This window comes from Bacillus cereus group sp. N12 (assembly GCF_016483575.1).
Lineage (GTDB): Bacteria > Bacillota > Bacilli > Bacillales > Bacillaceae_G > Bacillus_A > Bacillus_A toyonensis.
Genome location: NZ_JAEHBO010000048.1, coordinates 1 through 42657 on the forward strand (window position 1 = coordinate 1; position 42657 = coordinate 42657).

Sequence of the window (42657 nt, forward strand, 5' to 3'; positions counted from 1 at the left end):
TAATATGTCACCTATAGCTTATAGGAAACATGTTATCTAGGTGTTTTTTCTTTGTCTCACCAAATGGGGCCAGACCACTGTATTTTTCTACAAAAAGAATAGCGTTTTTTGGTTATATAGATACAAATTTAATTTACCTTGGTAGCAATACGAAAAGTTTCGAAGAACCCAATTTGAGAATTAATGCAATCTTCCATTCCAAGCTATCCACATAAAAATCTATAATACTTTGAAACTTTTTGTTTCAGATTAATATGTAGTTTTATCCTATAAAGTTAGCTTTTTACTATACCAACCACACTATCCCACATACCGCTAAAGAAAGATCCGATTTGGCGCATAAAACGTGTAAACCAATTTGCTTGTTCAACATCAGATTTTGTTACAAGGTCTATTTGTAATGAATTACCTGATAAGAACCCAGGATCTGTATTATCTTTAGGCGAGATAATCATTTTACTAATTGTTACACCTTTTTTAATAGGCGCTTCTTGTTCCGTATTCGGTACTTTAAATTCTTTTTTATAAATGTCTTTGTTGCCTTTTGGCATTGGAAGTGAAACAGCTTGCTTCGTTTGAACAACTACATCTTTGTCTTTTGCATTTGCTACTCGCACTGTTTCATGCCCTTTTACTACTGCATCTTTCCCATAGACTTTCTTCACTTCAAAATTCGCAAATCCATAATCGTATAATTTCTTTGTTTCATCAAAACGTGCCGTATGAGAGTTTGCTTTTATCACTACAGAGATTAGGCGCATACCGTTTCTTTCTACTGTACCAGTGAAACAATCTCCCGCTTCTGGAGTAGTTCCCGTTTTCAAACCATCTACACCTTCGTATTGCTTAATTAAGCCTTTTAACATCCAGTTAAAATTCGCCATATCAATTGGATATTTACCACCCTCTTGGAATGTTTTTTTAGGAATTTTTGCAGTATCTAATATTTTAGGAAAATCTTGAATAAGACGTTGCGCTAAGATTGCACAATCCCTTGCAGACATTTTATTTTTCTCGTCTAGAGTTGTCCCTTCTGGGTGATATCCTTTTAAATCTTGGTTTGTTAAGCCTGTAGCGTTTACAAATTTATAATGTTTCATTCCAAACTCTTTCGACTTATCGTTCATCATTTTTACAAAATTGACTTCTTTACCAGCAATCTCTTCAACTAAAGCAATTGTTGCACCGTTTGCAGAGTAAATTGCCATTGCCTCATATAACTCTTTAACCGTATAAGAGCCACCATTTTCTAATGGAACGTTTGATAATGAGCGATCTTGCGAAATCTTATGTGCATATTCAGAGATTTTAACTTTTTGATCCCATTTAAGTTTTCCTTTATCCATCGCTTCATGAACTAAGTATTCACTCATCATTTTTGTCATACTAGCAATTGCCAATGATTCATCTGCATTTTTTTCATATAAAATTTTCCCGGAATTTTCTTCTATTAAAATTGCTGATCCCGCTTCAACGTCTATAGCAGAAACTGTTTCCGCTGCTGCTCTTCCAAATGTAACAACAATGCTACAAAATAGTGTAATCACTGTTACTATTGCAATAAATCTCTTGCAAAACATACCTTTCACTTCTGTTACCTCCAATATCTTTGTACTCAAAAAACGTTCTTCTAACATAATCCTCAAAAAATAGACAGTGTTATCAAATTCTATATACATATAAGACGTTAGGATAACTTTCATATAGACCATCTCATCAAACCCTTTTAGGACAATGACACTTCGTATTCCCACACACATCCCTCTTTTTAATACCTTCGTATTTTTCAAAATGATCCGTACTTTCATATTTTTTAGGATTACACTTAATAGACAGTGTAAGTAATACATTTGTTCCATGTTTACAAAAAAACAGTGTGTTCCGATTAAATATCGAGACACACTGGTAGCTTAGCATTCGTTTATTAGCTGTCAAGGTTTTTACTTATTCAATGCAGCTATTTGCTAGACTCATACTAAATAAGAAAAAAACTACATCCTATATTGAATGTAGTTTTTCTAGCTGATTTATTTATTTTTCACTTCATTTTTATAAAAAGCAAACAATGGTTCAATGGCTGGACTAGATAAAAGAGGAATTGCCTTCTCAATCAATTCTCTATCCCAATCAAACCAACGCATTTCCATTAGCATATTAATTTCTGTATCAGTGAACCGTTTCTTTATTTCCTTAGCAGGATTTCCACCTACTATTGTATAAGGTGGAACATCTTTACATACGACAGATCCAACTGCAATAATTGCACCTTCACCAATAGTAACGCCAGGCATTATAATAGCATTCATACCAATCCAGGCATCGCTTTTAATGACTGTATCACCCTTCGGTTCATATGATTGTTCTATTTGCTCAATGAATGGATAAACTGTAATCCATTCAGGGTGATGATTATGATTCCCACCCATTAAAATGACAACTCCACTTGCAATACAAACATAATTTCCAATAATGAGTTTATCAAGTTGCCAACCCATCTGTTCAATTGGATTGAAAAGTACTCGAGACTTAGCATCGCCCCATAAATATCTAACGCAACCATCTTCAAAATTTTGATCGCCATAATATCCTGAATAATAGGAGTACTCTCCTACTTCAATAAGTGGATTTGTTACTATATCTTTTAAATACTTCGTTTCAGACCAATGATTATATAATGGATGCTTCATAATTACATTCCTCGCTTCTAAGTATGGTAGATTTAATAATTTACTTAGAAGCTTAATACGACAGCTACATTTTTAAACTTTTTCAAACGACGAATCATTATCTTCAAGCCTTTCTTTTATACTAAAAAAAGCATAACGCAATAAATTACACTAGTCAAATTGTTTAATTTTGAACACATCTTAAACAGCGTAATACTGCAAGAAGAACATTAAAACACTCTGACTTTGATACAAATAATATATTGATTACATTTAGTTCATATTTTGTAAAAAAATTTTAATTGCCATGACAAAGCAAACAATAACCACTATTGGTCGTATTAATGACGTCCCTTTTGTAAGCACCATCTTTGCCCCAATATATGACCCTATAATTTGACCAAGCATCATAATCAGCCCAATTGTCCAATCAATTTGGCCAAAAATAATAAAATATAACAAAGCAGCGAAATTACTAGTAAAATTCAAAATCTTAGCATTTGCAGTTGCTCTTGTAGCACTATATCCACATAAAAGAATGAAAGCTAAAGCAATTAAGCTACCTGTTCCTGGGCCGAAGAAACCATCATAAAATCCAAGGAATGGAGCCACTGTTAACGCAAATAACAACATACTTATTTTTCTCGGTCGATCTTCGTTTGCTATATTTGGAGATAATAGAAAATAAAGACCAATAATAATAAGTAAGAAAGGTAATATCATGATTAAATATTCTGCTCGTATCTGTAAAATAAGCCATCCACCCAAAATAGATCCAAAAAAGGTCATTAAGATGGACAAACGCATTTCTTTGAGATTAATTTCTTTCTTCTTAATAAAAATCACAGTTGCCATGAGGGTTCCGCTACTCCCTTGTAGTTTATTAGTTGCTATCGCTACAGAAGGAGACATACCTACTAATAACATTACTGGGATAGTTATCATACCACCGCCCCCAGCAATTGTATCTATCCATCCTGCTAAAATAGCTACTAAAAATAGTAATATGAGTAATTCAATAGTAAAATCCATATAAAGGAAATGGGAAGGTTTGAGCTATTACAGCCCAAACCTTCCCATTCTCCCTCCTCTCTTTAAACTAGTTTATGATATCTGTAAAGTAACTCTCTTTCTGGTCGCGTAATCGGCTGGAAACGTATTGCCTGCAAACAATTCTACGTCCATACTTATTATCACCAATCGGAATTTTATATTCTTCCTCCGATAACCTTTCTCTACCATGGGTTACATTTGTTTGCTTACCATAGTATGAATTTGGCATAATCAATAAATCTTCAGATGTAAGCGGGACTTTATAAGTAGGCATTGTCCGTAACAGTTCCAAAAACATGTCGAATTTTAACTTTTCTTCTTCACTTCCTCCCACATAAATCAATCTATTTTCTGCTCCATTCAAACAAGTTGCAATAATATCACCATTATCATCCAAAAATATAATTTGGTTTATTTCCCCTACGAATCCCGATATTTCACCATCCGCCATTCCTGCGATATGAGCAATAGGCATTTTACTTATCGCCAATATATCATCTTTACTGAAGTGATTTTCTTCAAGATGCTTTTGAAGTAATTTTGGTGTTCCAATATGAGTATTGGTTTTTAAATTTAACACTCCTTTTAATAAAAGAGCATCAACCCTCGTAAATTTGCCGCAAGTAATTTCCGAAACTATTAGTTCGACGGATTTATTAAGTCTATTCGATACAATGTCTAAATTCGTATTGAACGATTTCAATCTTTCTTCAATATGTAATTGATCTTTCATATCTGTATACACTGTCGCATCGTTATGTTGATAAAAGTTTCCGCCACCAGTGCTTGCACCGACATTTCGCAAAACTTCATCATTGTTTAAAGGGGAAATGAGATGAAATCTATTTTCCCCTGCATGTTCGGACGGATGAATCAAAGCATCATAATTAAAAAGTGTGGCAAAAAGCCATGTGACCCATTCAGCATAAAAATATTTTTTCATTCTATCGTGTTCGTTTTCACCATAATTAAAGCCTTTGCGATTTTCTCCAGGTAATAGGGTTTCCATAGGATCACACGGAATATTTTTAATAAGGATAGGCGGTACGTTTCCACCACAATTCGCTTCTTTTATCATATGAAGTAGTTTTTTTACATCTGAATTCGGAGTTTTCTTTGAATAGTCAATCAAACAAATGAGCCACTCTTTTGAAAAGCTTGCAGCTATTTCTTGATCACAAGTATAAGGATTATGAGTTTTTAATTCATTGTCTATCAGATTCTTGATTTTATCCTTTAATACATTAGGAATAGTAATTTCTTCAATTTCCGTAATCTGCAGTATTCCTTTATTCATTATAAAACCTCCGTTATTTTATTTTTCTACACCATATCTCCTGTTAAATGAACTACCCACTTCTTTTTTGCTCCTTTGCTTTTCGTCAGAACTATTAGAACCACCAATTTACAGATACTAAACGTGAATGATACGAGATTTCCTCTTAGTTACATTTCTCCAACGAATTCCCCTTGAATTAGCATATTTAATTTAAAAATCTAATTCATTTTCTAAAACTTTCCGAAAATCGAAATCAGAATTTTCTTCATACTAACAGTAAAAATATAACACGAAACCAAAAAATATAAATAGTTAGGATTTTTTATAAAAAATAGTCAGACTACTTTTAGGATAATTCGCATTTCATTGGACCAGCTATTCCCCTCTATTTTATTTATAACAATTAAACAGCCTGTCTTTGCAATAAAAAAAGTCCCCTGAATGATAGAGGACCTTCTTTACAAGTATATTTTATTTTAAAGTTCTTACTTATCTTTTATTTTAAAAGATATTGCTGTAACTTCTTTATTAACAGTTCTGTTCCCTCTGGACTTATAATAATCTTCCCATTCGCTAACGAAATATTCTTATCTGAAATATCACCTGTAATTGCACAAGCTTGTGAAGATTGATATTTCCGCAAAATAATCTGATCATCTTCCACAAACATTTCTAGCGCATCTTTTTCTACAATTCCTAAACTCCGTCTTATTTCCATTGGAATAACAATACGCCCCATACTATCTGCTTTACGAGTACTCCCTCTTGATTTCATAAAATGTCACCCTTTATTTTTATCTACTATTACAGGACTTATTTTAGCAATAAACAGCAATAAGGAATAGTTCGTATTACAGCACTTATTTTAACAGGAAATTCCAATAAGGAATAGCTCATATTAAAGCTTTCTCTTGTTTATTTCTGGTTTTTAAAATATTTATCCTTGATTATCTTTATATATTGTTTTCTTTCTGTTAGTTCAAAAATAAATAATGCCTTATTAATATAGTTAAAACCATCTTCACTAGATTGCTGAAGTTCTAATAAATTTGAACCTTTTTCGAAATTTAGTTCCCCTAATAAGTATAAACTATTTATATTAATGGCTAATTTAATACCTATATCACTGTACTTTATTGCTTCTACATGTTCATATGTAAGATGTAAACATTTTGTTAAGTTATAAATAATTCTTAATTTAATTTCTTTATTTCTAGGAAATTCTATCTTATTAAAATTACTTAAACATTTCTTTAATATGCCTATACTTTTTTCATATTCTCCATTTTCCGCATAGATTACTGCCATTGTATGCATAATATCTATTTCTCTTTCTGATAAAAAATCAGCATTGGTTACAGTTAGTTTTAATGCATGATTTAAAAGATTTAAAGCAGTTTTTGTTGATTTGTTCACCATAAATATAGCAATTGCTTCATGCCATAGTAGAAATTGTTTATTTTCTTTTGACTCGAAATTATTTTCGTTTTTCTCTTTTTTCACTATTTCATAAAGTTCTTCATATTGTTTTTGTTTTATGCAATCTCTTATTACATATTTTACGTTTTCTACATATTTTAATTTTTTATTTTGAGTTAGCGCAAATATATAATTCGGATCAACACCAAGTCTTTCAGATAATTGATACAACAATATGCTAGATGGATAAATAATACCTTTTTCTATCTTACTAATCTGACTTTGTGAACATATTCCCCGACATAGTTCAGATTGTGATATATTTTTTTTCTTTCTAAGTTCTTTAATAATAATACCGAGATTATAGAATTCCATTTCTCCCCCTCAAATGTAACAATTTATGAGTATAAGAATATTTTCCAACTTTTAATGTGATGTAAAATTAATATAGTTACAATTACTAATTATATTGATTTATAGTTTCTTTTACAAACTTGTATTAAAATGAGAGAAATTATTACAATTAAAGGGAATAAAGAGTATTGGATATGATTTTTCAGCTTTATTTCAAATAATAGTTTCTTTTGATTTTTATATGAATAATTTCGAAGGAGCTTATTTTATGAAAAGAATGTTAACCGAAAGAGAGTTAGAAGTGGCTATTTATGTAGCAAAAGGATTAACAGATGCAGAAATTTCCAAAAAGATATATATTAGCCCTAGAAGAATTTCAACGATAATTAATCATATTAAAGAAAAATGGCGTATTCATTCTAGAGTGGAATTAGGTATTTTAGTTTATCATTTTGGGTTTATAGATGCACCCTTATTTTCAAATAAAGAAAGTCATTTATTTGAAAAGATTGCACAATAATTGGCCAAGTATAATTCGTTTAAGTTACAAATATAAACAGAAAAACCGCTGAACTTTTATTATTTATGGTAATTCTGCATTCTGAAGTTGATGGGCATGTATGGATTGTTAAAAAAACATATAAATCTTATTCTTATAGATATTTTAGTAAGAATGATTTTACTAGAAACTTTTAAAAGGTGAAAACATACCTTTAAACAATGTTTCTTCCGCAACAGCAAGTATAGCTTTTCATTTAAAAAACCTATCCATTTTGATTAAGATTTTTTCAAAAAGGGTAGGTTTCTTCAGTTTATAGGAAAGTTATACTAAACTCATAAAAAAATACAATAAAATAGGTAAAAATGCTATCGCGTCTTTACCTATCCTATGGATAAACAGATTCTCATAAGAAATAGACAACTTCCCAAAGAATTATAAATATATTATTTTAAATTAATTGGTTGTTGTTGAGTAATACAATGAATCATACCACCATTTTTATACAGCTCTCTTACATCTATCCCCAACACTTTACGATCAGGATAAAGTTTTTGAATCATCTCATTTGCTATTTTATCATTAGGATCATTATAGTTTGGAACTAAGATGACTTCATTCGCTATATAATAATTAATATAGGAACCTTTATAATCAAGCTTCTTCCCATTTTTTAATGTAACATTATTCTTACTTAGCGGTAGATATACATACTTGTACTTATTACCTGTAGCATCTTTTGCCTGCAGCAACTTGTTAATATCTTTGCCAGACGCTCCCCATTCAGCCAAATCTTTTTCTTTTAACGTTATAATAGTAGATTTATCGTGGAATTTGGCAAATCCATCAATATGAAAATCAGTAATATCTAAGTTAGGTGCTCCATCTAACCAAATAAAATTTGTTACCCCAAGTTCACTAAAATATTTTTCAATATCCTTTTCTGACAATTTAGCGTTCCTATTTTTATTCGTCACAGCACTTCTAGTTAATAAAACAGTTCCATTACCATCCAATTCAAATGCGCCACCTTCAAGAACAAATTTATTCCAATTTATTCTTTCAATGCCTAACTGATTGCTAAGATTCTCACGAAGACGAGCATCTTTCTTATATGGCGTTTTCTTTCCCCATCCGTTAAAGCCTGGATCTAATATCTTTACATTTTTGTCATTATCGTAAACAAAAATTGGACCAGTATCTCTAGCCCATACATCGTCAGTAGGTGCGATAAAGAAATCAATTTTCTCCATATTTACCCCTTGATCCGTTAGAACTTCAATAATTCTTTCTTTCTCTTCTTGATCATATGCAACAATATGAACTTTTTCGCCTTTGCTTAAAGATTCTGTCATTTGAATCCAAATCGGTTCTACTTCTTGCTGATATTTTGACCCGTATGTAAGTTCATGAGGCCATTGTAGCCATGTTCCTTCATGTTTGCTTTTTTCATCTGGCATTGTATACTTTCCTACTATTTTTTGCGCCTCTACTTTCTTCCTATCTTCTCTCTGCGGTTTTTCAATTTCCTTCGCCTGGACTTTCTCAATTCCCTTAATTTGAGCATAACCACTAATAATAGATGTGGTTAGTACAGCACTCATACACAATTTCGTTATTTTTTGCATTTCTTAACCTCCTTTTCTGTTCAACTGTAAACCTTTACATAGTGTTAAGGTCAAGCTTTTTTAATTAAATTATTACGTATGAAGCACGATTTAAATCGAACAATATCTTTCTGTACAAAATGCAAAACATCCACTCCGGGGGTGGTATGAAATGTTAACTTGATGAGCATGTGTAACTCCACCATTTATAAAAACTTTGGAATGCATATAAAAAGGTTGGAGAATTAGCTTCTCTAACCTTTTTATATGCACTATTATGTTTATACCTCTAACATCAATCCTTTTGCCTTTTGCCTGTTCCATGTTCAACCTCATATAAATAACAAATAAGAATCAACAATTCCTACTATAATCACCATTGACCCCTATAACATCTCGCGCTTTTTTCACTTATTATCTTTTCTATTCTTTCTACTGTATTTTTTATGAATGTATTCATTTCTAAAACTAATACAGTACATGAAATTTTATATTACATACGTATTTATTTATTCAGTTTATAATTAACTATTCAAAAGCAGTTACGATTCTCTCTTTCATTTTCTGTATTACTTCACTGCTTACTATTTTTTGACCAGCGGGAAGTTTTAATATAGCAGCAGCCCCCTTACTAAGGTATATTTCTTGGTCATTATTTTGATTTACTATCAATATTCCTTGCCCTTCAAATTCAAAATAACTAAGATTTTTTGTTTCATTTGTATTATTTGTTATTGCTTTATATAACTCATATAAATCTTTACTTCTATTTTCTCCACCCATTCGAATCGGTTCAGCATCATTCGCAACTATTAGTCCTTCTGGCTGCTCACCCTTCATAATAAACCACAGCTTTTCATTTGTTGGTAATAGTATATGCTTAAATTCAGAGCTATTTAAAATTTGCTGTGCTGGAATTGTTTCATAGATTGGTAACGAAAATGAAGAGGTTGTTATTTTTTCAAAACTTACATTTTCAGAAGAACTACTCTTACTATATTGATAATCTTTTAATGCGATCGATTGTACTGGTTCACTTTTATTTTTTGATGCATAACTAATTTTACTAGCGAAAATAATAACAGTCATTAAACAAATGCATGGTATCACAAGCTTAAGTAGTTTTCCCATTCATGAACCCCCACACTTTTAATATTATTAGTTTGCACGGATATTATAAACAGTTTCATTCCACCAAAAATTATTATTGTTATGGAACGTACTGAAATTATGATTATAATGATCACCATACCAAGGGTCCATGTAAGTTATATAGTCTGTTCCATTTGTACCTTTATAGAATCCATCAAGTACTAGAAAGTGTCCGATGTTAGCTCCATTTTGCCACATAATAAGTGCAATCATCGGTTGATTACTATTAATTTGATTTTTGAACCAATCATACGATTTTGCTCCAGAACTTATAGCTGAGCTAACACCATATCCCGATAATCCATATTGTATTTCACGTGAAGTTGCAGGATTATTATATGATCCACCTTTGACATATCTAACATACTGGTCTTGTGAAGGAGTTTTCCCAAAATAATTTAAAACTGAAACCGAAGTGCCCGCCCAACACCAATTTGATCTTTCTTGTAATATGTTAGGAACAGATAATTTACGATCTGTTGATGTATTTGGAGGATTTCCATTAATATAAGCTGACGTTACATATACTTTTTTCCCATCTTTAAAATAATAAAACCAACGATTATCTAAATTTCCTGTCCAATAATCTTTAACCGCTTCACCATACTCCCATCCTCTAAAAGATACTTTTGTATTTCCGGGAATCACATCTATAATATTTGCATTCAAACTTTTTTCTTCTCTAACATTTACATTCAATGGAGCAGTTGTTCCTGAAAATTCAACTTCTTCTGCTATTACTTTGTGAACACCAGTGAAACTAATTGTGAAGAACAATAAAAATATACAAACAATACATTGCTTTCTTCCCTTCATTTCTTCACCCCTTCATAAGTACTAAAAAACATCAACAATTCATCCTTATTAATTGTTCAAGCTTAATATTACATATTAACGAAAAAAGACTTCTCATAAAGTGAAACTTTAATCAGTGGGGGTTTTGTTCATCCCCCACTGATTATTAGTTAAACCAATCGGGCTTTTACAGGTAGCCCGACCCCCACCTAACTTCTTTGCTCTCGCTGAATGTTGAGGTGGGGGTCTTACTGCCCGGCAAATATCGGGATAAATTCCAATACAAAAAAGTAGCCTATAAATTTTTATAGGCTACTTTTCATTTTATCGTTATTACTTAGCTAATTCTTTCGTTCCCTGCATTACATCAACGAAGAATCCCCAGTTGTTCACAACAGAAGAAATACTAATATGCTCATCTGGAGTGTGAACGTTGAATATATCTGGCCCGAATGAAATTGCATCTAATTCAGGCATCTTTTGAACGAATACACTGCATTCAATCCCTGCATGTACAGCAAAGATTTCAACATTTTTATTGTATTTTTCTTGATGTACTTTTTCAAACAAATTACGAATTTGTGAGTTTGGATTGTATGGCCACTCCGGATATTCTGACTCTAATTCAAATGTTGCTCCAACTAATTCAGCAATATATTTAATTTCATCGGCAATATGTCGTTTTAAACTACTTACAGAACTTCTTACTTCGTTTCGCAATTTAATTTCATCTTGCAGCGTTTCAATAACTCCTAAATTTGTTGAACTTTCTACAAGTCCTTTAATATCCATGCTCATACTTTGAATGCCATTTGGAATTAAGAATAATGATGAAATAAGCTGTTTTTGTGTTTCTTTAGCAAATACTTTTTCTACTTTCTCATCTAATTTTGTAAGTGTAACATGAACATCTGGATCAACAGCACGCATTTCTTCTTGTAATACTCGTGTCCATGATTTTAACTTTTCTTCAACTTTCTCTACATCTTCTTGACGTAATAAAATTGTAGCTATACTTTCACGTGGAATTGCATTCGTTTTTAATCCGCCATGAGCCTCACTTATATCAAATTGAATATTTATTGATAAATCACGTAAAACTCGTCCTAGTACTTTGTTCGCATTCCCACGTTGTTTATCAATTTCCATACCAGAATGTCCGCCCTTAAGTCCACCAACATATAGACGGTATGTATCCATATCAACTGGTGCCTCATCCCAAATTACTGGAATTGTTTCAACTGCTTTCGCACCACCTGCGCTACTTACAAGTAATTTATGATCTTCTTCAGAATCAATATTTATAAAAATCTTTCCGTCAAAGTGGTCTGCATCAACAGCAAAAGCTCCGCCCATTGTCGTTTCTTCTTCAGTAGTGATTACTACTTCAAGTGCTGGATGCGGAATATCTTTTGAATCTAATAAAGCTAATGCATATGCAACAGCAATACCGTTATCAGCACCTAAAGTTGTTTGATTCGCATATAGCATGTCTCCAATAATTCGTAACTCAATTGGATCTTTTTCAAAATCATGTACTGTTGCTTGATTTTTTTCACAAACCATATCCATGTGACCTTGAATGATAATAGCTGGTACACTCTCATAGCCAGCAGTTGCGTCTTTTTTAATAATGACATTTAATGCTTCATCTTGAATCACTTCTAAGTTACGCTCTTTTGCAAAGCCCACTAAATAATCACTAATTTCCTTTTCATTACCTGATCCTCTAGGAATCTTTGAAATTTCTGCAAAATGATAAAATACAGGGTGCTTTGTTAATTTTTCTAAAGTAGAATACATTTTTCAAGCTCCTCTCAAAATGAAAAAATAGTATGTAAGTCTTTTATCATTATACCATGATTCATTATTTTACCTTTCTTTAAACATATTAAAAATTTATTATGAACAGTTCAATTTAATCCTTCTGCGCTCTATACCTTATACTCTTACATCATTATTAGAATGTTGTAATCTATATCGATTTTTCTAATTTAACAATAATTGTATACTTTTTAAAGAAACAAATTGAAGGAGATAAATAATATGAAAAAGCTTTTTGCTGTTATGACACTATGTTTATTATTTTCAAGCATTACTATTGGATGTGAGAGAGCATCACTAAATAGAATTGGTAAGGGTGTATATTACGTACAGATAAAAGGTGAAGGCGCTATCGAAAAAGTAGATTTACCTGGAAAAGTAAAAGAAAAATTAAATGTTAACTAACTTGAAACTAATCCGTAAATAACGGAACAAAAAACAAAAGAAAATGCTCTATGCATTTTCTTTTGTTTTTTGTACTCGTATATATTTTGAACTGCTATTATTCATAAGTTTTTCTAACCGATTTATATTTTCCGTTAATGCACCTTTCACAAGAGAGAAATCTGTATTTGATTCTTCTTTTTTTTCTTTAAAAAACGAATACTTTTGTACATTTATTTCAGCCATCTCTTCTCCCCCTTTTCAAAAAGATACAATCTTCTATTTATATTATATAGCAAATAAAGACAGAGTGTACACGAATCATTTTCTTTTTAATTCTTCTTCTAACTTTTCTACTTGCTGCAACGTATCTCCTTTGATTAAAGAGAAATCTGTTGTATCTTCATTTTCTTCTTTGAAAAAATCATTGTCATAATCTTTTATCACTACAATCACCTCTACGTGCTAGTGTAGGAATGATTGTCCCATTTTATTCAACTTTGTCGAATTTTGTTTTGAATTTATGTATAGAAGAAAAGGACAGAAAAACAATTCTGTCCTACTTACTAAAATAACTATGATGTATTGTTAAATTATATACATTTTCAAAATCTCGATCCTGCAGGCTATTCTTCTTCCCATCAATCACGATAAAAACATCATTCATTATTTTTGCTGGTATAATTCCCACGTTTTCTACTTGCACTGCTTTTTGTTCATTCAATTGCTCTATATGCTCTATAGGTATTGTAATACTAAATTGAGAACGAATACCACGAAAGCCCGTATTTAATTCATTCGCTGCTTCAAATACAACAATTTTCGCTCCAATTTTTTCCCCGTATGAATCTAAAAATGCGTTTAAGCTTTTTGTATATTCCTCTTCCGTATGCCATTCCATCGTCCCAAATGCTGCTGGATTAATATTTTGGATAATGTTCGTATATATTTCTCCTCTTGCTTTTGAAGCGATTAATGACCGCTTTATGGATTGAACAGTTTTACCGATATCGCTAAATTTCGCTCCCCATATTTCGGAAATATTAGGTGTTAAAATAAATGAAATATCAACAAAAATGACCATCGCAGTGAACATTAATAAGTTTTTCCAGAGGGTTAAATCGATTCCTTTAATCATGAAATAAACTGTGACTGATGTTATGAATAATCCATACCAAGTTTTTCGAATTCGCTGCTTTTTCTCTTCATATAACTCTTCATTTCTCCAATAAAAGAAAACAAGAACTACAAAAACGATTGCTAAAATAAATAAGCCAATTCGAATGTTAGAGATCGTCAATTACATCACCCTCCATTCAAAAACTACTCACGATATCATTACATGCGCAAGTAGTTCTCTTTATGACAAAAGACGTGGACAAGCTTCTAAATTTAGCTACATCGCATATACATTAGAAGGAGGCCACGTCTTTTATCATGAGTCTACATTGTATATGCAGACAAGCATGCATTTCAAATTTTCATGTTAAAAAGAAATATGTTTCGGAATTTCCCCTTCAGGTACTTCTCCATCCATACTTAAGTAATAATGGCGAATCGGACGTAAATTTTCGTCTAATTCATAAACGAGCGGAATGCTAGTTGGAATATTTAATGAAACCACACCATCATTTGAAAGGTTGTCTAAGTATTTCACTAGCGATCGAATTGTATTACCATGTGATGAAATTATTACTTTCTCACCACTTTTTAATGATGATGCAATTTCTGAATGCCAATACTCCAGCACTCTCTTCTCCGTATCCTCTAAACATTCCGTCAATGGAAATTCACCTTTTTTGAGCGTTTTGTATCTCGGATCGTTCGCTTCATATCTAGGATCTTCTTCAGTAAGAGCCGGTGGTCTTACATTGACACTTCTTCTCCAAATATGAACTTGTTCTTCACCGTATTTTTTTGCAGTTTCTTCTTTATTCAATCCTTGTAGCGCTCCATAATGCCTTTCATTTAGTTTCCATGATTTATGTATAGGCACCCAAGTAAGATCCATTTCATGCAGAACAATCCATACAGTCCGGATTGCTCGTTTTAATACCGATGTGTAAGCAACATCGAAAGTATAACCGTTTTCCTTTAATATTGCTCCTGCTTCTCTTGCTTCACTTAATCCATTCTCTGATAGATCTACATCCGTCCATCCAGTAAAGCGATTTTCAAGGTTCCATAAACTTTGTCCGTGACGAATAAGTACAAGTTTTATCATTATTATTCCCCTCTCGGAAATGTGAATTTTATTGTTCCATCGCGTACACGTATAAAGTATCTAGTAATGCATTTTTTTATCCATTCACTCTATGATTTACCCATAGTTGCCAAATGCATGGATAAAATTCTTTCTTTTTCAAACTATAAAGAAAGGCCTATTTCTCATTATTTTTGATCAACTGGAATTTCTCTTTTCGATATCCATGCATCATGACCTGAACGGCTATTTGCCATTTCGTTCATAACTTGATGCCAATTCTCTTCACATGATTCACCAAATTTTGAAAAAATAGCACCCATTTGCTTTCTTTGAACATCACTTAGTTTTTTCTCTAAATCTGTACCTTCTTCTGTTAAGGATAATTGTTTTACTCGACGATCATGAGTAGCTTCATTACTTTCAATTAGTCCTTTTTCAACAAGTTGACGCAGTGGTCCGTGAAGAGCTTGTTTACTTATTTCTAATAGCGATAGTAACTCATTTACACTTATCCCTGGAAAACGTGCGACAAAAAATAAAATTCGGTGATGTACTCGTTGTATACCATACTCTTTTATAATTTCATCTGGCTTTTCAGTAAATGTTTTATATGCAAAATAAAATAATGCCAATGCCTCATTCATCTGTTCTTCTTTATGTCGTGTCATCTACTTTCCCCCTGTATGTAAATTATACCACAATCCAGTAATGAATATTTTAATCAACGCACTTGAACTTCTGTAGTCCATTGAAGCATTCACTACACGAACTAAAATAATTAGGAGATGATTCTCTTGAAAACGCAATACACTGTAAGTACATATTTATTAGATCGATTACATGAATTAGGAATTGAGCATATATTTGGTGTTCCTGGTGATTATAATCTTGCCTTTTTAGATGATGTGATTGCACACGAAAATGTAGAATGGATTGGTAACTGTAATGAATTAAATGCGTCATATGCAGCAGATGGATATGCTCGCATAAAAGGCGTCGCTGCTCTTATTACCACTTTTGGTGTCGGGGAATTGAGCGCCATAAACGGCATTGCCGGCTCATATGCCGAAAACGTACCAGTTATAAAAATCACCGGTACACCAACAACAACTGTAATGGAAAATGGAGAACTCGTTCATCATACATTAGGTGATGGAAAGTTCGATCACTTTTCCAATATGTATCGAGAAATTACGGTAGCACAAACAAATTTAACCCCTGAGCATGCCGCTGATGAAATTGATCGTGTATTACGTACATATTGGAATGAAAAACGTCCAGTTCATATTAATTTACCGATCGATGTATATAATAAACCAATTAATAAACCTACGGAGCCAATCTTAAATCATCCCATAGTAAGTAATAAAGACGCATTAGATAAAATGCTTCTACATGCCATTTCAAAAATAAATAGCGCCAAAAAACCGGTTATATTAGCTGATTTTGAAGTGAATCGTTTTTATGCTGAAGAAGATTTACATCAATTCGTAGAAAAAACTGGCTTCCCTATCGCATCACTAAGTATGGGAAAGGGCATATTCCGAGAAAAACATCCTCAATTTATAGGAATTTACACTGGCGATGTTAGTCCTCCATACTTGCGAAAAAGAGTTGATGAATCTGACTGTATCATTAGTATCGGTGTGAAATTAACTGATACTATTACCGGTGGCTTTACACAAGGTTTTACGAAAGAACAAGTTATAGAAATCCATCCCTACACTGTGAAAATTATAGATAAAAAATACGGTCCAGTTGTAATGCAGGATGTTTTACAACATTTAAGTGATTCAATTGAGCATCGTAATAAAGATACTCTTGACGTTAAGCCATTTATTTTAGAATCATCACCTTTTACTGAAGAGTTCAATCCAAAAGCACAAATGGTCACACAAAAACGTTTTTGGCAGCAAATGTACCATTTCTTACAAGAAAACGACGTCTTAATTGTAGAGCAAGGAACACCTTTCTTTGGTAGTGCTGCTATCCCTCTACCTAATAACACTGCATATGTAGGACAACCGTTATGGGGATCTATCGGATATACACTTCCCGCTCTATTAGGAACACAACTCGCTAATGTAACACGGCGTAACATTTTAATTATTGGTGATGGTTCTTTCCAGTTAACTGTTCAAGAATTATCCACTATGTTACGTCATAATTTAAAACCAATCATATTTTTAATTAATAACAACGGATATACTGTTGAACGAGCGATTCATGGACGAGACCAACCATATAATGACATACAAATGTGGGATTATAATAAACTGCCAAATGTATTCGGATCAGAAGAAAAAAGTCTCACATTTAAAGTAAAAGATGAAATAGAGTTAGCAGAAGTCTTAAATAAAATAAGTTTTAATATGAATCGACTTATCTTTATTGAAGTTGTAATGAGCCAAGGGGATCAGCCTGAATTATTAGCTAAACTTGGAAAAAGATTCGGCAGCCAAAATTCTTAAAAAGAAAAAGCATCGCTATAAATCATAACGGGTTCAGCTAAAAGTTGTAAAACTTGTTTTGCCACTCAAAATATATGTCAAAAAGGATGGTAAGTGCCATCCTTTTTGACATATATTGAACTTTTACTATTTATAAACCCCTTCTTCGACTAACACCCTGTGTAACAAGCTAAAATTTTTAATCAACCTTTAACTTTATAGCTTTAGTGGCAATAAAGGTTTTAATATGCTTATCTAATATCCTTGTTCCACCAAAACCATCCTCGTAAAAACCTGTTATAACAAAACCAGCTTCAATTTGGCCTTGGATTTGGTCTTCTAAAGTATGCGCATATTCTATTGTTTGATTTGAATCGATGTAATCTTGAACTTCATCCTCTGGTAAATAATCCAATGTTGATGAAGGAATTGAATGTTTAACATCAAGAATACCTTTTTGTTCTTGGTTATCATCAAAAATCCATAGTAACGGATTTGTAAATCCAGCAATAAGAATACCTTTATTCTTTAAAACCCTAGAAACTTCATTCCATACAAGATGAACATTTTTTATAAACAAATTAGAAACAGGATTTATAACAATATCAAAATATTCATCCTCAAAATCACCAAGGTCTGACATATCTCCTTGTACTGTTTTCAAATTCAAACCATCCCGTTTTGCTACCTTTTCATCTTGTTCCAATTGCTTCTTAGATATATCAGTAACTGTTACATCTGCTCCAGCAGCAGCTAGAACTGGTGCTTGTTGTCCGCCACCTGATGCTAAGCAAAGTATCTTTAATCCATCTAATGACTTTGGAAACCACTCTCTAGGAACTGATTTTTCCGTAGTGACTGTAATCTCCCATTCACCTGATTTGCTTTTCTCAATAGCCTCGCTACTTACAGGCTGCGTGTATCTAGAACCTTCTTCCACCTTCTTATCCCATGCATTACTGTTTTGTTGTGTAGTATCCATTGCGATTTTTCCTCCTAACTACCTAGTTGCAATTTAATTGTAAGATTATTAACTATTTATACATTCCTTTTTTTATTAACCTACCAGATAGTAAATACTTAGTTGTATATATTTATCTTAACAAATAATCGACCGTAAATATAAAAAAATTCTAAATAAACATGAAATTAGACAACTATTCAATTCATTTAAAATAAACGATATTAATTAACAATTCCCCAAAAATGATATACCAACAAAAAAGGCGTTCCAAACCTGTTGACAGTTGGAACGCTTTTTAAAGTTATTTAATTTTTCAAACTCTTAACTAAACACATTATACAAATAAGCGATGCTTCTTTTTTATTCAGCAAGCGTTAACTGCCAAGACACACCATACTTATCATTTAACCAACCAAACTTTTTACTAAATGGATAGGCACCTAAAGGCATAAGAATTGCTCCATCCTGCGCTAGTTTATGAAAGACCGTTTCAATTTCTTCTTCTGTCTCACAAGTTACATAAAGAGACATAGCTGGAGTGAATGTAAAATTATGATTTACATAACTATCAATACACATAAACTCTTGGCCATTTAGCGTAAAAGTTGCATGAATTACAGTTCCCTCTTTACCAGGTCCATTTTCATCGTAGCGAGAAATACTTACAATTTCTGATTGATCAAATAGGGATGTGTAAAAATTCATCGCTTCTTCAGCTTTTCCTTCAAACATTAAAAATGTAGTAATTTTTTGATTTGTGTTACTCATATAGAGACAGCCCCTTGTTATGTATTTATGCAAAACATACATCGGTCAACGAAACCGAACGTATATTCTTATAAATGTATTGTCTATAAAAACGATGAATTTGTCAATTATCTAATTTTCATTTCTTCTTAAACAATGCTGTCCAAAGAAATGATTCCCCAAACATATCATTCGGTTGTTTCATTTGTTTCATCCTTCTAATCTCAATTACCTCAAATTCTTTAAATATCTCTCTTAACTTTTCTTCCGAGTATGCAAGACCACCTTGTAGACTCCATCCTCTATATACGTCCCAATCTGTTATTTCTGATCCATTTCGTTCATCCAAATCACCTGCTGCAAAACATGTTAATCCGAAATAACCACCTGATTTTAAATATCTATCAATTAACTCTATATAATTCATTCTTCTATGTGGTGGAATATGATGAAGGCAACCAGAATCATATATAAAATCAAATTCATTTTGAACCTCTAAATTGAAAATTGAATCACAAATGAAGTGAATTTGTACCCCTTTTGCCAACGCCCTCTCTTTTGCCCACTGAATGCCTTCTGCAGATAAATCCACTGCTGTAACATCAAATCCTTCATTCGCTAAATAAATGGCATTTCTACCTGGACCACATCCAAGTTCTAATACTTTCCCTTTTGAAACTCTCTCTTTTTGTATATACGAAACTAGATTCTCATCTGGACTATTTTCAAAAAACGGAACATCCTTTTCTCTATTGGCATAAAATTCATTCCAAAATGGTTCTGCAGGTCTTAATAATGAATCAAGCATTTTTAAAATGTCTTCTTGTGTGTGTAACGTTTCATTTTTCATTTGCACTCCTCCATATTTTAATAGTCAGAAAATTATTATATAACCTCCTGAACATTCAGACAAATAAAACTCCACATTTTATTCTTTCTTTATTTTTCAATTCACTTTAAATACGGTAAATGAAATTATCAACTTTACTCTCATTGAGCAAATGCATACCAACCTAATCTTAAAATACAAAAAGAGCCACAAAAATTTGTGACTCCTTCTGCATTCATAATTGTATCAGGATTTTTTATTATATATCGATTTCTCTATTAACAAACAATATATCTCTTCATCCCAATTACCACTTCATATTTTAACGCCCACGTCTTTTCTGACCTTGATTTGTACTACTTTTCTTATTGCTTGGCTTATTAAATGATCGATTATTTTCATTTCTCGAATCACGTCTGGAACCTTCACGGCTATCTCTTTGACGATTTTGACCTGATTTCTTTGGAGCCGGCTTTGGTACCGGTTTTCCATTTTCATCTACACGTTTTATCTTCGGTTGTTCGATTATTTCTCTTTGTATTGGTGCACCAAGCATTTTTTCAATTTCTTCTAAATGTTTTTCATCTTTCGCTGCAACGAACGTAATTGCAAGACCTGATCCACCTGCACGTCCTGTTCGGCCAATGCGGTGAATATAACTTTCTACATCTTCAGGGATATCATAGTTAAATACGTGCGTTACACCATCTACATCAAGTCCACGAGCTGCTACATCCGTTGCGATTAAGTACTGAATTTTAGCTTCGCGGAAACTCTTCATAACCCTTTCACGTTTCGCTTGAGGTATATCACCATGAAGTTCAGCACAATTATAACCTAGTCCTTTTAAATTATCATAAAGCTTACTTGCTCTAACCTTTGTACGACAGAAAATAACTGCTAAAAATGGCTGATCACGATCCATAACAAAACGAAGTGCATCTGGCTTTGCACGATCTGTCGTCTCAATGACACGCTGTTCAATTGTATCTACCGTTACTTCTTCACTTTGTACTTGAATCATTTGCGGCTCATCCATATAACGTTTCGCCAATTTTTTAATATCTTTTGGCATCGTTGCTGAGAATAACATCGTTTGTTTGCTACCAGGTGTCTCATCTAAAATATCTTCAATATCATATAAGAAACCGAAATAAAGCATTTGATCCGCTTCATCTAGTACAATCGTTGAAAGATTACTTAGATCAATTGTTTCACGTCGTATATGATCTAATAATCGTCCTGGTGTTGCTACAACAATATGTGTATTACCTTTTAACTTTCTCAATTGTTGTGCTACATCTTGCCCGCCATAAATCGCTAGTACATTAATATCTTCTCTTTGAACAAGCATTTTTTTAATTTCAGTTGTAATTTGCAATGCTAGTTCCCTTGTTGGTGCAACAATTAATGCCTGAACATCACTAGACTCTGGATCGATTTTTTCTAAAATCGGTAAAACAAATGCTAATGTTTTACCCGTTCCTGTTTTCGCTTGCCCAATAATATCTTTTCCTGACATAATAACAGGAATTGCTTTTTCCTGAATTGGTGTTGCTTCCGTAATTCCATTTTCACGTAATGTATGATTAAAAGTTTCACTAATTCCTAATTCTAAAAAGTTTTTCAAATAGACCACTTCTTTTCCTTATTTTTCACATTAGCTTTCATTGTACCATTTGTTTCGCCAAATATGAAAAATAAAAAAATTCTTACCTTCTTTTTTTATATTCATCATGTACTAGGTGGACAAATTCTTTTTGTTTTGTCTCGGAATTTATTAATACTTCCATGTTAGTAGTAGACAAAATGAACTTTTTAATTTTTCTATTACTCCAAATTAGTCTTGTATACTTTGTATCTTCGTGTAGCTTTCGAAACCACTCGAATTCACTTAACTTTGCAATGTGATGTTTTAATTTCATATCATTTCGAGGATAAAATGTAATTATAGCCATTATTACATCAAGCAATAAACTCATCTTTTCCCCTCCTATACATATATATTTCAATGTTAAGGAAACATAGGTACAAGGTGATAAAATTGACCAATACATTCATAAAGATATTTTGTATATTGTTCTTACTATATTTTCAATCGACCTCAATTATTATGGCGAAATCTCAAACAAATGTGATAAGTGAATTTAAACAAGCTTTACTCCAAAATGATAAAAAATTAATGCGGTCATATGTAACAGAAGGGATTGAACTACCTACATTCCAAAAGGAAAAACCTATTCATGAAATTAAAATAATACCATCTCCAAAAGAAGATACTACAATTCTTATTTCCTATTTCAAAGACACTGATGATGAATTTACTATCGGTTACATTTTAGAAATAATAACAAAAAACAATAAAATATCTCAAATTAATCAAATTTACGATGGAACTAATCCTCTAATGAAAGAAGCTACTATTGTAAAAAAATATGAAATGAAGTGTAAGAAACATATACTTACTCCTACAAAATTCCCGTTCGAAATTCATGAATTTCAAGGGTACATCTATAACGATTACTTAGAACTACGATACTACAATAAAGATAGTAATGGGATTTTTAAAATCACTGTTTCACCAGTTCAACATAAATTAGATCAATATTTACATAAGGGCACTAAATTTTACATTTTAAAACATAATATAAAGGCAGTATATAATCCTCATTTTGATTTAGCATACGAACTTATCTTTCAGAAGGACGGTTTTCAATATAAAATCGCCCTTGGTAACAAACTATACATAAAAAGAAAATACAATGTTACTGATTTAATAAGAATTGCGGAATCTATGAATTAAAAAAACGATCTTTTCAATATAAGAAAGATCGGTTTTTTTATATATTTTATATAATGAGTTTTCCTCCATGATAGCAATAATACTTTACGGCTTTAAGGCTTTTAATCCTTTTTAATGACTCTTCTGCTTTTTCTATATCTAAGCAAAAATTTGGATTAGCTATTACTAATTCATTATTATCTTGAACGGCCGCATCCCCTGTAATTACACAGTCTAAGTCCGGAAAATATAATGAAATATGCCCCGAAGTATGTCCTGGCGTCGCTACTATTTGACATTTATCATTCAAAATCATTTGACCATCATATACTTTTTCATCGACGGAAATATGTCTTATATTTTTTAACTGTTGTATAAACCATTCACTAAATTCTTTCTCTTCAATTGGCATATGTTCTAACATTTCTTCAGCTTGAACTAGTCTCTCTGATTTTATTTCACCATTAATGTAGTTGGATTCTATTTCACTAGCAATAACATGAAGTTGAGGATATTTCACTTTGAAATCGTATAAAGACCCTATATGATCATCATCATAATGAGTAATAATTATATTTTTTAAGTTTTTCATCTCATATCCATGTTTTAAAATTTCATTTTCAATTAAAGGTAAAAAATTTTTATAACCTGTATCTACTAAAGTTAATTCATTGTTTAATACAATTAAGCTCGGATAAATCCATTGTTTTCGCCCGTTACATTCAAATTCAATTGGTAATTCTATTATCTTCATTTCCCTTCCCCCATACCGTTTATTAAATGTTTAATAATAACTGCATCATCCACATACATTTTACTATACATATCACGAATTGAAGTATGGGCTTCTTTAGTTTCTGTACAAAATTCAAACTTGGTCTCACTTCCCATTAACAGATTTCCGACAAGCTTCTCGATTAAATCCGTCTGGGTATCTTATTGCTAATTTAGATATATTCATTTGAGCGATGTCATCTAACGTATATTCCACCTCATGAGCCGTGATAGAGATTATAGTACATAATGTCACCCAATTCTAAAGCTAACCTATAAGTATTGCCGTTCTCTTCTCCTAAACAATGAACCGGATCAAATCCATGCCCATGGAAAATAGCCTTTCTTACAATATCAGCAACCTCACCATTTTTGACTACATAAATTTTATTATCCATACTATGTAATGAAACACTGTAGGTCGTTGCATCATAAACATTATATTATTTGGAACAGGTAATTTCCTATTCTTATGGAATTATAAATTAAGAAACAAAAATAAAATGGATTATTCCCTCACTTCTTTGTCCATCCTTTTAAAAAATATATGTTTTTGTAAAAGGAGTGTTTATATGGAGAAACAGACGCTTTGGAAAAAATTCAAAAAAAGCTCCGCAAACCTTGGAAAATCCAGCGTATATGAAAGTATTATTTTATTTTACACAATGAAAAAGAAAACGTTACCTACTAAAGCAAAACTCATAATATTAGCTGCTTTATCCTATTACGTATTAACAATCGATTTCATTCCAGATATAGCTGCTATTATCGGTATTGGCTTATTAGATGATGTTTTAGCAATTGCTGTAGCGCATAAATACGTTATGAGGCATGCAGACGCTAAAATTCGTGAAAAGAGTAAAATTAAAATGGAGTCCTTGTTTACTTCAGCACACATTTAACGAAGAAAGATAGGCTCTCACTTGTCTTTGTTCACTACTTATCCATCTTCTATAGCTTTTAATCCAATGATTTGAACAGTGTTAAAACAGAAAAAAGAACTAAAATAATCTTTAGTTCTTTTTTTATCAAATCAATTTATTTTTGAACAATCTTTAAAAAGAGCCTATTTTAGTGTACCAACTAATACAGGCTCTTTTCTAATTCAAATTTGCAAAATCCGCATCATTTTACGCTATACTTTGTTACTTCAACAACATTTCTCTTTCATCGCTTTCATCATAGACATAGTTGTCTTCATCATTTCATCACATTCGTTCATTTTTACCATCATTGCCTTATCCATTTCTACATCCATTTGCATCATGTTATTCATCATCATTTTCATACACTTCATTTCACACATCATTTTTTCCATAGACATCATCATGTTTGTTGTTTCTACCATCATAGTTTTTTCCATATTAACATCCCCCTAGAATTTTTATGTTACAAGTATAAAAATTCCTTTTTGTTTTTCTAAAACCTTCTTAGTTTACCTCATACAAATATTTATCAATATTTTTCCCTCTCTATTGATTATTGATTCGCTTTTTTTATTGTCACGCTGAAAACGTACATATAATAAAAAGCATCTTATTTTAGATGCTTTTTATTATATGATTGACACTATGAGCCCATTTATTTCGTGAACATAGGTTAAATCTATTATTTTTCATAAAATTCATGAATCTGACTATAACGTATTATAGTTTTATTCATATACTGTAGTAGATTACTAGAAAGGAGGCGTATATATGGAAAGTTGTATTGTGTTCGTAAACGGCCAACCTTTTTTAGTACTCACAGTTGCTGGCATCGAAATTGCTAGATTGGAAATTACTCTTCAAGTAGCACTAGCTTTGAGAGTTCTCGGTATTCCAATCTGTGAGTAGTCCATTTAAGTAAGTTTAAAAGAGGGCTTTCGCTCTCTTTTAGACTGTTGTCAATACATGTACTTCTATTCGCTTAGCAAGTGTAAATTATAACTTTATAAAATTTATATATAATTATTTACGCTAAAAGGACTTTCTGTAACATACACCTGCAAACAATTCAACATCCTCTTCCTATCACGTTCTTTATAATGATTTAAACATGCAATTTGGATCCAATTATTTTTTTGCAAATAAGATGACTCATAATGAACAATGTATCCTTGCAATGCTAATGCATCGCCTACTGCTTTAGAAGAATACCCTTCATTTAACTGAATGGTGAGTATAATTTGCGCGGTGTGCTCTTTAGGTGAAACAAGCTTTAAACCCATATTAGTAATAGCTTCTTCCATATAAGCATATGTCTCTTTTATTTTTACAAACGCCGTTTCATCCTCAAATTTCTTCAATGCTTCTTGCAGTGCGTAAATTAAATTCCATGAATGAGAATATGGAATACTGTCATTCATTTCATACATACCAATGTCCATATACGCAGGTATTGCTTCGTTTTTCTCTATATTGTGATTATGAAAAACGAAAGATAGTCCTGTAAATGATTTAATCGCTTTCCCGCTAACGCCACTTGCAAAATATACATCCTTCAAATCTATCGGTATTGCTCCAATTGAACTAATACAATCTACACATAGTTTCATATGATATTTTTTACAAAAAACATTTAGCTCGTCCAAATTATTTAACATTCCAGTTGATGTTTCATGATGAACAAACCAAAGCCATTCATAATTTCCACTTACAATTATTTTTTCTAATTCGATTTGTTTAAACGGCTCTCCCATTTGTTTTTTATACGTATCAAAATTTAAATGTGCTCGTTTTGCCTGCTCAATTAATCTATTACCAAACTCTCCATTCGCTAAAACTAACCCTTTACCTTTTAAAGAACGTATCTGTAAAGCAATCGCATCATTCGCTAACGTCCCTGTTCCTAACATAATTTGTACATGTTTTGCTTTTGTCATTTGAAGTAATCGTTTCTTTACATTGTCCATTGTCACTTGAAATGACTTAGAACGATGCGAAATAGGCTTAGTAGAAAACGCCTTTTGAACATTCTCTTCCATGTCTACTGGACCAGGTAAAAACGTAAATTCTTTCGTCATAATACCTCCAACACTCGATTCTTCGAACATAGCAGGTGTAACATACATTGGCTGAAAAGCTGCTTCTTCTGTTCCAACTAACGTATGGAAAGATTTGAACCCCATTTGCTCATATAAAGGCAGCTCACGTGTTGTAGCTGAAATGAGTGCCAATTCATATCCATTTAGAAGCAAATAACGATGTAAAAAGCGAATTAATCCTAACAACGCTCTACCATTTCTATATTCACGTTCTACTGAAAGCAAACGAATTTCATATACGTTTTCACCATGTTTGTTTAAATATACATCTAAATTTGAGATTTTATTATGTAATGAGAATGGGCGTTTTCCTCTTACCGCGACCATACCTACTAACTTCTCACCGTCTAAACAAATTAAATATGTATTTTCTTCATGAAATCGATCTATACGAAAACGTTCCTCCGTTTCTTCATGTTGCGGAATTTCTTCTACAAATGTTTTATAGTTCAATTTATGTATACTTTCAAATTCCCAAGCTTGATCAGCAATTTTATAAATTATCCCCATGTCCTATCCCCTTTCTCTCTACTTATTGCTCGTTGTTTAATTCATAAAAATTATAAGTGGAGATACCCCCACTTATAAAGTGAAACTTTAATCAGTGAGGGTTTTGTTCATCCTCCACTGATTATTAGCCTTCACCAATCGGGCTTTTACGGGCAGCCCGCCCCCCACCTAACTTCTTTGCTTCCGCTGAATTTTGAGGTGGGGGTCTTACTGCCCGGCAAATAGCGGGATAAAAGGTTCACTTTATTCTCGATTTACATATAAAATAAGCACAATAATAAGTACACTTAATATAGTCGTACCAATAGAGTAAGAATAAAAAACCATACAAATTGGTAAACAAGCAATTGTAATTAACCCTGGCTTTGTAAATCCTTTAAATATTAAATAAAAAACAATAAAAATACCTATGAGGGTAAGCGCTATCAAATAATCAAATGCGATGAGTCCTCCGATAAATGTCGAAATTCCCTTTCCGCCCTTACCTTTAAACAACATTGGGTAAATATGTCCAATAATAACGGTCAATAATGTTAACATTACGAATGTAGCATCTTCAAAAAGATATTTTGCTATACAAACTACAATTGCACCTTTAATCGCATCACCTAAAAATGTAGCGACGAAATACCATTTTCCATATACACGCCCCATATTTCTTGCGCCAGGATTTCCGCTTCCTTCATCCCTAATATCAACGTTATGTCTCAACTTTGTTACTATATAAGCGGTCAAGATGTTACCAAATAAATAAGAAGCCACCAAATACAAAAACTGCATACTATTAATCATGTAATCATTCACTTTCTACATGGGAATACATATACACTATTCAATTACTACGTATATTGTACATTTTTCAATCTACATCCCTTTGTACATTTTAACATCATATTTTTACAAATCATACAAAAATTCTCATTTATCTATTTACACTTTAAAATATACATCCTTCATTAAATAATATGTTCCTTTCACTGCCATTTCTGATTGTGATACAAATGTAAGTTCTTCAATCCTTTCCTCACAGCACTTCTTAAATACATCATATATTTCAGGAACTAAACGTAATATGCTACCACTTACTGCAATTGGAGTTGAAAACTTACATTGCATCTTATTATAAACATCTACTGTAATTCTCGCTAATTCCTTACCAGCTTGCATCATAATTTCATGTGCACCCTCATTCCCATTTCTCGCTTCCTGAATAACTAATGGTGCGATTGCTGCAACTTTATCTTTTGAAGAAGTATATACTAGGCTTTTTATATGAGACGGTGTCAAAAGTTGAAACTGCCTTTGAATATTCAAGCTTAATGGACAAAGGCTAACTCCTTGATCGAATTGTAATGCCATTTTCTTTAAAGCTTGTAATGCAATCCAATATCCGCTTCCTTCATCCCCTAAAATATGTCCCCATCCACCGCTATACTCGTATACTGTCCCTTTCTTTCCTAGGCAAATCGCACCTGTACCGCCAATTGTTAAAATTCCTTCCTTCCCTTTTAAAGCAGCTGCATGTGCAATCATTGCGTCATTAAAAACTTCAATTTGTGTTCCGTACTTCTTTTTTAGACGTATTGTTAATTCATTTGTATTTGCTCCACTTATACCTGCTAATCCTAAACAAATACAAACGCAATGCTCATTTATTAAACGTTCCCAACATTGATTAATCGCATCTATAATATGTGTGAGTGCATTCTCATAATTTATTACTATATTTCCAAATCCACTCGTACCTCTCGCAAGCTCATTTCCGTCTTGATCAAATGCAATTGCTTCTGTCTTCGTCCCCCCACCATCTACTCCAATCATATACTTCATTTACTTGCCCTACTTTCATCTTCTAGTCGTATGGAAAGTTATATTCCCTAAAACAACCGGTTCCTTAGCACCTGTAGCACTCGGCACATTACTCGGATTACGATGGTACGTTTCGTTTGCTAAAACTGCAAATGCGATTGCTTCTTTCGCCGCTGAAGAATACCCAATATCTTCTTGAATACATATTCTGCATCTTTCTTCTCTTAATTTATTCTGTATCATTTCGACAAGTGTGTCATTATAGCTTCCGCCTCCACCTAGAACTACCTCATCAATTTCATACAATGGAAAAATAAACTCCTTATAATGATGAACAATTGAACTTGCTGTAAACATCGTGACAGTCGTCAATATACTTTCTTTACTATACTTTTCAAATCGCTTTAATAATTCACTCACAAACTCTTTTCCAAATTGTTCTCTACCTGTTGATTTTGGTGGTTTCATTTTTAAGAATGGATGGTTCATACAGTATGTTAATATTTCATCTACAACTACCCCCTGTTTTGCAATTTCACCCTTTCGATCATATGGTAAATGAAATAATCTTTGACACAATTCATCAATTACCATATTTCCTGGACCAGTATCAAAAGCAATAACACTTTTATTACTTCGTTTACTTGGTATGACTGTAACATTACCAATCCCACCAATATTTTGCAGTATCCTATTTTTAGTTCGATGCTGGTATAAAATAATCTCTGAATATGGTACAAGTGGTGCGCCTTGTCCTCCTGCTGCCATATCCATCGTTCGAAAATTAGAGATTACTGTTGTTTCCGTTTCATATGCTATAACTGCTGGTTCTCCAATTTGTAATGTCGAAGAAATAAAATTGCCTTCTTGCTTGGGCTGATGATAAATCGTTTGTCCGTGAGAACCTATTAAATCTAATCGCTCCAATGACCAATTAGCCTTTTTACAAATTTCCTTTACAGCATTAGCAAAACATAAACCAAGCTTAAAGTTCAAACTGCATATCAATTGAACATTAGATGTATCATTTGATAAAGCCTGCTGTATCTCATTTTTTATATCCTTACAAAACGGAACAGTAATAAAATGAATGAGTTCAACTTTAGAATCTACACCGTTTCCTTCAATATGAACGAGCGCTACATCTATTCCGTCTAACGATGTACCAGACATTATCCCTGCAATATACATACTATGCATGCCCCCCATTCACTAAAAAACAATTATGTAAGTAAACAACGTACAACCTACAGAAAACAATATAAATCTAATAAACAACTGGCCTTTCGATACAAAGGTGCCATCAATGAAAGAAACAACGATCGTAAGCAAAACACTTGCCGCAATACTTGTAACGAGCCATATACTATGCATTTGTGATAGATTTAGCATTCTTAATACAGGTACTAAGAGTAAATTTGCACATATTACTCCAAACAATAATATAAATACACCTTTATAACTAAATTTTATATTCATTCCTTTACACCTTCTCTCAGTTTAATACGAAAGAAGTGATAGACAAAAAGTCTATCACTCAAAATAACCGTATAAAGTTTAAGGACTAACAGATTCCCCGTCACCATTCTTTTCAATTTCAAGCATATTTTTGTCATACATTTTAAAGAATGGTAGGTAAATAAGAAATGATATTGCTATATTTATAAAAACTAATACTACTGCGCGCCAATCCCCACCTGTGGCTAAATACGCGCCAATTGGAGCTGGTAATGTCCACGGCGGCATAATATGTGTTGGCGTTACAAATCCCATCGCAGTTGCTGAGTATGCAACAGTTGCTGTTACGAGTGGTGTAATGATAAACGGGATAATTAAAATTGGATTTAGTACAATCGGTAATCCGAAAATAACAGGTTCATTAATATTAAAAATACCAGGAACAATACAAGTTCTTGATAATGCTTTCGAATATTTTGATCGACCAAATACAATCATAGCTAATACAAGCCCTAACGTCGCACCAGAACCGCCAATCCATATAAACCATTGATATAACGGCTCTGGTGATATGAATGGCAACTGATCTGCTCCACTGGCAACTGCTTCACCATTTTTCCCTAAGTAAACTTCCCATAATGGCCGAGCAACAGTTCCAACAACCGACACACCATGGATTCCGAATGACCAAAAAAATGTAATTAAAAACACTGGAATGATTACACCGAAGTAACTATCACCAGCTTTTACTAATGGTGCTGCTAATTTATCAACAACGTGGTGTAAATCAATGCTAAAAACGACAGTTACTAGACTCATTGTAATAATAACGAATGCAGCAGGTATAAGTGCTTCAAATGAACGTGATACAGATGGCGGTACTTGTTCTGGCATTTTAATCATTACATTTTTCGTCTTACAAAACCTTAATATCTCTACGGATAAAATAGAAACAATCATCGTCACAAATAATCCATGACCTCCGAGATTTGTCATCGGAAGCATAAATCCTTTTTTATCAATTAATTCAGGGGTTAACGTTAATAGCAGTGAACATACCGCAAGCTGTGCTCCTGATAAAGCATCTAGCTTATAACTTTTTGCTAAATTATATCCTATTCCAAATGCTATATATAAAGACATAATAAACATCGTTAACCGATATGGTATTAATATACTTGTTTGATTTTTCAATGCCCATACTGATATGAAACTATCTTTCGGTAATGGTGGAAATGCTACTATTAAAAAGAAACTCCCTACGATAATAAATGGTAACGCCGAAATAACTCCATCACGGATTGCTTGTAAATGCCTCTGTTCAGAAAGCCTTGCCATCGGTCCAGATAAGTTTTTATCAAGAAACGTGACAAACTTATTCATAACGCTTCCCCCTAACTAATTAATTCATTTACAGTTTTCAACAAAGTCGGTCCACCAAGCGGTGTGTATGCTTGCGGTGGAATAATACCGCACGGAATGGATTCCTCTTCTGCAAATTTTTTTACAGAGGCAAATCGGTGTCTTATTTGAGGTGCAACCATTACAACATCCCAACCATTCTTTACTTCTTCCTCTACCTCATTCGTTCCAATTGCATGCACTTCCATGCTCACACCTTTTTTCTCCGCTTCTTTTTTTAAAGCGTTTACAACAATTGCGCTGGACATTCCTCCAGAACAAACGAATAAAACTTTCATTATTGAAGCCTCCTATACTTATAAATTATTTCCTTCAAATGAAAGAAAGTTTCACTTTACTAACAAGCATATGAAGACATGAAACGATTTAGTTATACTGAAAGTAAATTTCACTAAAAATATTTTTCCTATTAAATTAATGTTTCAATATTTATTTTTCTCAATTGCAAGGCCAACCTCACATCATATATTATTTTAAATAATCGTATAATAGGGAGGCGTATAAATGATTATGAAACGTTTATTAATGATGTGTTGTATCATTATCTTGTTTACTCCTTTCTCTTTCATTTCCCCTCACTCTACCTATGCTGAGGTAAATACTACTTACAAAAAGCATGAATTACGCGCTGTATGGATAGCATCTGTTCTTAATATTGATTGGCCCTCAAAAACTGGCTTACCTATCGAAAAGCAGAAACAAGAATTTATAAAATTATTAGACGATGTAAAAAACACTGGTATGAATGCAGTCGTTGTACAAATAAAACCAACCGCTGATGCTTTTTATCCTTCAAATTACGGTCCTTGGTCTGAATACATTACAGGTTCACAAGGAAAAGACCCTGGATACGACCCGCTCGCATTTATGATTGAAGAAGCACATAAAAGAAATATAGAATTCCACGCATGGATTAATCCATACCGAATAACGATGAATCACACTGATATAAATCGACTATCAAAAAATCACCCTGCAAGACAACATCCCGATTGGGTTGTACCTTACGGCGGGAAGCTATATTACAACCCTGGTATTCCAGAAGTGAAAAACTTTATAACAGAAGGCGCTTTAGAAATCGTAAAAAATTATGATGTTGATGCAATTCATATGGACGATTATTTTTATCCTTATAAAGTAGTTGGCGAAGAATTTCCTGATCAAAAAACATTTGAATTATATAATAACGGAAATTTTTCAACTATCGAAGATTGGCGTCGCAATAATGTAAATGAACTCGTAAAAGGTTTAAATACTGCTATAAAACAAGAAAAATCATACGTAAAGTTTGGCATTAGTCCGTTCGGCGTATGGCGAAATATAGCTGACGATCCAACTGGCTCTAATACAACCGCAGGTCAAAGAAACTACGATGATCTTTATGCTGACACACGTGAGTGGATACAAAAAGGGTACATTGATTACATTACACCGCAAATATATTGGAATATCGGTTTCACACCTGCTGCATATGACATATTAGTAGATTGGTGGGTAAAAGAAACAAATAACAAACCGATTCACCTTTACATCGGTCAAGCGGCTTATAAAATTAATAACAACTCTGTCCCTGCTTGGTCTAATCCAGAAGAATATCCGAAACAAATCGCATTAAACCATCAATATCCACAAATAAAAGGTAGTATGCATTTCAGTTTAAAAGATATAAATAACAATCCACTTGGAATAAAAGATAGACTCTCCAAAGACATATATATACATCCTGCATTAATCCCGCCCATGCCTTGGCTTGATCATGATCCACCAAAACAACCTACTTTAAAAGGTGCCATTCCAAGAGATGACGGTATTGCTGTAGGAATAATTGACAATAGAGATAATGACTCTGCTTATTACGCCATTTACCGTGTGAATGGAAAAAATGAAGTGGATATACACAACCCAAAACATTTACTTACCACTGTAAGAAAAACAAAACTTGGAGAAATTTACGTAGATAAAACGACTATTTCTGGAGAAACGTATACGTATGTGGTAACTGCAGTTGATCGATTGCATAACGAAAGTGTTGCTTCTAGTTATACTACCGTTAAGGCAAAATAAAATCTCAAAAAAACGCCTTAAAGCTGTGAAACACTTAGCTTTTAAGGCGCTTTTTCTATTTATTCTTAAACTTCTCAGTCGCTGCTCTCATCTTCACATTCAAATCATGATCAATGGAGTCCCGAATATCACGCTCTACTACTTCCATTTCTTTTTTGAAATTTTGCAAGTAGACTTTTAACTCTTCTTCTTTTTCTGGTCGTTGTGACGGAGGTAATTGCACCACTAAAGATAACATCGCAGTTAAATCTTTCATTAAGAACGTTTCAAGTTTATGTTGTTGTTCAAACATACGCTGCTCTTGATAATACGGCAATGCATTTAATACTGAAATTGTAATATCATCAACTGTTCTTTGTAATGAAGGATTTATCGAGCGTTTATACGTTTGAATTGTATTCAATGCATCTGGATATCGATCATAAAAATACAATTTATAAAACGATAGGTCTGACGGTTTTACAGTTTGCTGCGTTTCTTGTCTTAAGAAATCTTTCACTTTCATCGCGGCCACATCGATATCTTCATTTGTAAGCTTTTTCGTTGTTTTTGCCATTACATGCACTTTTTTCTGTTTTTCTTTCGGTAACATTGAAAATACTTGCTCTCTCGTACGTTGACTTGATGTACAGAAAAGAGTATTCAATGTATGTTGTTCTTTCTTTCCTTCTGTACGAATCCATCGATAAAAGAGTGGATGTTGCGTAAACTCTTGTAAAAACGGTGTCGATTTATTCGATAACTTTTCTATAGAATCTTGCGCCCTCTTATATGGTTTCGTCCATGAAAAATACAGTTTACGTCCGAAATATACTACTAAAACAACGACAGTAAATGCGATTAAAAGTAATGTACCTAATAGTACTAATACTGTTTGAATGAAACTCATTTTTTCACCTCCTCTAATAATCTGTTATTTCCTTGGACGTTGAATGAGTTTCTGCTTCATCTCATCATTAAATGTGTCTAATTCAATGACAAATTTCTTACTAGACTCAATAATACGTTCTGACGATTTCTCAGAAGCTTCAATCGCTGCGAATACATTTTGGAATGATTCACGTAATTTATCCATGCTAATAGCAGGATTTTCAAGCAACTTTGTTGTTTCTTCTGTATTTTGTTTCAATGCTTGAGAGTTACTTAATACCATTGATTCAATTGCTTCATTTGTCGCATTAACAGCATCAATTGTTTTACGTTGATTCGTTAATGCTAGCTGAATAGCAGCTGAAACTGTTACAACGTTTTGCGTCATCGTAATTGCATTACGAATTGCCTCTGTTAACTTTTCATTATTTTTCTTGATGATATCTACAGATGCAATCGATTGTAATAGTACACTTTTCGCTTGCTGCATATTACGTGTACGTACAAGTATCTTTTCTAATGCATCGTTTATTAATGGAATATCTCTTTGACGCTCTGGGTTTTGCTTCTCAGCTTCAAGCATCCCAGCAAGTTTTTTCCCTAAGTATACTTGTTTATCAAGAGCATGAATTTTATCATGCGATTGCTCTTTTAACATTTCAAGGCCAACCGTATCTTCTTGCAAATTGTCACGGCCAATTAGAAGGGATCTAATAATCTCCTCGATTTGCTTATCTATAGATTGGTATTTATGCACATATGTTTCAAGTGGATTTTTTTTGAATACTTTAAACATTATTTTCTTCATACCACTTGCTTTTAATGAATTCGGATCAAGCTCTGATACCACTTTTCGTAACTCTAACAATGTATTTGGAATTTCTTCATTTTTCCCATTCATCATCGCTGTTACAGGACGTTTTAACGCCGATAACGTTTGTCCTGCTGCTTGTTGCTCTTTATCCCCTAAATCTCCTAGCTGAGACAATACTTTTGATAAATCTGTATTTTGCTCGCTATTTAACTTTTGTACATAAAGATCAGCTTCTTTATTCAATTCATCAAGTTCTTCATCTTTTATAACTGTATCAACTACTACTCCTACATTATTATCTTTCACAATTGATACGGGTTCTTTTTTCTCGAGTTCAGTCAACAAAATCGCTCCTTTATTTATATGTGCGAATTTATATGCACTATTTTTCATTTCATTTATCGTATTTCATGTACAATCAGTCTGTTTGAAATCGATTTTTCAAGAAATATCTGCTTATGCAGTCATTCCCTGTTTCTTAGTATAAGTATACCTGTTATCCACATTATTTTCCTCAGACTTAAGACCTAGAGAAGAACATGCTGAAGGCGGATTCTTCGTATGTTATCTATATAATTTACATTCTTTCTGTCATGCTGTAGTCAATCTTTTGACATTTGCCGGCTTTCAATGTGATAATTATATTACGTTCACTTCTATTTATTTTTGCGCGCTACAAATGCTCCCTTTTGAAACGCTAATAACACCGTTTCAAACACATCATCCTCTTCAATCATTTTTATGAAATCAGCTAATTCACTCGCATGGGAAGTTGCATTATCAATAACAAGAAATCCTTTTGGTTGTAAAATACGTTTTATATGCTCAAGCCACCACATGTATTGTGTACGCTCTGAATCTAGGAAAATAAAATCAAATGAATAATCGAGTTGCGAATCTAAAAATGCCCCTGCTTCTTGATTATGAACATCAATTCTTTGTAATAGGTTTGCCTTTTCAAAATTTACAAGCGCCTCTCCCACTCGTTCTGAAGAAAGCTCTACCGTTGTTACATTTCCATTTGTTTCTTCTACCGCATTCGCTAACCACAATGTAGAATAACCATTAGAAGTTCCAATTTCTAAAATTTTTTTTGCATTACACCCTTTTACTAAAACTGATAAAAATTGCCCCATTTCACGAGAAACATTCCGTAATTTTTCTTCCCGTGTTTTTTTATTCTGATCATGCTCTTCTCCATATTGTTCAAGTTGAAATAATAATGAATTTAACGTATCCATTCTTTTCATCGCCTTTCCAAGCAATATGATGAAAAAGCTCTTGCTGCCCGTCTACTTTTCATTATATGCGAAACGAAAACCTTTTTCCCGTTATATGACAAAAATTTATAATTTTTTATAGCATATTGTTTCGTTTTTTGGTAAAGTTAATTTCTACGTGCAATTATTCCATTCTTATTATTTCATATTAAAATTGCAGTTATTAAATTATATAAACCCCATTTAAATGAATCGGTATTTCAAATTCAATTAAGCGCCCTTTTTGGACGCATTTTCTTTTGTTTATATATTTTTCGAAGAAAGGATGCTTACAATGAACGTGATTAGCTTAGATGCTGCAAGAAAGCGAAAGCAGCATAAAAAATTAATGATTACAATACCGATTATTACACGTATTTATGAAGAAGACGGGGAAATTAAATTTGAGGTAGCCGGTGAAAAAGATGTACCTCTTGAAATGTTAGAAAAGTAATAAAATAAAGACGCATTTCTGTTGAAATGCGTCTTTATTTTATATTTTCACATTTAAATGCATAAGTTTTTCAGGATTAACCATCATATAAATGTTTGAAATTTTCTCATTCTCAAATGAAAATGAAAGTACATAAGTCACTTTATTATTTATAGTAACAATAACTCCTGGTGCACCATTTACCATTTTAAAATTAACATTGTACTCTGCCGGGAACTTTTTCGCAATTCCAAAAAATAAACGTATAATTCTATCTGCAGAATAAATCGGATGAATTGCAGTTGTCACTTTACCGCCACCATCTGCTTTGAATATCCCATCTGTTTTTAATACTTCTAACATGCCTTCCGCATCCCCACACTGTAATGATGATACAAACTTTTCAACATAAGCAGCCATTTTCTTCGTACTTAATTTTGATTGCTTCGGTTTATCCAAAATACTTTTTCGTGCCCGTTGAAAGATCTTCCTACAGTTCACACTACTCTTATCAACAATTGAAGCTATTTCTTCGTATTCATAACTGAAAACCTCTCTTAATATGAAAACAATCCTTTCCACTTCAGACAGTTGTTGTAAAAGTAATAAATATGCTGTGGAAAGGGATTCTTTTATTACAAATGACTCTGATGGCTCATCACTCTCTTCTACAAGTGGCTCTGGTAACCACATCCCCACGTACACGTTACGTTTATGCGCTGCCGAACGTAATTTATCGATTGAACGATTTGTCGCCATCTTACACAAATATGCTTTCATATTTTCGATAGACTGTATATCCTCTATATTATCAAGCGAGATAAATACATCCTGAACGATATCCTCAGCATCCATAACACTCCCAAGGATTCTATATGCTAACGAAAATAATAATGGCTGATATGCTTCATATAATTGCTCCGTTTCCATGATGAACACCTTCACTTTCTAATTGCTTTAAAATGTGTAACGCTGCACGTTTTCCGCTTGCTACTGCAGCATCAGCTAATAATTCATCCTGCCCAGTCCAATCACCTGCAACGTAAACACCTGGCATTTCAGGGATATTAGGACCTGGAGTTTCAACTCGTTCAATATGAGGAAAATCATATGCTACTGTTATTTTCGGTAAATATTGCTGCGCAACAACTTCTCTTTTCCAATTTGGATGTAACAACTCCATCGCACTTTCTAACTGTTCTTTATCTTCATGAATATGATTCATCTCTAGCACAGGATTATGGTACTTAATTAGACTCACTGCAATGGATCCATCTTCACTTAATTTAGCTGCTCTTGATTGATTCGTGAAAAATATAGGTTGATCTAACCCTAATGCAAATTGATGTGTAGGATTGGGTAATCGTCTCAAACCAATATCTAATGCAGCAGCGGTAACCAGTACCGATTGTTCACTCCATCTATGCAAACTTGTTCCTTCTGTCCCTTTTATTATTTTACAAGCCTCTTTCGGTGGAGTCGTCACGATGACTGTACCTACTTCAAATACCTCATCGTCAAAACAATGTATTCTTTGTTTATCTTCATCATGCTCTATTTCCAAAACATGCTTTTTAGCCAAAAATTGCACCCCGACATTATTGGCTATATCTCTTAATTTTGTTATAATCGTCTCCCAACCACCATCTACATAAAGTACACCTTCTTTCATAGATAGTTGTATTTGCTTTAGTACTGAAGAAGCTAATTGTATTGTAGGAGCAAACGTATATGTTGTTGTTCGGCATAGGGCATAAAATATATTGCGAACCATTGGATCTTTTATTTCATTTTCCGCCCATGCAGTTAGGCTCATTTTTGGAACTTCTCCTACATCTAAATTCCCTAAACGAATCATAAAACGTGAGAATTGTACTTTTGCAGACCACGAAAGTAGTGGCGTTGATAAAATAGAGCGAAAATCTGTTGGGATAGTGAATATATCCCCTTTCCATATTCCATGTGCTTTTGTAGTTGGTATTCCACCCGGAAGATTCATACCGAGCTCATTAAAAGTTAAAAATGCTGCTCCTCCTCTATATAAGGCATGTGCACCAAGATTCATGCAGATCCCATTTTTATTTATAGTCATCCCTCGACCACCAAATCGACTGGACTTTTCTAATACAATCACTTTCTTTCCAGCTTTCGCTAAATATATAGATGCTGTTAATCCAGCAAGCCCACCACCAACAATTGCTACATCAAATTTCTTCATAATAAAATCCCTCCTTATCGTTCTACATACAAGACGAACGATTAAGGAGGGATGTGACATGAAAATACATTTTTATTTATCTACTTACTTTCATTATTTTTTATTCGGTCATATTGCATTCGAAATAACTCAATTGCAAATGGAATATCCTCTTCACTCTTTATATAATAACTTATCCATCCTGATTCAGGTAATATGTGATGTGCTTTCACTAATCCTTGGTTTACTAATTCATCTCGCTTTAACTTCGGAAACGGTAAATCAACTAATTTATCACCATGAAGATGACCAAGTTCCTTCTTACCATAATTTATTTCAATACCACCAAATCGATGCGGTTTTTCAGAAACACCCGTCCAGCTGAGCACTTCATTTCTAATCATTTCACTAAATGACATAAACATTCACTCCTTATAAATGATTGATGTAATTTAAAATTAACATTTTCATTACTTTTTTCCATCAATCAAAAGTATGAATGAGAATACGAATATAGTTTAATCTCAACACCTTTATTTTTTACATATTTAAAACAATTTTAAACGGGATTTATTCTATTGAAATAAGTTATGAACTCAGCCCCATTTACTCTGCCTACTCACAACTACAAGAATCTCAAAACGTATCATGTATCACCACTACAAGTATGCTAGATTGCTATAAAACCCTTGGAATGATTCATCAATTATACAAACCAACTATAAACGATTTCGAAGACAATATAGCACTTGAAAATAGCCATTTTAATAACAATTTATTAACTACAGATCCGATCGCTTTCCACAATCTAGTATCGTATGAACTATTTGAAAATATCATAACGGCTTATACTTCAGATTTACAACCCATTTATTTACCAGATGGTGCTACAATTATTGATTCTACTTTCTCTGCATTTCCAAGACTTTCACATAACATGAAACAAGCAAAAGTAAATGGCATACCTGTTCCACTTAAAACAAAGGTATCTCATTTTGACGTCATATAAATCCATTTTGGTTTAAAACAAAACTTGGCATTATTGTGGCTAAATTACGCCTATACCGCTAAAGCACAATTAATTATTCAGCAATAACCTATCTTAAATACAAGACCAATTCCTTTCTAAAAGGCATTAGTCTTTTCATATAACGTAACCATTAAAATATACTTTAATATTTTTACTCCTTACCTAACATCACGAATTCCGCCTTTCGTTCGTTCACCCTAATTTTTATCCATATTAACGTTATGAGAAATAAGAAGTACAGGCTATATTCTTTATAAAATAAGTGAATGTATTACGATACAAACAAATGCACATAACTAACACTAGGCACATATCCTAAATTTGTATCCATACTTTCCAATAGAAAGGCAGGTAATACAATTGACTTCCAATATTGACTACACCTCTCCTTCAACCAATTTCACTCATGATGTAAGTAAAAGTAATTTTTTTAAGAAAGATGCCCAAAACTATATAAACGTACTTGGCATAAAACAATTAAATACTTTAGAAAACACTTCTTTACTAGATATTTATTTAAGTACAGGCAATGTTGTAGAACCACATATTCATCAAAATGCAGCTGAACTTGTTTACTGCATTTCAGGATCTGCTGTTGTTTCTTTACTTAATCCATTTACAAATCAAATATTAAACTTACCGATTAAACCAGGGCAAGTTGCCAACATTCCACAAGCATGGTGGCATTACGAGATCGCTTCAGCGGATAATACTCATTTATTAGCTATTTTCGATGCCCCAACCCCAGAAGTTATTTTTGGTTCTGATATTTTAAGATTAACTCCAGCCAATATGATGGCTCATACTTATTGCCTCAATGAACAACAATGGAAACAAGCGGTATCCCCTATTCAATCTACTACAGTAATTGGTCCTCCAGCAAACTGTAATCAGAACCGCGGAACTCAGCCTCCTAATCCACAACAAAATTTATATTACCAAGATTCATATTATTTCCCTCTTTACTGGGGATATTAATTTATCTCATTAAAAAACAATTATTTATCTCCTTGGAAAATACCTAGGAGATTTTTTATCGTAACAATTAATAGAGTACATACATATAATAGTTATATATTTAATTGGAGGTGATAGTACTATGAGTAATTATAACTATCGAAAAAACTACTCTCATAATAAAAATAGTAGTTCATCCACATCCTCTCAGTCTTCGAATTCTCAATCTTCCAATTCCCAATCACAAAGAGATTTAGCCGAGCAAGGCTATGTAAAGAAAAAAGGATGTAACTGCAATAAAAATAAATAAGATCTTTTTTAGCTATACAAAAAGGAATACTCTTAAAAAGAGTATTCCTTTTTTCAATGCTCACCATTTAAGACGCGATGCTTAGACGAATGTTATCCCTGCACTTGCGAATCCTGTAATAGCAGTAGCTATATCAAAACCTGGTGTAGTTGATGAAACAACAAGTAATATCTTATCTTGTGGAGCGACCGCAATTGCTTCTCCGATAATACCACTTGAAGTGGCACCGATAGCAATTAGACCACTAAATGCTGGTGTTAATAGTAATGGTACACCTACTGGAGTGAAAGTATTACTTGCTGCTGGTGCGCTGTACAACTGCATTTGAATTTGTATGCTTCCTAATGCTAAAGCAACCGCTACAGTTACACTAAAGAATCCTGCTAACGAAGTAATTGTACCTGCGCGAGGAGCTACAAATGCGAAATCAAATACTGGAGGTACAGGGCCTATAGTAATCGGGCCACCAGGTGGGACAATTACAGGGAAGAATGAACTTCCAAATCCAAGAAGTGCTCCTGTGTTTGCTAATCCACCTAAAACAGTTGCTAATGCTACTGGTGTACCTGATGCAAACGGAATAACCGCTCCAGCTCCTGTTGCTCCTGTTAGGCCTGTTGCTCCTGTTAGGCCTGTTGGACCTGTTGGGCCTGTTGCTCCTGTTGGACCTGTTGCTCCTGTTGGGCCTGGTGCTCCTGGAGCACGAGGGCGTGCT

45 protein-coding genes and 3 pseudogenes are annotated in these 42657 nt (G+C 33.0%); 10 read left to right on the plus strand and 38 right to left on the minus strand.

The annotated features are described in order from the left end of the window. Positions 1 to 275 precede the first annotated feature (275 nt). The 6 genes from JDS92_RS19590 to JDS92_RS19615 form a co-directional block, all read right to left on the minus strand. A complete protein-coding gene (locus JDS92_RS19590; RefSeq protein ID WP_307838337.1) occupies positions 276 to 1589 on the minus strand; it encodes a D-alanyl-D-alanine carboxypeptidase family protein in 1314 nt (437 codons plus the stop codon). Positions 1590 to 2027: 438 nt separating this feature from the next. Next, positions 2028 to 2687 carry a CatB-related O-acetyltransferase gene (locus JDS92_RS19595; RefSeq protein ID WP_199632398.1) on the minus strand — a complete coding sequence of 220 codons (660 nt, stop codon included), beginning with the start codon at positions 2685 to 2687 and terminating at the stop codon, positions 2028 to 2030. A gap of 252 nt (positions 2688 to 2939) precedes the next feature. Further along, on the minus strand, positions 2940 to 3698 hold the full coding sequence (locus tag JDS92_RS19600; RefSeq protein WP_000347979.1) for a TSUP family transporter: 759 nt from the start codon (positions 3696 to 3698) through the stop codon (positions 2940 to 2942). A gap of 67 nt (positions 3699 to 3765) precedes the next feature. Further along, positions 3766 to 5016, minus strand: a complete 1251-nt coding sequence (locus JDS92_RS19605; protein WP_199632399.1) for a hypothetical protein — start codon at positions 5014 to 5016, stop codon at positions 3766 to 3768. A gap of 478 nt (positions 5017 to 5494) precedes the next feature. After that, positions 5495 to 5773 (minus strand): AbrB/MazE/SpoVT family DNA-binding domain-containing protein, encoded by a 279-nt coding sequence (locus tag JDS92_RS19610; RefSeq protein WP_000842218.1) that lies wholly within the window; start codon positions 5771 to 5773, stop codon positions 5495 to 5497. A 140-nt stretch (positions 5774 to 5913) separates the two neighbouring features. Next, a complete protein-coding gene (locus tag JDS92_RS19615; protein ID WP_097959725.1) occupies positions 5914 to 6792 on the minus strand; it encodes a helix-turn-helix domain-containing protein in 879 nt (292 codons plus the stop codon). Between the two features lie 247 nt (positions 6793 to 7039). Between JDS92_RS19615 and JDS92_RS19620 the strand changes: the two genes are divergently transcribed. Next, positions 7040 to 7291, plus strand: a complete 252-nt coding sequence (locus JDS92_RS19620; RefSeq protein ID WP_000827556.1) for a response regulator transcription factor — start codon at positions 7040 to 7042, stop codon at positions 7289 to 7291. 425 nt (positions 7292 to 7716) lie between these two features. On the opposite strand, the gene JDS92_RS19625 is transcribed toward JDS92_RS19620, so the two are convergent. From JDS92_RS19625 to pepD, 4 genes are all read right to left on the minus strand, one after another. After that, positions 7717 to 8898, minus strand: a complete 1182-nt coding sequence (locus JDS92_RS19625; protein WP_199632400.1) for an agmatine deiminase family protein — start codon at positions 8896 to 8898, stop codon at positions 7717 to 7719. Positions 8899 to 9405: 507 nt separating this feature from the next. After that, positions 9406 to 10008, minus strand: coding sequence for a hypothetical protein (locus tag JDS92_RS19630; protein WP_000517264.1), 603 nt, complete (start codon positions 10006 to 10008; stop codon positions 9406 to 9408). A gap of 27 nt (positions 10009 to 10035) precedes the next feature. Next, positions 10036 to 10845 carry a papain-like cysteine protease family protein gene (locus JDS92_RS19635; protein ID WP_199632401.1) on the minus strand — a complete coding sequence of 270 codons (810 nt, stop codon included), beginning with the start codon at positions 10843 to 10845 and terminating at the stop codon, positions 10036 to 10038. Positions 10846 to 11157: 312 nt separating this feature from the next. Then, complete coding sequence (pepD, locus tag JDS92_RS19640; RefSeq protein ID WP_000287513.1) at positions 11158 to 12627, minus strand: beta-Ala-His dipeptidase; 1470 nt, start codon at positions 12625 to 12627, stop codon at positions 11158 to 11160. Positions 12628 to 12870: 243 nt separating this feature from the next. Here pepD and JDS92_RS19645 point away from each other — a divergent pair. Continuing rightward, a pseudogene (locus JDS92_RS19645) lies at positions 12871 to 13014 on the plus strand (YxeA family protein); the annotation flags it as partial. 87 nt (positions 13015 to 13101) lie between these two features. Here the strand turns inward: JDS92_RS19645 and spoIISB are convergent. The 5 genes from spoIISB to JDS92_RS19670 form a co-directional block, all read right to left on the minus strand. Then, a complete protein-coding gene (spoIISB, locus tag JDS92_RS19650) occupies positions 13102 to 13278 on the minus strand; it encodes a stage II sporulation protein SB (protein WP_199632403.1) in 177 nt (58 codons plus the stop codon). A 75-nt stretch (positions 13279 to 13353) separates the two neighbouring features. After that, positions 13354 to 13479, minus strand: a complete 126-nt coding sequence (locus tag JDS92_RS19655; protein WP_000588713.1) for a hypothetical protein — start codon at positions 13477 to 13479, stop codon at positions 13354 to 13356. A 112-nt stretch (positions 13480 to 13591) separates the two neighbouring features. Then, positions 13592 to 14332 (minus strand): type II toxin-antitoxin system SpoIISA family toxin, encoded by a 741-nt coding sequence (locus tag JDS92_RS19660; RefSeq protein WP_000155915.1) that lies wholly within the window; start codon positions 14330 to 14332, stop codon positions 13592 to 13594. Positions 14333 to 14518: 186 nt separating this feature from the next. Then, entirely contained in the window at positions 14519 to 15256 is a 738-nt protein-coding gene (gene gpmA, locus JDS92_RS19665; protein ID WP_097954107.1) for a 2,3-diphosphoglycerate-dependent phosphoglycerate mutase, read from the minus strand. Positions 15257 to 15423: 167 nt separating this feature from the next. Further along, on the minus strand, positions 15424 to 15906 hold the full coding sequence (locus tag JDS92_RS19670) for a MarR family winged helix-turn-helix transcriptional regulator (RefSeq protein ID WP_199632404.1): 483 nt from the start codon (positions 15904 to 15906) through the stop codon (positions 15424 to 15426). A 126-nt stretch (positions 15907 to 16032) separates the two neighbouring features. Between JDS92_RS19670 and JDS92_RS19675 the strand changes: the two genes are divergently transcribed. After that, positions 16033 to 17709 carry an alpha-keto acid decarboxylase family protein gene (locus tag JDS92_RS19675; protein ID WP_199632405.1) on the plus strand — a complete coding sequence of 559 codons (1677 nt, stop codon included), beginning with the start codon at positions 16033 to 16035 and terminating at the stop codon, positions 17707 to 17709. A gap of 178 nt (positions 17710 to 17887) precedes the next feature. On the opposite strand, the gene JDS92_RS19680 is transcribed toward JDS92_RS19675, so the two are convergent. The 5 genes from JDS92_RS19680 to JDS92_RS19700 all read right to left on the minus strand — a co-directional run bounded on the left by JDS92_RS19680 (position 17888) and on the right by JDS92_RS19700 (position 22210). Next, positions 17888 to 18670 (minus strand): class I SAM-dependent methyltransferase, encoded by a 783-nt coding sequence (locus JDS92_RS19680; RefSeq protein WP_199632406.1) that lies wholly within the window; start codon positions 18668 to 18670, stop codon positions 17888 to 17890. 342 nt (positions 18671 to 19012) lie between these two features. Next, positions 19013 to 19420, minus strand: a complete 408-nt coding sequence (locus tag JDS92_RS19685; protein ID WP_000072494.1) for a VOC family protein — start codon at positions 19418 to 19420, stop codon at positions 19013 to 19015. A gap of 118 nt (positions 19421 to 19538) precedes the next feature. Beyond that, positions 19539 to 20249 carry a class I SAM-dependent methyltransferase gene (locus tag JDS92_RS19690; protein WP_199632407.1) on the minus strand — a complete coding sequence of 237 codons (711 nt, stop codon included), beginning with the start codon at positions 20247 to 20249 and terminating at the stop codon, positions 19539 to 19541. Between the two features lie 301 nt (positions 20250 to 20550). Beyond that, entirely contained in the window at positions 20551 to 21867 is a 1317-nt protein-coding gene (locus JDS92_RS19695) for a DEAD/DEAH box helicase (RefSeq protein ID WP_098711218.1), read from the minus strand. Between the two features lie 73 nt (positions 21868 to 21940). Next, a complete protein-coding gene (locus tag JDS92_RS19700; RefSeq protein ID WP_087968946.1) occupies positions 21941 to 22210 on the minus strand; it encodes a hypothetical protein in 270 nt (89 codons plus the stop codon). Positions 22211 to 22272: 62 nt separating this feature from the next. Between JDS92_RS19700 and JDS92_RS19705 the strand changes: the two genes are divergently transcribed. Beyond that, entirely contained in the window at positions 22273 to 23031 is a 759-nt protein-coding gene (locus JDS92_RS19705) for a hypothetical protein (protein ID WP_140158435.1), read from the plus strand. A 46-nt stretch (positions 23032 to 23077) separates the two neighbouring features. Here JDS92_RS19705 and JDS92_RS19710 read toward each other — a convergent pair whose 3' ends face one another. From JDS92_RS19710 to JDS92_RS30995, 3 genes and pseudogenes are all read right to left on the minus strand, one after another. Next, on the minus strand, positions 23078 to 23764 hold the full coding sequence (locus JDS92_RS19710) for an MBL fold metallo-hydrolase (RefSeq protein WP_087968944.1): 687 nt from the start codon (positions 23762 to 23764) through the stop codon (positions 23078 to 23080). Next, positions 23761 to 23901, minus strand: a complete 141-nt coding sequence (locus JDS92_RS19715) for a hypothetical protein (protein WP_000534382.1) — start codon at positions 23899 to 23901, stop codon at positions 23761 to 23763. Before JDS92_RS19715 ends, JDS92_RS19710 begins: the two co-directional genes overlap by 4 nt. Then, positions 23891 to 24152 (minus strand): annotated as a pseudogene (locus tag JDS92_RS30995) (MazG nucleotide pyrophosphohydrolase domain-containing protein); the annotation flags it as partial. The gene JDS92_RS19715 and the pseudogene JDS92_RS30995, both read right to left, overlap by 11 nt. A 204-nt stretch (positions 24153 to 24356) precedes the next feature. Between JDS92_RS30995 and JDS92_RS19720 the strand changes: the two are divergent. Beyond that, the gene (locus JDS92_RS19720) at positions 24357 to 24686 is read left to right on the plus strand and encodes a YkvA family protein (protein ID WP_199632408.1); all 330 of its coding nucleotides are present in this window, start codon (positions 24357 to 24359) and stop codon (positions 24684 to 24686) included. Positions 24687 to 24934: 248 nt separating this feature from the next. Here JDS92_RS19720 and JDS92_RS19725 read toward each other — a convergent pair whose 3' ends face one another. Further along, positions 24935 to 25147 carry a hypothetical protein gene (locus JDS92_RS19725; RefSeq protein WP_000416118.1) on the minus strand — a complete coding sequence of 71 codons (213 nt, stop codon included), beginning with the start codon at positions 25145 to 25147 and terminating at the stop codon, positions 24935 to 24937. Between the two features lie 334 nt (positions 25148 to 25481). On the opposite strand from JDS92_RS19725, the gene JDS92_RS19730 reads away from it, so the two are divergent. Next, entirely contained in the window at positions 25482 to 25619 is a 138-nt protein-coding gene (locus tag JDS92_RS19730; RefSeq protein ID WP_000443202.1) for a DUF3956 domain-containing protein, read from the plus strand. A gap of 104 nt (positions 25620 to 25723) precedes the next feature. Here JDS92_RS19730 and JDS92_RS19735 read toward each other — a convergent pair whose 3' ends face one another. The 7 genes from JDS92_RS19735 to JDS92_RS19765 all read right to left on the minus strand — a co-directional run bounded on the left by JDS92_RS19735 (position 25724) and on the right by JDS92_RS19765 (position 32286). Then, entirely contained in the window at positions 25724 to 27319 is a 1596-nt protein-coding gene (locus JDS92_RS19735; RefSeq protein WP_199632409.1) for an aminotransferase class V-fold PLP-dependent enzyme, read from the minus strand. A 243-nt stretch (positions 27320 to 27562) separates the two neighbouring features. After that, entirely contained in the window at positions 27563 to 28111 is a 549-nt protein-coding gene (plsY, locus tag JDS92_RS19740; protein ID WP_000610841.1) for a glycerol-3-phosphate 1-O-acyltransferase PlsY, read from the minus strand. 138 nt (positions 28112 to 28249) lie between these two features. Next, complete coding sequence (locus JDS92_RS19745; RefSeq protein WP_087968941.1) at positions 28250 to 29149, minus strand: BadF/BadG/BcrA/BcrD ATPase family protein; 900 nt, start codon at positions 29147 to 29149, stop codon at positions 28250 to 28252. Between the two features lie 15 nt (positions 29150 to 29164). After that, a complete protein-coding gene (gene anmK / locus JDS92_RS19750) occupies positions 29165 to 30319 on the minus strand; it encodes an anhydro-N-acetylmuramic acid kinase AnmK (RefSeq protein ID WP_087968940.1) in 1155 nt (384 codons plus the stop codon). 21 nt (positions 30320 to 30340) lie between these two features. Next, a complete protein-coding gene (locus JDS92_RS19755; RefSeq protein ID WP_087968939.1) occupies positions 30341 to 30607 on the minus strand; it encodes a hypothetical protein in 267 nt (88 codons plus the stop codon). Positions 30608 to 30685: 78 nt separating this feature from the next. Continuing rightward, a complete protein-coding gene (locus tag JDS92_RS19760; protein WP_087968938.1) occupies positions 30686 to 31969 on the minus strand; it encodes a PTS sugar transporter subunit IIC in 1284 nt (427 codons plus the stop codon). An 11-nt stretch (positions 31970 to 31980) separates the two neighbouring features. Beyond that, positions 31981 to 32286 carry a PTS sugar transporter subunit IIB gene (locus JDS92_RS19765; RefSeq protein WP_087968937.1) on the minus strand — a complete coding sequence of 102 codons (306 nt, stop codon included), beginning with the start codon at positions 32284 to 32286 and terminating at the stop codon, positions 31981 to 31983. Between the two features lie 226 nt (positions 32287 to 32512). Between JDS92_RS19765 and JDS92_RS19770 the strand changes: the two genes are divergently transcribed. Further along, positions 32513 to 34072, plus strand: a complete 1560-nt coding sequence (locus JDS92_RS19770; RefSeq protein ID WP_199632410.1) for a glycoside hydrolase family 10-like protein — start codon at positions 32513 to 32515, stop codon at positions 34070 to 34072. Positions 34073 to 34127: 55 nt separating this feature from the next. Here JDS92_RS19770 and JDS92_RS19775 read toward each other — a convergent pair whose 3' ends face one another. From JDS92_RS19775 to JDS92_RS19785, 3 genes are all read right to left on the minus strand, one after another. Continuing rightward, on the minus strand, positions 34128 to 34961 hold the full coding sequence (locus tag JDS92_RS19775; protein ID WP_000008388.1) for a DUF3974 domain-containing protein: 834 nt from the start codon (positions 34959 to 34961) through the stop codon (positions 34128 to 34130). Between the two features lie 24 nt (positions 34962 to 34985). Continuing rightward, positions 34986 to 36098: a toxic anion resistance protein gene (locus tag JDS92_RS19780; protein WP_000137414.1), complete on the minus strand. Its 1113-nt coding sequence runs from the start codon at positions 36096 to 36098 to the stop codon at positions 34986 to 34988. Positions 36099 to 36412: 314 nt separating this feature from the next. Further along, on the minus strand, positions 36413 to 37006 hold the full coding sequence (locus JDS92_RS19785; protein ID WP_033663278.1) for an O-methyltransferase: 594 nt from the start codon (positions 37004 to 37006) through the stop codon (positions 36413 to 36415). 304 nt (positions 37007 to 37310) lie between these two features. Here JDS92_RS19785 and JDS92_RS19790 point away from each other — a divergent pair, with 304 nt between their 5' ends. Then, the gene (locus tag JDS92_RS19790) at positions 37311 to 37469 is read left to right on the plus strand and encodes a hypothetical protein (protein WP_001100984.1); all 159 of its coding nucleotides are present in this window, start codon (positions 37311 to 37313) and stop codon (positions 37467 to 37469) included. 39 nt (positions 37470 to 37508) lie between these two features. On the opposite strand, the gene JDS92_RS19795 is transcribed toward JDS92_RS19790, so the two are convergent. The 3 genes from JDS92_RS19795 to JDS92_RS19805 all read right to left on the minus strand — a co-directional run bounded on the left by JDS92_RS19795 (position 37509) and on the right by JDS92_RS19805 (position 40064). Then, positions 37509 to 38378 (minus strand): sigma-70 family RNA polymerase sigma factor, encoded by an 870-nt coding sequence (locus JDS92_RS19795; protein ID WP_199632411.1) that lies wholly within the window; start codon positions 38376 to 38378, stop codon positions 37509 to 37511. After that, positions 38356 to 39666 (minus strand): phytoene desaturase family protein, encoded by a 1311-nt coding sequence (locus JDS92_RS19800; RefSeq protein WP_087968934.1) that lies wholly within the window; start codon positions 39664 to 39666, stop codon positions 38356 to 38358. Before JDS92_RS19800 ends, JDS92_RS19795 begins: the two co-directional genes overlap by 23 nt. An 80-nt stretch (positions 39667 to 39746) precedes the next feature. Further along, the gene (locus JDS92_RS19805) at positions 39747 to 40064 is read right to left on the minus strand and encodes a luciferase domain-containing protein (protein WP_000010331.1); all 318 of its coding nucleotides are present in this window, start codon (positions 40062 to 40064) and stop codon (positions 39747 to 39749) included. Between the two features lie 155 nt (positions 40065 to 40219). Between JDS92_RS19805 and JDS92_RS19810 the strand changes: the two are divergent. Together JDS92_RS19810 and JDS92_RS19815 are read left to right on the plus strand one after the other, a co-directional pair. Then, a pseudogene (locus JDS92_RS19810) lies at positions 40220 to 40741 on the plus strand (TGS domain-containing protein); the annotation flags it as partial. Positions 40742 to 41035: 294 nt separating this feature from the next. Next, a complete protein-coding gene (locus JDS92_RS19815) occupies positions 41036 to 41653 on the plus strand; it encodes a cupin domain-containing protein (protein WP_087968933.1) in 618 nt (205 codons plus the stop codon). A 370-nt stretch (positions 41654 to 42023) separates the two neighbouring features. Here the strand turns inward: JDS92_RS19815 and JDS92_RS19820 are convergent. Beyond that, on the minus strand, positions 42024 to 42657 hold a 634-nt coding region (locus JDS92_RS19820; protein ID WP_274606222.1), incomplete at its 5' end, for an exosporium glycoprotein BclB-related protein.

What these genes read in the sequence shown, in the direction of transcription:
- JDS92_RS19595 (WP_199632398.1), bottom strand. Translation starts at nt 2,687, where the DNA reads ATGAAGCATCCATTATATAATCATTGGTCTGAAACGAAGTATTTAAAA.
- JDS92_RS19600 (WP_000347979.1), bottom strand. Translation starts at nt 3,698, where the DNA reads ATGGATTTTACTATTGAATTACTCATATTACTATTTTTAGTAGCTATT.
- JDS92_RS19605 (WP_199632399.1), bottom strand. Translation starts at nt 5,016, where the DNA reads ATGAATAAAGGAATACTGCAGATTACGGAAATTGAAGAAATTACTATT.
- JDS92_RS19610 (WP_000842218.1), bottom strand. Translation starts at nt 5,773, where the DNA reads ATGAAATCAAGAGGGAGTACTCGTAAAGCAGATAGTATGGGGCGTATT.
- JDS92_RS19615 (WP_097959725.1), bottom strand. Translation starts at nt 6,792, where the DNA reads ATGGAATTCTATAATCTCGGTATTATTATTAAAGAACTTAGAAAGAAA.
- JDS92_RS19620 (WP_000827556.1), top strand. Translation starts at nt 7,040, where the DNA reads ATGAAAAGAATGTTAACCGAAAGAGAGTTAGAAGTGGCTATTTATGTA.
- JDS92_RS19625 (WP_199632400.1), bottom strand. Translation starts at nt 8,898, where the DNA reads ATGCAAAAAATAACGAAATTGTGTATGAGTGCTGTACTAACCACATCT.
- JDS92_RS19630 (WP_000517264.1), bottom strand. Translation starts at nt 10,008, where the DNA reads ATGGGAAAACTACTTAAGCTTGTGATACCATGCATTTGTTTAATGACT.
- JDS92_RS19635 (WP_199632401.1), bottom strand. Translation starts at nt 10,845, where the DNA reads ATGAAGGGAAGAAAGCAATGTATTGTTTGTATATTTTTATTGTTCTTC.
- pepD (WP_000287513.1), bottom strand. Translation starts at nt 12,627, where the DNA reads ATGTATTCTACTTTAGAAAAATTAACAAAGCACCCTGTATTTTATCAT.
- spoIISB (WP_199632403.1), bottom strand. Translation starts at nt 13,278, where the DNA reads ATGGCTGAAATAAATGTACAAAAGTATTCGTTTTTTAAAGAAAAAAAA.
- gpmA (WP_097954107.1), bottom strand. Translation starts at nt 15,256, where the DNA reads ATGATAAAACTTGTACTTATTCGTCACGGACAAAGTTTATGGAACCTT.
- JDS92_RS19670 (WP_199632404.1), bottom strand. Translation starts at nt 15,906, where the DNA reads ATGACACGACATAAAGAAGAACAGATGAATGAGGCATTGGCATTATTT.
- JDS92_RS19680 (WP_199632406.1), bottom strand. Translation starts at nt 18,670, where the DNA reads ATGGATACTACACAACAAAACAGTAATGCATGGGATAAGAAGGTGGAA.
- JDS92_RS19685 (WP_000072494.1), bottom strand. Translation starts at nt 19,420, where the DNA reads ATGAGTAACACAAATCAAAAAATTACTACATTTTTAATGTTTGAAGGA.
- JDS92_RS19690 (WP_199632407.1), bottom strand. Translation starts at nt 20,249, where the DNA reads ATGAAAAATGAAACGTTACACACACAAGAAGACATTTTAAAAATGCTT.
- JDS92_RS19700 (WP_087968946.1), bottom strand. Translation starts at nt 22,210, where the DNA reads ATGAGTTTATTGCTTGATGTAATAATGGCTATAATTACATTTTATCCT.
- JDS92_RS19710 (WP_087968944.1), bottom strand. Translation starts at nt 23,764, where the DNA reads ATGAAGATAATAGAATTACCAATTGAATTTGAATGTAACGGGCGAAAA.
- JDS92_RS19715 (WP_000534382.1), bottom strand. Translation starts at nt 23,901, where the DNA reads ATGGGAAGTGAGACCAAGTTTGAATTTTGTACAGAAACTAAAGAAGCC.
- JDS92_RS19720 (WP_199632408.1), top strand. Translation starts at nt 24,357, where the DNA reads ATGGAGAAACAGACGCTTTGGAAAAAATTCAAAAAAAGCTCCGCAAAC.
- JDS92_RS19725 (WP_000416118.1), bottom strand. Translation starts at nt 25,147, where the DNA reads ATGGAAAAAACTATGATGGTAGAAACAACAAACATGATGATGTCTATG.
- JDS92_RS19730 (WP_000443202.1), top strand. Translation starts at nt 25,482, where the DNA reads ATGGAAAGTTGTATTGTGTTCGTAAACGGCCAACCTTTTTTAGTACTC.
- JDS92_RS19735 (WP_199632409.1), bottom strand. Translation starts at nt 27,319, where the DNA reads ATGGGGATAATTTATAAAATTGCTGATCAAGCTTGGGAATTTGAAAGT.
- plsY (WP_000610841.1), bottom strand. Translation starts at nt 28,111, where the DNA reads ATGATTAATAGTATGCAGTTTTTGTATTTGGTGGCTTCTTATTTATTT.
- JDS92_RS19745 (WP_087968941.1), bottom strand. Translation starts at nt 29,149, where the DNA reads ATGAAGTATATGATTGGAGTAGATGGTGGGGGGACGAAGACAGAAGCA.
- anmK (WP_087968940.1), bottom strand. Translation starts at nt 30,319, where the DNA reads ATGTATATTGCAGGGATAATGTCTGGTACATCGTTAGACGGAATAGAT.
- JDS92_RS19755 (WP_087968939.1), bottom strand. Translation starts at nt 30,607, where the DNA reads ATGAATATAAAATTTAGTTATAAAGGTGTATTTATATTATTGTTTGGA.
- JDS92_RS19760 (WP_087968938.1), bottom strand. Translation starts at nt 31,969, where the DNA reads ATGAATAAGTTTGTCACGTTTCTTGATAAAAACTTATCTGGACCGATG.
- JDS92_RS19765 (WP_087968937.1), bottom strand. Translation starts at nt 32,286, where the DNA reads ATGAAAGTTTTATTCGTTTGTTCTGGAGGAATGTCCAGCGCAATTGTT.
- JDS92_RS19770 (WP_199632410.1), top strand. Translation starts at nt 32,513, where the DNA reads ATGATTATGAAACGTTTATTAATGATGTGTTGTATCATTATCTTGTTT.
- JDS92_RS19775 (WP_000008388.1), bottom strand. Translation starts at nt 34,961, where the DNA reads ATGAGTTTCATTCAAACAGTATTAGTACTATTAGGTACATTACTTTTA.
- JDS92_RS19785 (WP_033663278.1), bottom strand. Translation starts at nt 37,006, where the DNA reads ATGAAAAGAATGGATACGTTAAATTCATTATTATTTCAACTTGAACAA.
- JDS92_RS19790 (WP_001100984.1), top strand. Translation starts at nt 37,311, where the DNA reads ATGAACGTGATTAGCTTAGATGCTGCAAGAAAGCGAAAGCAGCATAAA.
- JDS92_RS19795 (WP_199632411.1), bottom strand. Translation starts at nt 38,378, where the DNA reads ATGGAAACGGAGCAATTATATGAAGCATATCAGCCATTATTATTTTCG.
- JDS92_RS19800 (WP_087968934.1), bottom strand. Translation starts at nt 39,666, where the DNA reads ATGAAGAAATTTGATGTAGCAATTGTTGGTGGTGGGCTTGCTGGATTA.
- JDS92_RS19805 (WP_000010331.1), bottom strand. Translation starts at nt 40,064, where the DNA reads ATGTCATTTAGTGAAATGATTAGAAATGAAGTGCTCAGCTGGACGGGT.